The sequence below is a fragment of the Burkholderia sp. AU30280 genome (assembly GCF_020420125.1).
Classification (GTDB): Bacteria; Pseudomonadota; Gammaproteobacteria; order Burkholderiales; family Burkholderiaceae; genus Burkholderia.
The window spans coordinates 110,393-167,423 of record NZ_JAIZRY010000018.1 but is presented as its reverse complement, the minus strand read 5'-3'; the positions used below and the strand labels follow the sequence as shown (position 1 = coordinate 167,423).

General features: G+C 65.6%; 54 protein-coding genes (2 of these 54 cut by a window edge). 20 read left to right on the top strand and 34 right to left on the bottom strand.

The window, feature by feature from the left end; translation table 11 throughout:
• Together ychF and LGN17_RS32315 are read left to right on the top strand one after the other, a co-directional pair.
• Positions 1-855: the 3' portion of a redox-regulated ATPase YchF gene (gene ychF, locus LGN17_RS32320; RefSeq protein ID WP_069247026.1), read on the top strand. Its footprint begins 240 nt before the window's first position; 855 of the gene's 1,095 nt are visible here — the last part of the coding sequence; its start codon lies beyond the left edge, outside the window; its stop codon occupies positions 853-855.
• A 787-nt stretch (positions 856-1,642) separates the two neighbouring features.
• A complete protein-coding gene (locus LGN17_RS32315; RefSeq protein WP_226200966.1) occupies positions 1,643-2,353 on the top strand; it encodes an autoinducer binding domain-containing protein in 711 nt (236 codons plus the stop codon).
• A 33-nt stretch (positions 2,354-2,386) separates the two neighbouring features.
• Here LGN17_RS32315 and LGN17_RS32310 read toward each other — a convergent pair whose 3' ends face one another.
• From LGN17_RS32310 to LGN17_RS32215, 20 genes are all read right to left on the bottom strand, one after another.
• On the bottom strand, positions 2,387-2,779 hold the full coding sequence (locus LGN17_RS32310) for a DUF4902 domain-containing protein (RefSeq protein WP_226200965.1): 393 nt from the start codon (positions 2,777-2,779) through the stop codon (positions 2,387-2,389).
• 86 nt (positions 2,780-2,865) lie between these two features.
• On the bottom strand, positions 2,866-3,609 hold the full coding sequence (locus LGN17_RS32305; protein ID WP_226200964.1) for an SDR family oxidoreductase: 744 nt from the start codon (positions 3,607-3,609) through the stop codon (positions 2,866-2,868).
• Positions 3,610-3,672: 63 nt separating this feature from the next.
• Positions 3,673-4,857: an MFS transporter gene (locus LGN17_RS32300; RefSeq protein WP_226200963.1), complete on the bottom strand. Its 1,185-nt coding sequence runs from the start codon at positions 4,855-4,857 to the stop codon at positions 3,673-3,675.
• Positions 4,858-4,884: 27 nt separating this feature from the next.
• Positions 4,885-6,078 carry an alpha/beta hydrolase family protein gene (locus tag LGN17_RS32295; protein WP_226200962.1) on the bottom strand — a complete coding sequence of 398 codons (1,194 nt, stop codon included), beginning with the start codon at positions 6,076-6,078 and terminating at the stop codon, positions 4,885-4,887.
• Positions 6,075-7,529, bottom strand: coding sequence for an aromatase/cyclase (locus LGN17_RS32290; protein ID WP_226200961.1), 1,455 nt, complete (start codon positions 7,527-7,529; stop codon positions 6,075-6,077). Before LGN17_RS32290 ends, LGN17_RS32295 begins: the two co-directional genes overlap by 4 nt.
• Positions 7,516-9,087 (bottom strand): class I adenylate-forming enzyme family protein, encoded by a 1,572-nt coding sequence (locus LGN17_RS32285; RefSeq protein WP_226200960.1) that lies wholly within the window; start codon positions 9,085-9,087, stop codon positions 7,516-7,518. The genes LGN17_RS32290 and LGN17_RS32285 overlap by 14 nt, the downstream gene beginning before the upstream one ends.
• A gap of 53 nt (positions 9,088-9,140) precedes the next feature.
• Positions 9,141-9,467 carry an acyl carrier protein gene (locus LGN17_RS32280; protein WP_226200959.1) on the bottom strand — a complete coding sequence of 109 codons (327 nt, stop codon included), beginning with the start codon at positions 9,465-9,467 and terminating at the stop codon, positions 9,141-9,143.
• Positions 9,468-9,471: 4 nt separating this feature from the next.
• Complete coding sequence (locus LGN17_RS32275; protein ID WP_226200958.1) at positions 9,472-10,575, bottom strand: beta-ketoacyl synthase N-terminal-like domain-containing protein; 1,104 nt, start codon at positions 10,573-10,575, stop codon at positions 9,472-9,474.
• Between the two features lie 24 nt (positions 10,576-10,599).
• Positions 10,600-11,841, bottom strand: coding sequence for a beta-ketoacyl-[acyl-carrier-protein] synthase family protein (locus LGN17_RS32270; RefSeq protein ID WP_226200957.1), 1,242 nt, complete (start codon positions 11,839-11,841; stop codon positions 10,600-10,602).
• Positions 11,838-12,368: an EVE domain-containing protein gene (locus tag LGN17_RS32265; protein WP_226200956.1), complete on the bottom strand. Its 531-nt coding sequence runs from the start codon at positions 12,366-12,368 to the stop codon at positions 11,838-11,840. Before LGN17_RS32265 ends, LGN17_RS32270 begins: the two co-directional genes overlap by 4 nt.
• A 65-nt stretch (positions 12,369-12,433) precedes the next feature.
• Positions 12,434-12,901: an SRPBCC family protein gene (locus tag LGN17_RS32260; protein ID WP_226200955.1), complete on the bottom strand. Its 468-nt coding sequence runs from the start codon at positions 12,899-12,901 to the stop codon at positions 12,434-12,436.
• Positions 12,861-14,336, bottom strand: coding sequence for a coproporphyrinogen-III oxidase family protein (locus tag LGN17_RS32255; RefSeq protein WP_226200954.1), 1,476 nt, complete (start codon positions 14,334-14,336; stop codon positions 12,861-12,863). The genes LGN17_RS32260 and LGN17_RS32255 overlap by 41 nt, the downstream gene beginning before the upstream one ends.
• A gap of 48 nt (positions 14,337-14,384) precedes the next feature.
• Positions 14,385-15,200 (bottom strand): cyclase family protein, encoded by an 816-nt coding sequence (locus tag LGN17_RS32250; RefSeq protein ID WP_226200953.1) that lies wholly within the window; start codon positions 15,198-15,200, stop codon positions 14,385-14,387.
• Complete coding sequence (locus LGN17_RS32245; protein ID WP_226200952.1) at positions 15,184-15,876, bottom strand: hypothetical protein; 693 nt, start codon at positions 15,874-15,876, stop codon at positions 15,184-15,186. Before LGN17_RS32245 ends, LGN17_RS32250 begins: the two co-directional genes overlap by 17 nt.
• 25 nt (positions 15,877-15,901) lie before the next feature.
• Positions 15,902-16,681, bottom strand: coding sequence for an SDR family NAD(P)-dependent oxidoreductase (locus LGN17_RS32240; protein ID WP_226200951.1), 780 nt, complete (start codon positions 16,679-16,681; stop codon positions 15,902-15,904).
• A 35-nt stretch (positions 16,682-16,716) separates the two neighbouring features.
• Positions 16,717-17,364: an acyl-homoserine-lactone synthase gene (locus LGN17_RS32235; protein WP_226200950.1), complete on the bottom strand. Its 648-nt coding sequence runs from the start codon at positions 17,362-17,364 to the stop codon at positions 16,717-16,719.
• A gap of 326 nt (positions 17,365-17,690) precedes the next feature.
• A complete protein-coding gene (locus tag LGN17_RS32230) occupies positions 17,691-17,990 on the bottom strand; it encodes a hypothetical protein (protein ID WP_226200949.1) in 300 nt (99 codons plus the stop codon).
• 7 nt (positions 17,991-17,997) lie between these two features.
• Positions 17,998-19,389: a GABA permease gene (gabP, locus tag LGN17_RS32225; protein ID WP_175957710.1), complete on the bottom strand. Its 1,392-nt coding sequence runs from the start codon at positions 19,387-19,389 to the stop codon at positions 17,998-18,000.
• A 416-nt stretch (positions 19,390-19,805) separates the two neighbouring features.
• Complete coding sequence (locus LGN17_RS32220; protein ID WP_226200948.1) at positions 19,806-20,150, bottom strand: MmcQ/YjbR family DNA-binding protein; 345 nt, start codon at positions 20,148-20,150, stop codon at positions 19,806-19,808.
• A gap of 81 nt (positions 20,151-20,231) precedes the next feature.
• Positions 20,232-21,551, bottom strand: coding sequence for an MFS transporter (locus tag LGN17_RS32215; protein ID WP_226200947.1), 1,320 nt, complete (start codon positions 21,549-21,551; stop codon positions 20,232-20,234).
• Positions 21,552-21,744: 193 nt separating this feature from the next.
• Between LGN17_RS32215 and gcvA the strand changes: the two genes are divergently transcribed.
• The 3 genes from gcvA (at position 21,745) to ettA (ending at position 24,925) form a co-directional block, all read left to right on the top strand.
• Positions 21,745-22,662, top strand: a complete 918-nt coding sequence (gcvA, locus tag LGN17_RS32210; protein WP_226200946.1) for a transcriptional regulator GcvA — start codon at positions 21,745-21,747, stop codon at positions 22,660-22,662.
• A gap of 84 nt (positions 22,663-22,746) precedes the next feature.
• Entirely contained in the window at positions 22,747-23,055 is a 309-nt protein-coding gene (locus LGN17_RS32205; RefSeq protein WP_226200945.1) for a DUF3761 domain-containing protein, read from the top strand.
• Between the two features lie 202 nt (positions 23,056-23,257).
• The gene (gene ettA, locus LGN17_RS32200; protein WP_175957705.1) at positions 23,258-24,925 is read left to right on the top strand and encodes an energy-dependent translational throttle protein EttA; all 1,668 of its coding nucleotides are present in this window, start codon (positions 23,258-23,260) and stop codon (positions 24,923-24,925) included.
• Positions 24,926-25,062: 137 nt separating this feature from the next.
• On the opposite strand, the gene LGN17_RS32195 is transcribed toward ettA, so the two are convergent.
• From LGN17_RS32195 to LGN17_RS32180, 4 genes are read right to left on the bottom strand one after another with little or no spacing between them, the layout of a single operon-like run.
• Positions 25,063-25,686 (bottom strand): HAD family hydrolase, encoded by a 624-nt coding sequence (locus LGN17_RS32195; RefSeq protein WP_226200944.1) that lies wholly within the window; start codon positions 25,684-25,686, stop codon positions 25,063-25,065.
• The gene (locus tag LGN17_RS32190; RefSeq protein WP_226200943.1) at positions 25,683-26,234 is read right to left on the bottom strand and encodes a cysteine hydrolase family protein; all 552 of its coding nucleotides are present in this window, start codon (positions 26,232-26,234) and stop codon (positions 25,683-25,685) included. The genes LGN17_RS32195 and LGN17_RS32190 overlap by 4 nt, the downstream gene beginning before the upstream one ends.
• Positions 26,235-26,289: 55 nt before the next feature.
• A complete protein-coding gene (locus LGN17_RS32185) occupies positions 26,290-28,104 on the bottom strand; it encodes an aminopeptidase P family protein (protein WP_226200942.1) in 1,815 nt (604 codons plus the stop codon).
• An 18-nt stretch (positions 28,105-28,122) separates the two neighbouring features.
• Positions 28,123-28,377, bottom strand: coding sequence for a hypothetical protein (locus LGN17_RS32180; RefSeq protein WP_011350796.1), 255 nt, complete (start codon positions 28,375-28,377; stop codon positions 28,123-28,125).
• A 309-nt stretch (positions 28,378-28,686) separates the two neighbouring features.
• Here LGN17_RS32180 and LGN17_RS32175 point away from each other — a divergent pair, with 309 nt between their 5' ends.
• The 7 genes from LGN17_RS32175 to LGN17_RS32145 all read left to right on the top strand — a co-directional run bounded on the left by LGN17_RS32175 (position 28,687) and on the right by LGN17_RS32145 (position 34,647).
• A complete protein-coding gene (locus LGN17_RS32175; protein WP_226200941.1) occupies positions 28,687-29,310 on the top strand; it encodes a response regulator transcription factor in 624 nt (207 codons plus the stop codon).
• Between the two features lie 26 nt (positions 29,311-29,336).
• Positions 29,337-30,635: a glutamyl-tRNA reductase gene (gene hemA, locus LGN17_RS32170; RefSeq protein WP_226200940.1), complete on the top strand. Its 1,299-nt coding sequence runs from the start codon at positions 29,337-29,339 to the stop codon at positions 30,633-30,635.
• 82 nt (positions 30,636-30,717) lie between these two features.
• Complete coding sequence (gene prfA, locus LGN17_RS32165) at positions 30,718-31,800, top strand: peptide chain release factor 1 (protein WP_226200939.1); 1,083 nt, start codon at positions 30,718-30,720, stop codon at positions 31,798-31,800.
• A gap of 7 nt (positions 31,801-31,807) precedes the next feature.
• A complete protein-coding gene (prmC, locus tag LGN17_RS32160) occupies positions 31,808-32,650 on the top strand; it encodes a peptide chain release factor N(5)-glutamine methyltransferase (protein WP_226200938.1) in 843 nt (280 codons plus the stop codon).
• A 67-nt stretch (positions 32,651-32,717) separates the two neighbouring features.
• Positions 32,718-33,029, top strand: coding sequence for a Grx4 family monothiol glutaredoxin (gene grxD, locus LGN17_RS32155; protein ID WP_006477066.1), 312 nt, complete (start codon positions 32,718-32,720; stop codon positions 33,027-33,029).
• Positions 33,030-33,048: 19 nt separating this feature from the next.
• Entirely contained in the window at positions 33,049-33,645 is a 597-nt protein-coding gene (locus tag LGN17_RS32150) for a UbiX family flavin prenyltransferase (RefSeq protein WP_226200937.1), read from the top strand.
• 210 nt (positions 33,646-33,855) lie between these two features.
• Entirely contained in the window at positions 33,856-34,647 is a 792-nt protein-coding gene (locus LGN17_RS32145; protein WP_226200936.1) for a DODA-type extradiol aromatic ring-opening family dioxygenase, read from the top strand.
• 119 nt (positions 34,648-34,766) lie between these two features.
• On the opposite strand, the gene LGN17_RS32140 is transcribed toward LGN17_RS32145, so the two are convergent.
• The gene (locus LGN17_RS32140; protein ID WP_175957694.1) at positions 34,767-36,365 is read right to left on the bottom strand and encodes an APC family permease; all 1,599 of its coding nucleotides are present in this window, start codon (positions 36,363-36,365) and stop codon (positions 34,767-34,769) included.
• Positions 36,366-36,785: 420 nt separating this feature from the next.
• Here LGN17_RS32140 and LGN17_RS32135 point away from each other — a divergent pair, with 420 nt between their 5' ends.
• Positions 36,786-36,989, top strand: a complete 204-nt coding sequence (locus LGN17_RS32135; RefSeq protein WP_006477070.1) for a cold-shock protein — start codon at positions 36,786-36,788, stop codon at positions 36,987-36,989.
• Between the two features lie 99 nt (positions 36,990-37,088).
• On the opposite strand, the gene LGN17_RS32130 is transcribed toward LGN17_RS32135, so the two are convergent.
• The 3 genes from LGN17_RS32130 to LGN17_RS32120 all read right to left on the bottom strand — a co-directional run bounded on the left by LGN17_RS32130 (position 37,089) and on the right by LGN17_RS32120 (position 40,580).
• Positions 37,089-38,339 (bottom strand): Hsp70 family protein, encoded by a 1,251-nt coding sequence (locus LGN17_RS32130; RefSeq protein WP_226200935.1) that lies wholly within the window; start codon positions 38,337-38,339, stop codon positions 37,089-37,091.
• Positions 38,340-38,526: 187 nt separating this feature from the next.
• A complete protein-coding gene (locus tag LGN17_RS32125) occupies positions 38,527-39,132 on the bottom strand; it encodes a nitroreductase family protein (RefSeq protein ID WP_175957692.1) in 606 nt (201 codons plus the stop codon).
• Between the two features lie 164 nt (positions 39,133-39,296).
• Positions 39,297-40,580 (bottom strand): MFS transporter, encoded by a 1,284-nt coding sequence (locus LGN17_RS32120; RefSeq protein WP_226200934.1) that lies wholly within the window; start codon positions 40,578-40,580, stop codon positions 39,297-39,299.
• Positions 40,581-40,799: 219 nt separating this feature from the next.
• Here LGN17_RS32120 and LGN17_RS32115 point away from each other — a divergent pair, with 219 nt between their 5' ends.
• Both LGN17_RS32115 and LGN17_RS32110 read left to right on the top strand, forming a co-directional pair.
• Positions 40,800-41,420, top strand: coding sequence for a TetR/AcrR family transcriptional regulator (locus tag LGN17_RS32115; protein ID WP_226200986.1), 621 nt, complete (start codon positions 40,800-40,802; stop codon positions 41,418-41,420).
• Between the two features lie 55 nt (positions 41,421-41,475).
• Positions 41,476-42,048, top strand: coding sequence for a DUF1415 domain-containing protein (locus tag LGN17_RS32110; protein WP_226200933.1), 573 nt, complete (start codon positions 41,476-41,478; stop codon positions 42,046-42,048).
• A 48-nt stretch (positions 42,049-42,096) separates the two neighbouring features.
• Here LGN17_RS32110 and LGN17_RS32105 read toward each other — a convergent pair whose 3' ends face one another.
• The 3 genes from LGN17_RS32105 to LGN17_RS32095 all read right to left on the bottom strand — a co-directional run bounded on the left by LGN17_RS32105 (position 42,097) and on the right by LGN17_RS32095 (position 44,841).
• Complete coding sequence (locus LGN17_RS32105; RefSeq protein ID WP_226200932.1) at positions 42,097-42,987, bottom strand: class I SAM-dependent methyltransferase; 891 nt, start codon at positions 42,985-42,987, stop codon at positions 42,097-42,099.
• A gap of 89 nt (positions 42,988-43,076) precedes the next feature.
• Positions 43,077-44,210, bottom strand: coding sequence for a methyltransferase (locus tag LGN17_RS32100; protein WP_226200931.1), 1,134 nt, complete (start codon positions 44,208-44,210; stop codon positions 43,077-43,079).
• A 136-nt stretch (positions 44,211-44,346) separates the two neighbouring features.
• Positions 44,347-44,841 (bottom strand): LEA type 2 family protein, encoded by a 495-nt coding sequence (locus LGN17_RS32095; protein ID WP_226200930.1) that lies wholly within the window; start codon positions 44,839-44,841, stop codon positions 44,347-44,349.
• Between the two features lie 642 nt (positions 44,842-45,483).
• Here LGN17_RS32095 and LGN17_RS32090 point away from each other — a divergent pair.
• Positions 45,484-47,652: a M1 family metallopeptidase gene (locus LGN17_RS32090; RefSeq protein ID WP_175971666.1), complete on the top strand. Its 2,169-nt coding sequence runs from the start codon at positions 45,484-45,486 to the stop codon at positions 47,650-47,652.
• A gap of 159 nt (positions 47,653-47,811) precedes the next feature.
• Here LGN17_RS32090 and LGN17_RS32085 read toward each other — a convergent pair whose 3' ends face one another.
• Positions 47,812-48,732, bottom strand: a complete 921-nt coding sequence (locus LGN17_RS32085; protein ID WP_175957684.1) for a LysR family transcriptional regulator — start codon at positions 48,730-48,732, stop codon at positions 47,812-47,814.
• Positions 48,733-48,888: 156 nt separating this feature from the next.
• On the opposite strand from LGN17_RS32085, the gene LGN17_RS32080 reads away from it, so the two are divergent.
• The gene (locus LGN17_RS32080; protein ID WP_175957683.1) at positions 48,889-49,866 is read left to right on the top strand and encodes a quinone oxidoreductase family protein; all 978 of its coding nucleotides are present in this window, start codon (positions 48,889-48,891) and stop codon (positions 49,864-49,866) included.
• 24 nt (positions 49,867-49,890) lie between these two features.
• A complete protein-coding gene (locus LGN17_RS32075) occupies positions 49,891-50,043 on the top strand; it encodes a DUF1427 family protein (protein ID WP_122944340.1) in 153 nt (50 codons plus the stop codon).
• 24 nt (positions 50,044-50,067) lie between these two features.
• Here LGN17_RS32075 and LGN17_RS32070 read toward each other — a convergent pair whose 3' ends face one another.
• Positions 50,068-51,093, bottom strand: coding sequence for a transporter (locus tag LGN17_RS32070; protein ID WP_226200929.1), 1,026 nt, complete (start codon positions 51,091-51,093; stop codon positions 50,068-50,070).
• Between the two features lie 206 nt (positions 51,094-51,299).
• On the bottom strand, positions 51,300-52,256 hold the full coding sequence (locus LGN17_RS32065) for a phage tail protein (RefSeq protein WP_226200928.1): 957 nt from the start codon (positions 52,254-52,256) through the stop codon (positions 51,300-51,302).
• A 121-nt stretch (positions 52,257-52,377) separates the two neighbouring features.
• On the opposite strand from LGN17_RS32065, the gene LGN17_RS32060 reads away from it, so the two are divergent.
• Together LGN17_RS32060 and tssM are read left to right on the top strand one after the other, a co-directional pair.
• Positions 52,378-53,223 (top strand): M15 family metallopeptidase, encoded by an 846-nt coding sequence (locus tag LGN17_RS32060; protein ID WP_175957680.1) that lies wholly within the window; start codon positions 52,378-52,380, stop codon positions 53,221-53,223.
• Positions 53,224-53,524: 301 nt separating this feature from the next.
• On the top strand, positions 53,525-57,031 hold the 5' portion of the coding sequence (tssM, locus tag LGN17_RS32055) for a type VI secretion system membrane subunit TssM (RefSeq protein WP_226200927.1). The gene runs 441 nt beyond the window's last position; the window shows 3,507 of its 3,948 coding nt (coding positions 1-3,507); it begins with the start codon at positions 53,525-53,527; its stop codon lies off the right edge, out of view.

Below are 57,031 nucleotides of genomic sequence, written 5' to 3'. Positions count from 1 at the left end.
AGCAAGGGTGAAGGCCTCGGCAACCAGTTCCTCGCGAACATCCGCGAAACCGACGCGATCACGCACGTCGTGCGCTGCTTCGAGGACGAGAACGTCATTCACGTCGCCGGCAAGGTCAGCCCGATCGACGACATCGAAGTGATCAACACCGAACTCGCGCTCGCCGACCTCGGCACCGTCGAGAAGGCGCTCACGCGTTATTCGAAGGCTGCGAAGTCGGGCAACGACAAGGAAGCGGCGAAGCTCGTCGCGGTGCTCGAGAAGGTGCGCGCGCAGCTCGACCAGGGCAAGGCCGTGCGCGGCCTCGCGCTGTCGGACGACGAAGAGGCGCTGCTCAAGCCGTTCTGCCTGATCACCGCGAAGCCGGCGATGTACGTCGCCAACGTGAAGGACGACGGTTTCGAGAACAACCCGCACCTCGACGCGGTCCGCAAGTACGCGGAAAGCGAGAACGCGCCGGTCGTGGCCGTGTGCGCGGCGATCGAGGCGGAAATCGCCGATCTCGACGACGCGGACAAGGAAGCGTTCCTCGCCGACATGGGCATGGAAGAGCCGGGCCTCGATCGCGTGATCCGTGCGGGCTTCAAGCTGCTCGGCCTGCAAACGTACTTCACCGCGGGCGTGAAGGAAGTGCGCGCGTGGACGATCCATATCGGCGACACGGCACCGCAGGCAGCCGGCGTGATCCACACCGACTTCGAGCGCGGCTTCATCCGCGCGCAGACGATCGCGTTCGACGACTACGTCACCTACAAGGGTGAACAGGGCGCGAAGGAAGCCGGCAAGATGCGCGCGGAAGGGAAGGAATATGTCGTGCACGACGGCGACGTGATGAACTTCCTGTTCAACGTCTAAGCGCCGAAGCGGTCGAGATATCCCCGAGAGGCTCGCATTTTGCGAGCCTTTTCTTTTTCGGAGGCGCGTGATCGCATCCATAAAGGGCAATCGCACGGATTGTGGTGGACTCGGTCGGCCGTGTGCATCCGTCGAGCCCCCGAATGCCTCGTCGATACTCAACGTGCCCGACAGCAAAAACAGGTCCGACGCACGAGCCTCCCTCAAGACCGCGACGCGCCCAGTCAGGCCCCGCATGCAATCGGATGCTTTTCCAATTAATTGCACAATTTGCGCCATTGAACCGGAATCCATTCCAATCAACGGGCACTCGACCGCCGCCCGGCAATCAGGCGCGTCCGGCGCTCAAATCGCAACCTATACAGGAAAACTCATTCTTCTTATAATCAGCCGTCGAAATCAACTCATGCCGCTGACACTTCGGCATGCATGACTCGCACAGCATCCGCGCCCGGCCTCCAATAGCGGCCCGCGCTGAAGCATTTCGCGCATCCACGTGCCAATCTTTTGCGTCGAGTTGATGTAGCGCATTGAAAGTGCAGGCAATCCGTTCCCGATTGCAGCGAGCGGCAATAAAAACGACGTAACAACAATCGCGAGGGCGTCTGAAATCGCCAAACAAAACCGAAACGGTTGAAAAAAAGAAGGCGATACAATCCTGTAGTCGGAGAATTTCCATTCGTCCGTGTCGTAGACTATGCCGGCGCCATGCTTGCCGAGTTGGTACCGACATGATGTCCGAATGCGAAAACCCTGAACATCGCTACAACTTTCTACGATTCGCATCATGCTTAACTGGCAAGAAGATCTTCTCGAATTGCTCGGAGGCTCGCAGTCTATTGACGAGATCTTGCGAAAAGTGGAGAAAGCAACCAAGGAGCTCGGTTTCGAGTATTGCGCCTATGGCATGAAACAGCCGCTTCCGCTGACTCAGCCAAAGATAATCACGATCAGCAATTATCCCAAGGCCTGGCAGGACCATTACAAGGAAAAGGGCTATATCGCCATCGACCCCACCATCAAGGCTTGCCGCCAAAGCGGTCGCCCCGTGATCTGGAGTGACGAATTGTTCCAGTCGGCGCCAGCCATGTGGGAAGAGGCCCAAGCGCACGATCTTCGCGTGGGCTGGGCGCAGGTCGTCATGGACAAGTCGGGGACAGGAGGTATGCTGACCTTGGCACGCTCCCGAGAACCGCTCACGGCCGCGGAGCTGGAAGCGAACGATACAAAGCGGCGGTGGCTAGCCCACATCACCCACCTTGTCATGTCGACGTCCGTCCTCAACCAGACCGCAAGCGCGACGGCAAACCTGACTGACCGCGAGATCGAGGTGCTGCGCTGGGCCGCGGACGGCAAAACGTCCGCCGACATTTCGGCCATCCTCACGATCTCGGACAATACAGTCAACTTCCATATCAAGAACGCCGTGGCGAAGCTCGGCGCCGCCAACAAGACCGCCGCCGTCGTGAAGGCGGCGTTGCTCGGCTACCTGTGTTGACCGACGCACCGCATTCGCATTGATCGTCCGCCGTCAACGATAGCGCTGCTCGATGGCCCGTGCCACGGTTTGCTGCCAGCCCAGCGCATCGACGACGGTCCCCAGCACGACCAGATTCTTCTTCCACGAATACGCGTCGCCCCCCGCCTCCAGCAGGCAGATGTTCGAGCGAGGACAGCCGCTTCGGCTCCACTCCCCTTGCCCGACCTGCACGCCCAACTCGATATCCCACCCGAGGCTGATCCTGGTGTTCGCCACCTCGCCGATCCATTCGGTGTAGCCGGTCCACACGCCGGACTCTCCACGAGCACTGTCATTGATGTCCTCGTCCAATCCCGACATCAAGTGGGTCAGCTGGACGGACAAGAGCCTCTCTATCGTCAATCCGATACGACCATCGTCGGTAAACCGAAAATCTTGCTCCACGATCTTTGATCCTTCCAATCGAAGTTGCTGTCGCGGGGAGACCATGGCCTCCCCGCCGACTCACCTCAAAACCGACCCCGAAGGTTTCAGGTCGCGCCGCCATCCACCGTCAAGGTTTGACCGGTCACCCAGCCGCCCTGCTCACCCACCAGAAAAGCCACGACATCGGCGACATCCTGAGGCGTCCCGAGCCGCTTGAACGGCGAGGCGGCAGCCATTGCCGCCTGCCGCTCCGGGGGCGCTTTCGAAAACATGCCGGGAACGACCGGCCCCAGGCGGACATTATTGACCGTGACACCGCGCGCCCCCAGTTCTTTCGACAAGACCCGGCCAAACGCTTCAAGCGCGGCCTTGGATGCGGAGTACAGTGCGGACCCCGCGATCGGCGCCCCCACGATGGTCGACGACGTATTGACGATCCGGCCACCGTCACGCAGGTGCATTGCAGCCTGCTGCAGCACCATCAGCGCACCCCGCACGTTGACGTCGAACAATCGATCATAATCGCTCGCCGCCAGCGTTGCGATCGGGCCCGTGCCTACGACGCCCGCATTGTTGAACACCACATCCACGCCGCCGAAGCGCTCCCGCGCCACGCCAAACAGCTGACTCGCGCCGGACTCGGCGGCAAGATCCGCCTTGACGGCAACGGCGGCACCGCCCCGTGCCTCGATCGCCGAACACACGGAATGCGCAACATCCTCGCCGTGGTGATAGCCGATCACCACCGCGAAACCCTCCGCGGACAGTCGCAGGGCCACCTCTCGTCCAATACCGCCGGAAGCTCCGGTCACGATCGCGACACGTTGGGCTGATCGATTATTTTCCATACTCATTCACTCCAATCTAGGTAAGCAAGCTTGTTTCGAGGTCGACGTGGTCTGACTCGCGTTTCATTCGACGGCCGGCATCACTCCGGCCGGCACGACGGGGAGCTCGACAGGGCGCACCGTCGTCAGGGGCAGCTTGCGGACCCACAAAGCGCCGGCGGTTCCAAGCAGCGCGACCAGTGCCATCGTCAGGAACACCGCGCCTTTCAGCGCGCTGTAGAGCGGGCCGGAAAGAAGCACGAACGCCCCCATGCCGATGCCCATAATGAAGGCCGAATACAGCCCCTGGCCGGATGCCGACAACGACGGATGCACCCGTTCGGTAATGATCTTCATCGCAGCCATGTGGGAAGCGCCGAACGTCAGCGCCTGCAGCACCTGAGCCGCCATCAGCAAGGGCACGTTCGCGCTCATGCCGATACATGTCCAGCGCAGGGCGGCGGCCAGCCCGCCCAGGACGATCACGTTGACGGGACCGAGACGGCTCACCAGCGAACGCCCGAACGCGAAGAATGCGATCTCCACGGCGAGGCTCCAACCCCAGAGCACACCGATCATCGAATCGGACAGGCCCTGCTGCTGCCAGTAAAGCGAGCCAAACGTGTAATACGCGGCATGGCTGCCCTGGATCAGCAGCGTCGACGCAAGGAACAGGACGAACCATTTACTGGCGAAGAACGGCGCGGAACTGACCTTGCCGGCTCGCTCGACCACCACGCGCTCTCGCGGCAGCAGGCATGCGGCAACGAAGACCATCGCCGCCGCACCGACGATGAACCACAACAGCGAGCCGCCGCCGAACATGTTCATCACCTTGCCCGCTGCGACCACGACGAGCATGAAGCCGACCGAACCCCACAGCCGAATCTTGCCGTAATCGAGGCCGTGAGCACGCGCCTGCATCGTCGCAATGCTCTCGCACAGGGACATGATCGGAGACCAGCAGGCAAACGCAAACGTCGTCAGCAGGAAGATGGTGACGAAGCGATCCGTTTGCGTGAACATCACGCACCCGGCCAGCAGACCGAATGCCAGCAGGATGATGGCTTCGCGCTTGCGACCATTACGGTCGACGATGCCCGAGACCACCGGCGTGAACACGATCTTCAGCGCGAACGCCAGCGCGGTCAGCGTCGCGATCCCGGAGGGCGAAATGCCCTTCGAATTCAGCCACACCGGCCAGAACGGCATGTGGATCCCGATGAAGGAAAACATGCAGAAGTACATGAGCCCCAGGCGAAGCTTCATGAATCGATCCATTTTGTGTCTCTCCAATTAATTGAGAACGGCAGAGCAGAACGGTTCCTCGTCACGCGGCGCTTGCTGGTCGCGCACCGGCGCGTCCGGCAACAGCCGTTCGGCCAGCCAGTCCGTCAGGTCCACGCTGTACTGCCCGATGTGGTTCAGACAGACGTGTGCCGCGCGCGGGTAGATCACGGCCCGATGCCGGCCGGCCCAAGCCTGCTCGAGCAGTTCAATGCCCGACACGGGGAAGATGTCGTCCAGCGCACCGTGAATCGAAAGCACGTCGGTCTCGCAACGCCGCGACAAATCCAGCCGTAGCGCGTCGAAACGCGCCTGCATCGCCTCGACGTCGTCCGGCATGAATGCGTATTCGAAGTCCTCCTTCAGCCGGCGCGGCAAGGTGGCGTAGGGCGCGAGACTTGGGCCGCCCGACAGGTTCACCACGCCGCGGAACAGATGCCCCGCATGCTGCGCCACGCGAAGAGCCAGATAGCCGCCGAAGCTCACGCCGAAGAAGCCCAACCGTTCGCAATCGACGGCATTCCCTGCGCGCAGCGCACGCACCAGTTCCGGCACGATCAGTTCGACGCGCGGATCCAGTGGCGTGCGGCCGACCTGCCGCCCCTGTCCTGGTCCTTCGAACAGCAACGCCGCCATCCCGCGCTCGAGAAACTGCTCGGCGAACGCGAACGGTTCGAGCTCGGTGACCGAATCCAGCCCGTTCGACAGGATCACGCACGGCGGACGCGGACCGTACCGGCGATTGCCGGTCGGCAACAGCAGGTAATAGGGAATCTCGCCGCCCTGCCAGCGCACCACGCCCATCGATACGTCGAGATCGCTGTCCTTCAGCGACTCGAGAAAGCAGTCCCGGACACGCTCACGCAGCCGCGTCTTGCGCTCCCGGTCGGAGAAATACATGAACTCGGCCCAGTGGAAGCTCGCCGCGGCGGTGCGATAGCAGCGCGCCCGGCCCGGCCCGGGATGCACCCGCTTCGCCTGCTCGACGCACGCGATGCCGTGACGCTCCCACCTGATCATCCATTCGTCCCAGAACGCGCCCGACGCGAGGTCGGTGCAGCCGATCGGGAAATCGTGCAGCGCCTGCACGATGTCCCCCCATTGCAGTTGCGGACCACGAGCCGTATGCAGGAACATCATGCGCGGCATGAAGTATTGGCACGCCTCGTACACGCCTCCCGGCAGTCTCAGCGATCCGCTCATGCCGCCTCCATTGCCGTGCGCTGCAGCCACGCGCCGCAGGCGTCGACGGCGGCCTGGCTGTTGCGGGCAATCAGCGCACTGATCCGCGCCTTGTTCTCGCGCAGGTCTGCGCTCCCGAATGCCTGCCGCGCCATGTCTTCGTCGATGCGAATCCGATGGGCTGAAATCACTTCGCAACCAGCCGCGGAGGCCACGACCCGCCATTCGCCTTCATGTGCGCGCAGCAGCGCCGGCGGCTCGGGCTGGAAGTAACGAATCGACAGCGCGTTGGCGTCGCAGCGGCGAATGCTGCGGAAACGCTCACCGCCCCGCTCCGCGGCGATCGTGAGCAGGAATTCCTGGTTGACGGTGTCGTCGTGCAGGATGTCGATGCGTTCGCAATGCGGAAGCACGTCCGGCCATGATGCGACATCGGCCAGGACGTCGTAGACCTTGTCCGGCGGGAACGGCAGCGAATGGCGGGTTTCGAACGACGCGCAGTCCGCGCGCTGCCGCTCGACGAAAGAACGGATCGCCCCCATCTCGCTTTCGCCATTGCGGCAAGTGAATTCGCGTATGAAATCGACAGCCGCCGCCACGTCGGCTATATCCGGCCGGATGCCCGTGACGTCCGCCTTGACCAGAAAGTCGCGCGTGACGTGCAGGACGCAGCGGCGATCCGACAGCGGCACCACCCGCCATTGACCACCCATGCGCTCCAGCAACGGCATCGGCACGCGCAGGTGAAAATCTATTCTGAAGATCTCGGGACGGTACGTCCGATGCGTTTCCCACGACACCGGCAGGCCGCCCTGGATGGCGTCGATGCGGACGACTTCCGCGTCATGCTCGCGCGACACCACGGTCGCGGACGTGCACGCGTCGATGATCAGCGGCCAGTTGCCGACATCCTTCAGCGCGTCGTAGACGTTTTGCGCCGGTGCGTCGCAAACGATCGCGTGCATCGTCGAGAACGCCCGCGACGGCTCACGCGGCAGGTCAGGCTGCTCGGTTGCGGCTTTGATGCTGCGCAACTCGCGCAGGGAATTCGAGCGAATCGCCCGCCGCACGAATGCTTCCGCCGCGGCGTTATCGTCCACGCCATCGACCACGCCGGCGACCGGGTCCGCCAGCGTGAACACATGCTCCAGCACCAGCAGGCTCTGCTGCTGGTTGACCACGATCACGCGCCAGCTGGTCGCCATGTCCCGCACCAGCGCCATCGGCTTCACCGATTCGACGTCGATGCCATACACGTCGGGCAGGAACGTCCGCCGCGACTCCCACTCCATTTCCAGGCCATTGACCGTCGCACACACCCGGATGTGCTCGCCACCGTCGTCTTTCCGCAAGTGCGTCACCGCCCGGCATGGCTCGAACAGCTCGGGCCAGCGCGCCGAATCACGGATGATGCCGAACACGCGCTCCGGCGCCGCATTGCACACGATCGAACTGGATTCAGACAGTTGCATGGTTCATTTCCGCCATTTGAATTGTGATCAGCGACGCCTCGACTAACGCGCCCGCCACCGCACGGCGCACGATCTTGTCGTTTGCATTCCTGGGAAACGGTGCCGCGCTCACGAACAGGAAGGACGGCCATTTTTCTTCACTGAGCGTTTGCCGCAACCTCGACCTGATCCGCGCCAGCAGCGCGTCCGGGGTGTCAGCAGCCGAGTTCGGGTAGATGCAGGCGACCGGATGCTCGCCGAACCCGCCACACGCCGGCCAACCGGCCAGCACGACCTCGCCGATACCAGGCACCGCGGCCAGCACGCCCTCCACCTCCTCCGGGTAGATCCGGTGGCCGTTCGGCGTCAGCAGGCTCTCGCTGATACGCCCCTTGAGCACCCATTCGCCGTCCGGGCCGATACATGCGTAGTCGCCCGTCGGAAACCACTCGGGGAGCGGCTCGACGCCGCTCAGCCCTGCGTCGAAGTAACCGGCCATCAGGCCGTCGCCTCGCAGGACGACCTCGCCTTCCGCACCGGGTGTCGGCGGCACGGGCGCGGCTGCCCCGTCGCGCAGCGCAACTTCGAGCGTGTCGTCGGGCCGGCCGACGCAGTGGAGCTGCCGCTGTGGCAGGCCCATCCGATGGTCGCTCTCCGTCAGCCAGCAGAATGGCCCGAAGGTCTCGCTCAGGCCGTATCCCTGCACCCAGTCGCAGCCGATGCGGCGCCTCGCCTCTTCCAGCACGGACAGCGGAAGCGGCGCCGCGCCATACGCCATCACCTGCATCTGCTCCAGACACACGTCGTCCCGCACCATCGCGTTCAGGAATCGCTGCAGCGTGACGGGACGCAGCATCGCGTGCGTGATGCCGAGCCGCGCCATCTGAGCCGGCCACCGGGAGACATCGCGGCCCTCCGGATAGAACAGGCTGGCGCCATGCAGTACGCTGCCGAACGAAAAAATGATTCCCGTCGTGTTGTTCATCAGCCCGGACTGGAAGATCCGGCTGTCCGCTCGAAACGAGAGGCGCCGCGTCACGCTCGCGATTCGCCTGCAGATCAGTGCCTCGGAGATACTGATCGCCTTCGGGCGAGCTGTCGTTCCGCTGCTGAACAGCATGAGGAAATGCTCGACGGGGTCAGGCGCGGCAACGACCAGCGAGTCGTGCCGCGCCGCGCGCGCCGATGCCGGATCGACACGGCTGCGCAGACTCGCAATACCTTGCGCCTGCAATGCGTCGGCCGCGACCGGGTCGGACTTGACGTACAGCACGTGATCCGGCCGCACCAGTCCGTGCAGGTCCTGCCACTCCTGGACTGCAGTGTCCGCGAGGTTGTACGGCATGACCACCTGCAGGCCGAGCGCGCTGGCCGCCGCCAGGGCGAACAGCGCCTGTTCGTCATGGTCGGCAATCAGCAGGATCCGCTGCCCCGAGGCAATGCCTGCTCCCTGCCACCGACGAATCGTCAGCGCGACGGCGCCACGGAGATCGTCGGACGCATAGACTCCGCCTTTGCCCGTCAGCATCGCCTTGCCGCGTTCGCCTTGAGCGGACGCAATCAGTGAAATCAACTTCATTAGCGATCCTATTTAGTTGGCTCCGCATTCAGGTTCGTGCGGAGCCGCCGTGATCAGGCGACTGGCTGCGCCGCGTACACGCGCGTGGCGGCAACGCGTGCGCCATCGGGTTCCGACAGCATCTGCGCCACGAAGGCCGCAATATCGCAACCGGTCTCCCAGCTCCGCCGATGCGACTTGTCGATCGAGATCGAGAACCGTTTCTCGATGAGCTGCGCGAAGTCCGTCAACTCGGTCGAATCCATGTCGTACTCGAGATCCAGATCCGCCGACATGTCCACGTCGCTCGCCTGCAGCCCCAGATAACCGGCGATCATTTCCTGGATCACTTTCGTCACGTCTGCATTCATTTTTTTCCCTTTCATCTTGATGGTGGTCACGCCCTCAGCACTGCACCAGCCCTAGCGTGCCGATGCCGCCGCGAGGGCTCATGCGCTGGATGATCGCTGCCGAGCAGCCGGCGTCCGGGCGATCGCCGGATTCGTAAAGCGACGCAGACAGCGTGCCGCTTTGCAGGTGACGCGCCGCCAGGACGGCCTCGAATACGCCGGACAGCGCGAACATGTGGCCGTAAGCCGGCTTGCTGTTCACGACAGTGACGGTCGGGGCCATGTCGCCGACGACATGGCGGACCCATTCCGACTCCTTCGCCAGCATGCCGTCGCGCACCAGGAGCGCCGGATTCCCGGCATCGCCGGCCGCTTGCTTCAGCGCGTCGTACATGACACGCGGGATCAGCGACTCGGACGGACAGAAACCGTCCGCCGCGCCGCTGACTTCGCAATAGACCCGGGCGCCGCGGGCAAGCGCATGTTCCCGTTCCTCCAGCATCAGGAACGCGGCCCCCTCGGCGAGGTCGGTGCGCACCTCCTCGCCAAGAACTGCGCCACGCGCGCTCGCCGGGCTGCTCGGGTGGCCGAGTACCGCGCGAACGTAGGGCGTGTTCAGCCCTTCCGCCGCCCCGCACAGCGCCGCCTTGACGCGCCCGCTCTGCAACGCGGCGATGCCATTGCCGATGGCCTGCAGGCCCGCGACGTTGCGCGCGGAAAAGGTCTTGGACAACCCCTTGATTCCGTGCTCGAGCGAGATCTGGCCCTGCAGGGCAGCGGGAAACCACGCGGTGGCGACGTACGGACTCATTTCCTTCACACCGCCGACGTGCAGCCCGCGGACCTGCGGCTCGATGTATCCCCAGCCACCCAGGCAATTGCCGACGAACACGCCGACACTCGCCTTGTCGATCCGGCCGGCCGCCACGGCGCTGTCCTCGAGGCACTGCCCCGCGGCGCTCAGGCCATAGACGACGAACGGGTCGATCTTGCGCTTCAGCCTGGGCGGAACGAAACGCGAGGAATCGAAATCCTCGAATGAGCGGAGCCGGGTTCCATTCGCCAGCGGAACCGACAGAGCGGAGCCTTGCCCGAGCCGCCCGGCGCTCAGCGCGTCAACGCCGCCATGCGGACTGACCAGGCCGAGCCCGGTAACCACGATTCGTTTTCTTGCAGACATGGCTCAGATCGCCCTCAGAACAATGACGCTATGGATTCCAGAAAAACCGCTCGACAGCTTCAGCGCGACGCGAAGCCGCGAGTCCCTCGCCTGATTGCCCACGTAGTCGAGGTCGCACTGCGGATCCGGCCGGCGATAGTTGATCGTCGGATGGATCTTCTGATGCCGCATTTCCAGGCATAGCGCGACCGTCTCGACAGCGTTGGCCGCGGCCAGGCTGTGCCCGGTCATCGCCTTCAGCGAATTGACCGGAATGCCGTAGGCCCGCGCGTTGAACACAGACTTGATCGCGTTGGTCTCGTTGATGTCGTTCTGCGGTGTCGAGCTGCCATGAGCGCTGATGTGATCGACGTCGTCCGGCTGGCATCCGGAATCGTCCAGCGCCTGTCGAATACAGCACGCCAGTTCGGCGCCGTCCGGCGCCAGATCGGTCATGTGATAGGTGTTGTTCACCGACGCATAGCCGGCCAGCTCCGCATAGATGTGCGCCCCGCGCCGCATCGCGTGCTCGTACGACTCCAGCACGAACACGCCACTACCTTCCGCAATCACGAACCCGTCGCGTTCCACCGTATATGGGCACGATGCTTCCGACGCCGGAACGGTGCGGCTGGACAGCGCACCCAGCGCTTCGAACGAGCCAATCGACAGAGGACATAGCGGCGCCTCGCTCGCGCCGGCAATCATGACGTCCGCAGTGCCGGAACGAATCTGATCCAGTGCGTAACCCAATGCGTCCAGTCCGGCGGTGCAGCCCGTCGACAGGTTCGACACCGAACCCGCCACGCCGTATTTCGTCGCGATGGCGGTCGCGGCCAGACCAAAGTCGAACGAATCATAGAACCCGTCCCGCACCCTGTCGGGCGCCACGTCGGCCTCGCCCGATCCGGTCAGCGTCTTCAGGTTTTCCTCCATCGAGGCCGCGTCCGCGATCGCGGAGGAAATGGACACACCGACGCGCAACGGGTCATGTCCGGACACATCGATGCCAGCATCCTCGACTGCCATCCGGGCGGCGGCCAGCGCGAACTGGACGTAGCGGCTATGGCCGGCTTCCGAGGCGGACTCGTCGGGCCGGAAATCAGTCACCTGGCCGCTGGCCGCACTCTTGAAACCGAACGCCGCGCCCCACCCGTAGGGCTTGATGCCGCTCACGCCCTGCAACGTGTTGTTCCAGAAATCCTCGACGCCGATACCGTTCGGTGCGACGACCCCAAGGCCTGTAATGACGACTCTTCGGCTCATCGCGCGCTCCCGGTGTTGTCATGCGCACCATCGGCAAGTGCGTCCAGGAGGTCGCCCTGCAACGCGCCACGAGCAGCAGCCGACAGGTCGAAACTTTCGTCGAACACGCGCTCCTCGACCATCAGGCGACCGATCATCTCGAAATCTCGTGCCGAGAGTTCGAAATGTCCGAACCGGAACTTGTAGCCCCAGTTCTGCTTGCCCGCCGTCAGATCCAGACGATCGAGCAACGGATGTATCGAGATCTCGCGGCATGGCAGGTACGCGATGTCGCGCCGATACGGAATGAAATCGGGCGCCATCTGAAACTGGTACGTGTCCTCGCCGGTCACGCGTCCGATCGCCGTGAATTTCTGGCATTTCTCGGTTCCCTTGAACTCGAGAACGGGCGAATAAAACACGATGCCGTCGCCCACGGACATCCGGGCCAGCGGCCCCTTCTTGCCGTGGCAGACCTGACAGAATCCCCCTGCTTCGCCGCGCTTGATATGCTCGCGAGACACCACACCGCACCAAAATTTGCTCATACCGTCCCCATCCAGGCTTGGTTCATCCCTCCCGCTCCTGCGGAGCGGGAGGCGGACAAAACGTGTCAGGCCTCGCTGACAAGCGCCAGAATGTTGTGCACGGCTTCCGGCAGACCCTTTTGCATGTGCGGCCAGATTTCGGCGGAAAAGAAGCCCGCGGCATCCGCGTTGATTTCCGCACGGACTTCGTGCGTCAGGTGGATTTGCTCGCCGGCCTTTTCGACCCGGTGGAAATTGCGGATCACGCCGAACGGCAGCACCGCTTCGTCGGAGAATTCTTCGCCGGCCGTGACGGTTTTCAGTTCGACTTCGATCGGCTCACCGCCTTGCGGGGTCAGCGAAAAAACCGTGCCGGCCTTGAAGTTGTTCCGGATTTCCGCTTGCGCGATGCCGCTGTCCCATTTGCTCCAGTTATTGACGTCCGCCCAGATGCTCCAGACATCGTGCACGTTCGCCTTCGACGTCGCGGTATAGGACGAAACGAAATTGACCTTAGACATTTTCATACTCCTTCTCAGAATTAACAGTTTCAATTTCGGCCGAATCAAAGAACACCTGATCCTTTTCTCCGAGCCAATAAGCACGCGGGTGTGCACCCACTTCGACCATCACGCCGTTCAGGGACCAGTTCGGTTCGTTCAGTGAACCGGTATCGCCCCAGAACGCAGGATTGAAGAATTCAAGAATCACGTTGGTATGCCAGATGAGTCCCAGCTTCGTCAGCGTCATCTTTTCCGCGGAGATTTCGATCAGCCCCTTCTTCAGCAGCCGTTCGATTTCTTCCGAAAAATCTTCGAGCAGGCTCGTCCCAAACTTGCTCTCGTAATACTTGAACTCGATTTCAAAATAAAGCAGTGCGAAAACGATGTAGCGTTCGCGCTGCACACGCGGCGACATATGCGATGTCACGGTGCTGATCAGGAATTCACCGCGATTGACCGTCTCGACATATTTTTCGACGTCGGTTTCGGTTCCCAGGCGATAGCCGTCGAAATAGCTGTACGAACCCGGCCCGACCGCCAGCGTGTCCACATAAACTTTCCAGTTCCAGTGGTTGTACATGTTCTCGTAGCCCGGCTTGCAGAAATGGTCGACCATGTACATGCGATAACCGTGCTGCTCCGCGATTTGCAGGGCCTCCCGGTACATCGCCTTCACCATCGGGGTTTCCGGATCTTCCGGCCGCTTGACCTTGCCGTTCTGGATCAGGCGACTTTGCGGCGTGGCATCGTGGATCCGGTACAGGTAGATCGTGAAATGCGGAACATCCAGCTCCGTCAGCATTTCCAGATCCTTTTTCCAGATCTCCATGGTGTGGCCAGGCATGTTGAACATGAAATCCAGCTGGATATTGCGCAGGCCGCGCTTCTGAAAGCCCCGAATCACCCGGATACTGTCGTCGGCCGCGTGCGGCGAACCCACGACCGAGAGAATCTCCTGCTGGAACGACTGCACGCCCAGACTGATGCGATTGATTTTCGACGACGCAACGTAATCCATCTTCTCATCGTCGAAGTCGCGTGCATTGCCTTCAAGCGTGAAGCCGCACGCTTCCGCGATATTGAAATGCTCGTAGACGGTATCGACGATGCGCTTGAGGTTCGCGGTCTTGAGAATGCTGCCCGTACCGCCGCCGATGTAGATATCGCGGACGACGCCCGTTTTCCACTTGTTGAAGCCGGACCAGTGGATCAGGTCCTTGACCAGCGCGTCGACGTACGCGTCCTCGCGGTTACGCTTGTCGTTCTCCGGCAGCAGGCTCGCGAAATACGGGCACGACTTGCAGCGCGTTCGACAGAACGGAATCCCGATATACAGAACAAAATCATCGCCCTTCTGCTCCATATCGATCAGCTTCAGGAAATCGTCACCATCCTGATTCCGGTACATCCCCGGGGGATAAAGAATGAACGGGAGGTAGCATTTCTTCGGATACGGAACGCGCTCCAAGCCTGCAATCTCTGACATAACAGCCCTCTCTGTGGTTTTGATCTTTCTCAATATCCAATCAAATCTTCAAAGCAAAGCCACAACCCTGCTCCATGCGGCATCGGCCTTTTCCAACTTGATCGGGAAGCAGCACACCTTGAACCCGGTCCTGACGGGCAGATTTTCGAGATACCCCAGTCTTTCGATCTGGATATATTCGCAGTCGCGGCCATAGAAGTGCGACGGCCATAACCGCCCCTGGTCCCCGGTCTGCTTGTATGCATCGATCATTTCGCAAAATGGAGCATCGAAACTGAATGCATCGGTTCCGATTATTTTCACGCCTGCCCCGGTCAGATATTCCAGCGCCGATTTATCGATCCCGCGATACTCGGTAAAGTATTTCCGGCTGCCGATATTTCTGAATGCCCCGGTATTGATCAGGACAATATCCCGCTCCTTCAGGACGTGTCCGACCTCGATCAACTTTTCCCTCACGGCATTACCATCGATCACCCCGGAGTCGTGACTGAAATCAAGCAGCACCCCGTCGGAAAAGCACCACTCCAGAGGAATCTCCGTAACGGTTTTCGGCCGTTCCGCGCCTTTGCGCCAACCGTAGTGATAAGGCGCATCGAGATGCGTGCCGGTATGCGTCGTCAACGTGTAAGTCATCAACGACAGCCCCATTTCGTCCGGAAAGTCCTTGTGATCGATGAAGTACTTCCGCGGCTTGAGCAGCTTGCACACCAGTTTCTCGAACCACCCCTTCGCCTTGAAGTGCAGGTAACTCGCGCCCAGTACGTCTGCCCCCTCTCGATGCGAGAGCACTTTCCGGCCGATCGCTTCCGGCTCCCAGAACGTCTCATCGATGCTGACGCTCAGATCAATAATTCTCGGCATTGGATGTCTCACGCAAAATCGTCGAAAAAGGCACCTGGATCACCGAATCGACGCGCACGCGATTCCTTTGGGAAATCGCGCAAACGAATTCCTGCCCATAAATCACGGCATCGTTGCCCGCACGGCTCGCGACGAAGCGCGTCATCTGCCGATCCCGATCGACCAGCAACGCATGAAGCGGGATGCCGCTCAACTTGCCGTAGGCCTCCGTCCGGCACCAGGAGCCGAACGCTTGCTTCCGCAGCCATTCCTCGTGGCCGCTGTAGCCGTCCCAGGTCGGGAAGCCCGGAAAGAACCGGGTGCACAACGCAACCATGTCGATCGGCCGGTCCACCGCCTCCACATCGAGCCCCAGCGGGCACCGCGAAATGCCTACGGCACAGATGCCACCCGACGCCGCGTAACTGAAGTACAGCGGTTGCCGCCCGCGCCGACTCAGCAAATACGGCCTGCCGCTGGCGCCCTCCATCCGGATGCTGTGATGCGGCGCGTACTGGCGCAGCACGTACTCGCGGACATGACGGCGGAATGCGAACAGCCGCCGCCTGCGAGACAGCCGGATCTTCCCGTAGCGAGCCCGGTCGTCGTCCCGGATCAGAATCGGCTCGCAAACGGGATCGGCATCCGACAGCGTCACGATCCAGACCTCGGCGCCTCGTGGAATGGCCCTCGACATGTTCTGGCGCTCCCGATCCGCAGGCTCAGTAGTTCCCAAGCCCGCCGCACACATTCAGCGCCTGGGCTGTCACACCCGCCGCCTGCGGCGAAACCAGATACGACACCATCGCGGCCACCTCCGCAGGCTCGATGTAGCGCCCGATCGGCACCCGATCCTCGATGCGCCGGCGGGTTTCCTGCTCGCTGGTGCCCCAGATGTGCGCGTAGTGATCGCGGACGCGTTGCGCCATGTCGGTCTCCACGAAGCCGGGGCAAACCGCATTGACGGTGATGCCCGACTTGTTTCGCGCCAGTTCCAGGCCGAGCGCCTTCGTGAACCCGACCATCCCGTGCTTGGACGCGCTGTACGGCGCGCCATGCAAGACACCTTGCTTGCCACCGGTGGACGCGATGTTGACGATGCGGCCGCCTGCAGGGATCAAGTCAAGCCGGAGCGCATCGCGAGTCACGTAGAACTGGCCGTTCAGATTCGTGTTGATCACGTTCTGCCACAGCGAATCGGTGACTTCCGCCGTCAGCCCCCCTCCGGAAATGCCGGCGCCGTTCACCAGCACGTCGATCCGGTTCCCCTCCGCCGCCAACGCCTCCAGCATGTCGCGCACCTGTGCCGGCTCGCTCACGTCACATACGGCGACGCGGACCTCGACTTCCGGGTAGGCGATCTTCAAGTCGGTGCTCAGGCGTTCGAGCGCGTCGGCACTTCTGGCCACCACGAACAGATTGCGTCCCTGCGCGGCCAGCGTCCTGGCAATCTCGCGACCGATTCCACCGGTCGCGCCGGTAACCAATGCATACGTTTTCATGTTCAATTCATCTCCGATCTTGATGCATGTCCGGGTCACGCCAGAGCGACGTGCATTCCCGATGGCGTCACGCCTCGACGCAGATTCACCTCGATGCGGTTCGCCAGCTCCGCTTCGCTCGCACGCGCCTCTTCACAGTCGATCCAGCACGCGAACAGCGCGTAGTCGTTCACCACCATCGGCGGCCCCAACCGGTGGGCGTGCGTTCCCGAACGGCGCAGCAGACGCTCGACACCGAGCGGCGACACGGTGACGAGCGCACGTGCGCCCAGCCTGGCCGCGCAGCAAATCGACGCACGAATCAGTTCGATGGCCTCGGCACTCGACATCTGGGTCAGCGCCCCTCGGCGTTCGGCGCCGAAGTCCATCACCGCGAACCGGGACAGTTCCCAGATGCCGGGATCGCAGGGCTTCGGCATCCCGTTGAGCAGCTGCGGAAAGACGTCGCCGAGCAGGTAGGGCCGGGAGGTGTCCAGCAGGCGGGCAATGCCGACCAGTTCGCCCAGATCGTCGAGCGCCAGCACATAGACCGTGTCCTCGCGATCGAACTGGTCTTTCTCCACGCCGCGTTCGCACGCGAGATCCCAGCCAAGTACTTCAACAAACACCTTGTAGCGGTACTCAAACATCTTTGCGGTCATACGTTCGCCAAGCGTCGTCGTGGTGCCCGTGATGATTTGCATCGCTCCCTCCCTGTCGTTGACGTGCATTTAATTACTTGCTCGCCGATCCCACTACTACGAATATTGGGAGGTAACGGGCGGGCGCCTGTTGCCTTCGGCCCGCGCGTCGGATCGCTGACGCCATGACGCGACGTGAGCCGCTGATAACAAAGGAGAAATTCCGTCGCACCGGATGCTGTCGTCGCTTCCCCCTCCGGATTCCGGGCGAATTGGACTACCAGATTTGGGAGGGTGCCGGGAGCAGGCTGTCCGGTCGGAATCGCACGAGGAAACGGGGGAACCGCAGAATCGACACGAAATCAGGCCAATCCGGATTTCGCAATGGTTCAAGGCCGAAAGGGCCCGCGCCTGTTGAGGCGGCGAGAATTGCCGCCTGCGGTGAAGTGAGTCGGGAAGAACGGATAGAAATTCGATGGACGGCCGGTGTCCGGCACGACACGAACGACATGATTGCTGCGCGGAGGTGCGGTGGCGCCCCACCCGCCGGTGGAAATCGGCAACCGGATTGCCGACCGGCCGCCGCGATGCGGACGCTCGCGAAACAGGCCCGCGTTACTTGGCCGCCACAGGGAAAACGGCGCGATCAGGCGCAACGCATCGCGGCGGACGATCGCGTCATCCGCCATGGCCCGGTCACATCGCCGACACCCGCCGCCCCGCACTCGCCCGCGCATCGCGACCGCGCTTGTTCAGCCACGACGCCAGCAGCACGATCAACGCCAGCACGGCCGTCGCACCCACTTCCATCCGGTGATCCTCGCTCACGAACATCACGGTCAGCGTGCCGCAGATGAACAGGATCACGGCCCATGTGAGCCACGGGAACAACCACATCCGCAACGTCAGGTCCGCGCCGCTCGATTCGAGCGTCTTGCGCATCCGCAGCTGCGAGATCGCGATCACGAGATACACGAGCAGCGCGATCGCGCCCGACGTCGCCAGCAGGAAGCCGAACACCTGTTCCGGCATCAGGTAGTTCGCGATCACGGTCAGGAAGCCGAACGCGGTCGATGCGAGCACGGCCGCACGCGGCGTGCCGGTCGAATCGGTGCGGTGCAGGAACGCCGGCGCGTCCTTGCGCTTGGACAGCGAGAACAGCATTCGCGACGCGGTATACAGCGCCGAATTCAGGCAGCTCGCGACCGACACGAGCACGATCACGTCGATGATCGCCTTCGCGTTCGGGATGCCGATCAGCTCCATCGCGCGCTGATACGAGCCGTGCTTCGGCAGCAGCGGGTCGTTCCACGGCACGATGGCCGCGACGACGAGAATCGAGCCGAGATAGAACAGCGTGATGCGCCAGATCACCGAATTGGTTGCGCGCACGATCTGGCGTTGCGGGTTGTCCGATTCGGCGGCCGCGATCGTCACGATCTCGGTGCCGAGGAACGAGAACATCGTCGTCAGCATCGCCGCGAGCACCGCGCCGGCGCCGTGCGGCATGAAGCCGTCATGCACGAACAGGTTCGACACGCCCGACACGGCCGGCGCCGGGATGATGCCGACGATCGCCGCGCCGCCGATGCACAGAAACACGACGATCGCGACGACCTTGATCAGCGCAAACCAGAATTCGAATTCGCCGTAGTTCTTGACCGAGAAGAGGTTGGTCACCGTCAGCACCAGCGTGATGCCGAGCGCGAATACCCAGGTCGCGACGCCGGGGAACCATGCATTGAGGATGGTCGCGGCGGCGGTCGCCTCGATCGGGATCACGAGCACCCAGAACCACCAGTACAGCCAGCCGATCGAGAACCCGGCCCAGTGGCCGATCGCGCGATCGGCATAGGTGGAGAACGAACCGCTGTCCGGATGCGCGACGGCCATCTCGCCGAGCATGCGCATCACCAGCACGACCAGCACACCGGCGATCGCATACGCAAGGATCGACGCCGGGCCGGCTTCCGCGATGGCGTGGCCGGAGCCGACGAACAGGCCCGCGCCGATCACGCCGGCAATCGACATCATCGTCACGTGCCGCTGCTTCAGGCCCGTACCGAGGCCTGTGTTGCTTCCACTCATCTGTCTCTCTCCAAAAAACGGTTCCGGTATGGCCGGGTATCGCGTGAAGGCAGCACGGGGGATTGTGGTTCTTGAGCCGGGCCGGATGCGGCGCCTGCACGGGATGCAGGCGCGGAGCCGGATCGGGGGCCGTTCCGGAACGGTGCGCGATGCAGTCTGCGAAGCTGCGGGTGCGATGCGGCGCGCAGGGCGCCGGCGCATCGCGTGCGCCCATTCCGTCGGCTTTCGTCAGCTGCCTTCGAAGCGAAGGAGTGTAAGCATCAAACGGTTCTTCACTGAGAACCAATTGAAGAATTTCGATGGAACCACTTGTTGCATCGACGTCGATCGATGCAACGCTTGTACCCGTTCGCGGCGGCTCGCGAGCGCGCCGAAAGCCCCCGGCCACACGTGGCCGGCCGGACGCAACCGATGCGTCAGCGCGTGCCGCTCGCCCTCTCATCGCGCCATTTGGCGGGGACGACGGCCTGCCATTCTCGCAGAAGCAGGTTTTTCACGGCGTCCGGACGGGCCGCCGACAGCCGCACCAGCACGATCGGCCAGCCGGCGTAGTGATCCGTCACGTAATACACGTCGGGTTCCGATTCGATCAGCCACGCGCGCTCGTCGGGGCCGACGCCTTTCACGACGAGCGTGTCGCCGTCCTCGCGCAGCCGCGCGAGCATCTTGCCCTTCACCCTGAGTGCGGGCGTGCCGTACGACATGCCTTCCTCGACGCCGCGCCACGCCAGCGCGATCTGCCGGACGTCGTCGAATGTCATGGGGCCTCCCGGCTGGATGCCTTCGGTTCGCGATCCGGCCACCCTACCGGAATTCGCGATGGTCCGCCGATCGAAGCGCGCCTATCCGCGCGCCGCACGTGCGGCCGTCGACGCGCGCCCCGTCGTCGCGACGATTGCGAACGCGATCGCGTTCGCGGCGGCGCTGGCCAGGATCGGCACGAGATAACCGCCGCCCGCGTCGTAGATGAAGCCGGCCGCGGTCGGCCCGATCAGCGTGCCGAATGCGACGCTCGTATAAAGCACGCCGATGATCCCGCTCACGTTGCGGCCGCCGAAATGGTCCATCACGACCGCCGGCAGCACCGCGACCCAGCCGCCGTAGAACACGCCGAACACGAGTGCGAACGCGGCAAGCGTCGCGACGGTGCCGGCGCCCGCCCACGCGACGAGCGCGACGGCCATGCCCGCGAACATCGCGAGCAGCGATGTGCGGCGGCCGAAGCGATCGGCGAGGCCGCCGAGGAAGAAGCGGCCGGCCGTGCTGCCGACGCCGATCGCGCCGAGCAGCAGCACGGCCGTCGATGACGAGACGCCGTGATCGAGCGCGTACGGCACGAGATGAACGAACGGGACGAACACGCCGAACGAGCAGATGAGGCAGGCTGCGTAGAGGCTCGCGAACGGACGCGACGTGACGGCTTCGCGCACCGTCGCGCCGGCTGACGCCGAAGCAGCAGCCGGCGTGCGACTCGCGGCTGCACCGGACACCGAAGCCCCCGCCTCGCATCCGGTGACTTTCGCGCCGCTGCCTTCGACGGGCTCATGCGCGGCCTCCCCGTCCGGCAGCAGCCCCCGCCCGCGTGGATCGTTCTCGATCAGCAACGACATCCCCGCGCCGATCACGAGCGCGATCACGGCCAGCGTGAAATACGCGCCGCGCCAGCCGGCATGCGCGATCAGCGAGGATGCGAGCGGCGGCATCACCAGCGTGCCGACGCCGATCCCGGCGACCGCGAGCCCCGACGCGAAGCCGCGCCGGCGCACGAACCAGCGCTGCACGGCGCCGACGGCCGGCACGTAAGCGCAGCCGACGCCGAGACCGACACCGAGCCCGTACGCGACATAGACCTGCACCAGCGTATGCGCGGCCCCGGCAGCCGCGAGCCCGATGCTCGTCAACAGCATCCCGGCGACGGCAAGCCGCCGCGAGCCGAAGCGGTCGGCCAGCGGCCCGCTGACGATGCCGAAACCGAAATACAGGAAGCCGGCCAGCGAGAACACGAGCGAGATCTGTCCGCGCGACGCGGAGAAATCCCGCTGCAGCGACTCGACGAACGCGCTGAACGTGTATGCGCTGCCGAAACCGACGAACGTGACGGCGAACGCGGCCGCAACCACGTACCAGCCGTAGAAAAGGCGCGACGCGTCCGGGCGGTTCATGACGATGCTCCTCTCAGGTTCCACCGGCCACCGGGCGGCGTCCGGATTGCCTCATGGATATAGTTGAACTATGTTGATCGCATCGGCCGCCAACCGGCAGTCGCAAGGCATACGATCGAATGCGTCAACAGTACTCGTGCGTACGCGTCGTCTCAAACGATATTTCGTCGGACTTTCGCTTTAGAAAAACTGAATGAATCGTTCCCGCTTGCCGCCGCTCAACGCGCTTCGCGCATTCGAGGCGGCCGCCCGCCACCTGTCGGTGAAGGCGGCCGCCGAGGAGCTCTCGGTCACGCCCGGCGCGGTGAGCCAGATGATCCGCACGCTCGAGGCGCATCTCGGCGTGCAGCTGTTCGAGCGCGTCAATCGCGGCATCCTGCTCACGGCCGCCGGCCGCGACTACCTGCCGCCGGTGCGCAACGCATTCAGGCAGATCGCCGATGCGTCGCAGCGCGTGTCGGGCGCCGCCGACAGCGGCGTGCTGACGGTGAGCGTCACACCATTCTTCGCATCCGCGTGGCTCGTCCCGCGCCTCGTGCAGTTCCGGGACGCTTGCCCGGACGTCGACCTGCAGGTCGTCACCAGCCACGCGCTCGCGGATTTCTCGCGCGACGGCGTCGACGTCGCGATCCGTCATGGCCTCGGGCGCTACATCGGGCTGTGCAGCGAGCGCCTGCTGACGGTGGAGATCGTCGCGCTCGCGTCGCCCGCGCTCGTCGCACGGCTCGGCATGCCGGCGACGCCGGCCGATCTCGTCGGCTGGCCGCAGTTGCACGACGCCGAGCGCAAGGGCTGGCACATCTGGTTCGGCGCGCAGCGGATCGACGATTTCGGCCCGCCGCGCGGCCCCGCGTTCGACGATTCGGGCCTGTTGCTGCAGGCGATCGTCGCCGGCCAGGGCGCCGGGCTGCTGCCGGCCGCGATGGTGCGCGGCGAACTGGCAAGCGGCCGGCTCGTGCAGCTCGCCGACGTCGCGTGGCTCGACGATTTCGCGTACTACCTCGTCTATCCGCCGCATCACGCGGAACGGCCGAAGGTCGCTGCATTCCGCCGCTGGATCCTCGACGCCGCACAGGCCGACGGTGCGGCATCGATGTCCGGCGCGGCGTAGCGTTACGCCCCCCTCACGGCGCGGTTTCTCTGCCGATCGGCTAACATGCGGCCCGACACCGATAACAACAGACCGAGAGAGACCATGCCTGCCCTGCTCCGCCGCGCGACACGCATCGCGACCTTGTCCGCCGCGCTCTTCGTCGCGTGTGCCGCGTTGCCGCCTTCCGCGCATGCCTACCGCGCATCGCCCGGCTACGGCAACGAGGCCGATCTCGACCGCCACGACACGTATCGCAACCGCGACGGCGAAACCGTGCACGCACCCGCGCATTCGAAATCGGGCCGCGTGCCCGATGGCGCGAGCGCGCGCTGCCGCGACGGCACGTACAGCTTCAGCCGTCACCGGCGCGGCACGTGCTCGGGGCATGGCGGCGTCGCCGCATGGCTGTAGCCTCGGCCGATCGGCCAATCCGGACCGCAGCGGCCACCCGCCGCTGTCAGCGACACTCGGCGGCGAAGTACAATAGCCGCTCGCGCCGCCGACACGCGGCGCCGCCGCCGCGCCGCGCGCGGCACGCTCCGTACCGAATCACCCGACGCCGCCACGCGCGCGCTGCGCGGCAGTCTCAACCACTTCTGAATTTCACACCGAAATGGCCCAATACGTTTTCACGATGAACCGGGTCGGCAAGATCGTGCCGCCCAAGCGCCAGATCCTGAAGGACATCTCGCTGTCGTTCTTTCCCGGCGCGAAGATCGGCGTGCTCGGCCTGAACGGCTCGGGCAAGTCGACGCTGATCCGCATCATGGCGGGCGTCGACAAGGACATCGAAGGCGAAGCAACGCCGATGCCGAACCTGAACATCGGCTACCTGCCGCAGGAGCCGCAGCTCGACCCGACGAAGACGGTGCGCGAAGCCGTCGAGGAAGGCCTCGGCGACCTGTTCCAGGCCAACAAGAAGCTCGAGGAAATCTACGCGGCGTACGCGGAGCCGGACGCCGACTTCGACGCGCTCGCGGCCGAGCAGGCGAAGTACGAAGCGATCCTCGCGTCGAGCGACGGCGGCAGCCCCGAGCAGCAGCTCGAAGTGGCCGCCGACGCCCTGCGCCTGCCGGCGTGGGACGCCAAGATCGAACACCTGTCGGGCGGTGAAAAGCGCCGCGTCGCGCTGTGCAAGCTGCTGCTCGAAAAACCCGACATGCTGCTGCTCGACGAACCGACCAACCACCTCGACGCGGAATCGGTCGACTGGCTCGAGCAGTTCCTGGTGCGCTTCCCGGGCACCGTCGTCGCGGTCACCCACGATCGCTACTTCCTCGACAACGCGGCCGAGTGGATTCTCGAGCTCGACCGCGGCCACGGCATTCCGTGGAAGGGCAACTACAGCAGCTGGCTCGACCAGAAGGAAGAGCGCCTGAAGCAGGAAGAAGCGTCGGAATCGGCGCGCCAGAAGGCGATCAAGAAGGAGCTGGAGTGGGTGCGCCAGAACCCGAAGGGCCGCCAGGCGAAGTCGAAGGCGCGTATCGCGCGCTTCGAGGAACTGAGCAGCCAGGAATACCAGAAGCGCAACGAGACGCAGGAAATCTTCATCCCGGCCGGCGAACGCCTGGGCAATGAAGTGATCGAGTTCAAGAACGTCAGCAAGTCGTTCGGCGACCGCCTGCTGATCGACAACCTGAGCTTCAAGATCCCGGCCGGCGCGATCGTCGGCATCATCGGCCCGAACGGCGCCGGCAAGTCGACGCTGTTCAAGATGCTGACGGGCAAGGAACAGCCGGATTCGGGCGAAGTCGTGATGGGGCCGACCGTGAAGCTCGCGTACGTCGACCAGAGCCGCGACGCGCTCGACGGCACGAAGACGGTGTTCGAGGAAATCTCGGGCGGCGCCGACGTGCTGACGGTGGGCAAGTACGAAACGCCGTCGCGCGCGTACATCGGCCGCTTCAACTTCAAGGGCGGCGACCAGCAGAAGATCGTCGGCAACCTGTCCGGCGGTGAACGCGGCCGCCTGCACCTCGCGAAGACGCTGATCTCGGGCGGCAACGTGCTGCTGCTCGACGAACCGTCGAACGACCTCGACGTCGAAACGCTGCGCGCGCTGGAAGACGCGCTGCTCGAATTCGCGGGCTCGGTGATGGTGATCTCGCACGACCGCTGGTTCCTCGACCGGATCGCAACGCACATCCTCGCGTTCGAAGGCGATTCGCAGGTCACGTTCTTCGACGGCAACTACCAGGAGTACGAAGCCGACAAGCGTGCGCGCCTGGGCGAGGAAGCCGCCAAGCCGAAGCGTCTGCGCTACAAGCCGATCAGCCGCTGACCGGCACGGCCCGGGCGCCCGGCACCGCGGCAATGCGGGGCCGGGCACCGAGGGCAGCCGCATCGGAACGCGGCACAACAAAAAAGCGGGCCGCTGGCCCGCTTTTTTCATCTGATGGCGGGCTGCTCGCCCGCCGCTCACGCGAGCGCGCCCAATTCGCGCAGCCGCGCCTCGGTCGCCGCCGCACTCGTGTGATGAATGCCGTGCCAGCCGAGCGCTGTCGCGGCCGCGGCATTCTTCGCGTTGTCGTCGATGAACACGAGTTCGTGCGGCGCGATGCCCGGCAAGTGCGGTTCGATCCGCGCATGCATCTCGCGGTAGATCGCCGGATCGGGCTTCACGAGCTTCACGCGGCCCGACACGACGATCTCCTTGAAACGCCGCAGCACCGGAAAGTTGTCCCACGCATACGGAAACGTCTGCGCGGACCAGTTCGTCAGCCCGAACAGCGGCATCCCCTGCGCGTCGAGTCGATCGACGAGCGCGGCGCCTTCATCGAGCACGCCGCCGATCATCTCGTGCCAGCGCGCGTAGAACGCGCGGATCAGCGCCTCGTGCTCCGGAAACTTCGCGGCGAGCTCGGCCGTGCCTTCCTCGATCGTCTGCCCGCCGTCCTGGCGGATCACCCAGTCCATCGCGCACACATGCGTGAGAAACCAGCGACGCTCGGCCTCGTCGGGAATCAGTTGCCGGTAAAGATAGTCGGGGCTCCAGTCGATCAGCACGCCGCCGAAATCGAACACCACGGCCTTGATCGTCATGCGAACTCCGTCGAAAGCACGTCCGCGAGCGGGCGCGGCGCCACCGGGTTGCCCGACAGCGTATTGTTCTGCCATACGAAGTGATGGTGCGCGACGATCTGCGCGGCCGACAGGTGCGTACGCTCGTTCGTCGTGTGCAGGTCGGACACGACGATCGTCCGGTAGCCGAGCAGCGCCGCGCGGCGCGCGGCCGAATCGACGCAGAACTCGGTCGCATAGCCGCAGATCAGCACCGAACGGATGCCGTGGCGGTCGAGCTGCGCCGCGAGCGGCGTGTCGTGAAACGCGTCGCTCACCTGCTTGCGCACGTGCCAGTCGTCGTTCCCGACGACCAGCCCCGCGTGCAGCTCCCAGCCCGGCGTGCCGGGCACGATGTCGTCGTCCGCATCGCCGTCGTGCTGCACGAAGCACACGGGCGCGTTCGCCGCGCGCGCCGCCGCCGTCAGCCGGTTGATGCCCGATACCACGTCATCGAGCCGGTAAGCGGGCTGCGCCCGCTCCACCAGCCCGCGCTGCATGTCGACCACGATCACTGCGGTGTCCGCCATTGCCTGCCCTCGGTTGTGTCGTTCGGCCGTGGTCAGGCCGTTCTCGCTCGTTGTGTCAGATCGGCTGCGTACGCGCGTCGAGCCATGCCTTGGCATCGCCGCTCAGGTGCCGGCCGACACGCTCGCGCACCGTCGCGTGATATGCGTTCAGCCACGCGCGTTCTTCGTCATGCAGCATTTCGATCAGCACGCAGCGCGTGTCGATCGGGCACAGCGTCAACGTCTCGAATGCGAGGAAATCGCCGAATTCCGTCTGCCCGGCCGCGCGGTTCACGACCAGGTTCTCGATCCGGATGCCCCACTGGCCGGGACGGTACACGCCCGGCTCGATCGACGTGATCATGCCTTCTTCCATCGCCGTGTACGGCTCGGCCGGCGCGTAGTGCGAGATCACCTGCGGGCCTTCGTGCACGTTCAGGAAGTAGCCGACGCCATGCCCCGTGCCGTGGCCGTAGTCGAGCCCGGCCGCCCACATCGGCGCGCGCGCGATCGCGTCGAGCATCGGCGAGCGGATGCCGCGCGGGAAGCGGGCGCGCGACAGCGCCATCATCGACTTCAGCACGATCGTGAAATCGCGCCGCTGCAGGTCGCTGACGGTGCCGACCGGCACGACGCGCGTGATGTCGGTCGTGCCGGTCACGTACTGGCCGCCCGAATCGATCAGCAGCAGGCCGTCGCCGGCGATCGTCGCGTGCGACGCCGGCGTCGCGTGGTAGTGCGGCATCGCGCCGTTCGCGTTGAAACCCGCGATCGTCGCGAAGCTCGCCGACACATAGCCGGGGCGCCGCGCACGCGCGGCCGTGAGTTTCTCCTCGATCGTCAGCTCGGTGATCGTCTCGCGGTTCACGGCCTGCTCGAACCACGTGAAGAATTCCGCGAGTGCGGCGCCGTCGTGTTCCATCGTCACGCGCACGTGCTCGATCTCGGCGGACGTCTTGCGCGACTTCGCGAACGTCGACGGATTCACGGCCTCGACGAGCTTCACGCCGGCCGGCACGGCCTCGAGCGTGCCGAACGTCACGCGGCGCGGGTCGATCAGCAGTGTCGCGCCGTCAGGCAGCGACGCAAGCGCGGCGCGCGCGGCGTCGTAGGCGCAAACGTCGACGCCGTCCTTCGCGAGCGATGCGGCCAGCGCCGGCGACACCTTGCCGTCGGCGACGAACAGCGTCGCGCGATCGGCGCCGATCATTGCGTGCGCAACGAATACGGGATTGAAGTTGACGTCGGCGCCGCGCAGGTTGAACAACCATGCGAGGTCGTCGAGCGTCGAGACGAAATGCCATTGCGCGCCCTGCGCGCGCATTGCGCGGCGCACTTCGGCCAGCTTGCTGGCGCGTGTCGTGTCGGCCTGTGGCGCCGCGTGCTCGAACACCGCGTCGCCGGGCAGCCCGGGCCGCTCGGGCCAGATCGCGTCGAGCAGGTCGAGATCGGTGCGCAGCGCGATGCCGCGCGCGTTCAGCGCGCCCGTCAGCCCGCGTGCGGCCGCGACGCCGAGCACGGCGCCGTCGACCCCGACCGTCGCACCCGCTGCCACGTTCTGCGCGAGCCAGTCGACGTGCGGCGCACTCTGCTGCCCGCCCGTCATCTTCATCAGTTGCACGCCCGTGCCGGCCAGTTCGGCATCGGCCTGCACCCAGTAGCGGCTGTCGACCCACAACCCCGCGAAATCCGCGGTCACGACCAGCGTGCCGACCGAGCCGGTGAAGCCGGACAGCCAGCGGCGCGCCTGCCAGCGCTCCGGCAGGTACTCTGACAGATGGGGATCGGCGGACGGCACGAGATAGGCGGCCAGGTCCTCGCGGGCCATGGCGTCACGCAGCAGCGCGAGGCGGGCCGGCACCGGCGAGACTTCGGGAAGACGGGCATTCATGATTTCACCTGAGAACATTCAGCGACGGGCCGACAGCGCAACCGTCACGGCTACGACGAGGAACGCGACACCGGTGCAGACCGGCCATTCGAGCGTCTCGCCATCGTAAAACAATCCAGAGAGATTGCCGGCCATGCGGGCCGCACCCGCGCCGACGATGCCGGCGAGCACCGCGATCCACCACGCCGGCCGGCCCGTGCGCCGCATCGGATGCAGCCATCGACCGAACAGCCCGACGGCCGCTCCCAGGACAAGAATTCCAAACCAGTTCATTCGACGCCTTCTATAAATTCAGATTCGTCCCATAGGCGTGAACGTTGCCAGCGGCTAGCATCGACTCATCCATCGAACCCGAGACCAGCCGGGTGCCGCCAACATTCGAGTGTAGGGGCCGACTCGGCGTTATGGCAAGCGCGCGCCGGCTGCCGTATTGAAGAAATTCTCATGCGAATCGCTCTGATCGATCCGGACGCGCGGCATGCCGCGCTCCTGAACCGCCTGCTCTTCGCAGGCGGTCATGTGTGCCACGCGTTTCCGTCCAGTGCGGCGTTCTTCGAGTGGCTCGCCACCGGCACCTGCGACATGCTGATCACCGGCCATTGGGCCGGCGACCAGCCGGCCGAGGAAGTCATTCCGCGCGCGCAGGCCATCCTGCCCGGGCTGCCCGCCATCGTCGTGATGCTGTTGCCGCGCGAAAGCCAAATCGTGTCGTGCCTGCATGCGGGCGCCGACGATTGCCTCGTGCGCCCCGTGAGCGGGCCCGAGATGCTCGCGCGCGTCAACGCGCTGAGCCGGCGCGCCGGCGTGCGCCGGCCACCCACCCGCTCGCGCGAAATGTATGGCGAATACGCTTTCGACGCCACGCACTCCCTCGTTCGCTTTGGCGGCGCAATCGTTTCACTCACGCCGAAGGAGTTTCGTTTCGCGCAGCTGCTGTTCACGAACCTGTCGCGGCCGGTGTCGCGCGCCCATATCCTCGAAACAGTGTGGGCGCGCCGCCGCGACATGAAGTCGCGCACGCTCGATACCCACGCGTCCCGGCTGCGCAGCAAACTGCAACTGCTTCCGGAGCGCGGCTACCGGCTGCTGCCGCTCTACGGCTATGGCTATCAACTCGACCGCGTGCCGATCGAGCCCCCAAATTCCCGGCCCCGGCACGCTGATGCCCGGTATGCGGCGAGTGAGGAAATCGCTGAAACGCTATAATATGGGGCTAAACGATAGCCCTCGATATGCAACTCCTCACGATCGGAATCAATCACCACACTGCGCCTGTCGCCCTGCGCGAACGCGTGGCGTTTCCGCTCGAGCAGATCAAGCCGGCTCTCGTCACGTTCAAGAACGTGTTTCTCGGCCCCCAGGCGCCCAATACGCCCGAAGCAGCGATCCTCTCCACCTGCAACCGCACCGAACTGTATTGCGCGACAGACGATCGCGCGGCACGCGAAGGCGCGGTTCGCTGGCTGTCGGAGTATCACCGGATTCCGGTCGACGAACTCGCGCCGCACGTCTATGCGCTGCCGCAGTCGGAAGCGGTCCGGCACGCATTTCGCGTCGCGTCCGGCCTCGATTCGATGGTGCTCGGCGAAACCCAGATTCTGGGCCAGATGAAGGACGCCGTCCGCACCGCGACGGAAGCCGGCGCGCTCGGCACCTATCTGAACCAGCTGTTCCAGCGCACGTTCGCGGTGGCGAAGGAAGTACGCGGCACGACTGAAATCGGCACGCAGTCGGTGTCGATGGCCGCCGCCGCGGTGCGCCTCGCGCAACGGATCTTCGAAAAAGTGTCCGATCAGCGCGTACTGTTCATCGGCGCCGGCGAGATGATCGAGTTGTGCGCGACGCACTTCGCCGCGCAAGGTCCGCGCGAACTCGTGGTTGCGAACCGCACGGCCGAACGCGGCCAGCGGCTCGCCGAGCGCTTCAACGGCCGTGCGATACCGCTCGCGGATCTGCCGACCCGCATGCACGAATTCGACATCATCGTGTCGTGCACGGCGTCGACGCTGCCGATCATCGGCCTCGGCGCGGTCGAGCGCGCAGTGAAGGCGCGCCGCCACCGCCCGATCTTCATGGTCGACCTCGCGGTGCCGCGCGACATCGAGCCCGAGGTCGGCAAGCTGAAGGACGTGTTCCTCTACACCGTCGACGATCTCGGCGCGATCGTGCGCGAAGGCAACGCGTCGCGCCAGGCCGCAGTCGCACAGGCCGAAGCGATCATCGAGACGCGCGTGCAGAATTTCATGCAATGGCTCGACACGCGCAGCGTCGTGCCGGTGATCCGTCACATGCATACGCAGGCCGACGCACTGCGCCGTGCCGAAGTCGACAAGGCGCAGAAGTTGCTCGCACGCGGCGACGATCCGGTCGCCGTGCTCGAAGCGCTGTCGCAAGCGCTGACCAACAAGCTGATCCACGGCCCGACGAGCGCGCTCAACCGCGTGAACGGCGCCGATCGCGATTCGCTGATCGACCTGATGCGCGGCTTCTACCAGCACGCACCGCGCTCGAACGACCAGTCCGGCCACTAGCGACGGCCGATCGCCCTGCCGCCGGCCGCGCGCCGGCCTATCCTTTCCGAATACCCCTTGCCCGGGAGCGCCGCTCCACACCATGAAGACGAGCATGCAACGCAAGCTCGACCAGCTGTCCACACGGCTGGCCGAACTGAACGACCTGCTGAGCCGCGAAAACGTCACGGCCGACCTCGACCAGTACCGCAAGCTGACGCGTGAACATGCTGAACTCGGCCCGGTGGTCGAACAGTATGCACTGTGGCGCCAGTCGCGCAGCGACGAGACGGCCGCGCAGGAGCTGCTCGGCGATCCGTCGATGCGCGACTTCGCGGAAGACGAAATCCGCAGCGCGCGCGAGCGCATGACCCGCCTCGAAACCGAGCTGCAGAAGATGCTGCTGCCGAAGGATCCTAACGACGACCGCAACATCTTCCTCGAAATCCGGGCGGGCACGGGCGGCGACGAATCGGCGCTGTTCGCGGGCGACCTGCTGCGCATGTACCTGCGCTTCGCGGAGCGCCAGCGCTGGCAGGTCGAAATGATGTCGGAGAGCGCGTCGGATCTCGGCGGCTACAAGGAAGTGATCGTACGGATCGCGGGCCAGGGCGCGTATTCGCGCCTGAAGTTCGAATCGGGCGGCCATCGCGTGCAGCGCGTGCCCGCCACCGAGACGCAGGGGCGCATCCATACGTCCGCGTGCACGGTCGCCGTCATGCCGGAAGCCGACGAAATCGGCGAGGTCGAGATCAATCCGGCCGACCTGCGGATCGACACGTTCCGCGCGTCCGGCGCGGGCGGCCAGCACATCAACAAGACCGATTCGGCGGTGCGCGTCACGCACATCCCGACCGGGATCGTCGTGGAGTGCCAGGACGACCGCTCGCAGCACAAGAACAAGGATCGCGCGCTGAAGGTGCTCGCCGCGCGCATCAAGGACAAGCAGTATCACGAGCAGCACGCGAAGGAAGCCGCGACGCGCAAGAGCCTGATCGGCTCCGGTGACCGCTCGGAACGGATTCGCACGTACAACTTCCCGCAGGGCCGGATGACCGACCACCGGATCAACCTGACGCTGTACCGTCTCGAGGCGCTCATGGACGGCGACCTCGACGAACTGATCAGCGCACTGGTCAGCGAACACCAGGCCGAACTGCTCGCGTCGCTCGGCGATGCCGACTGAGGCCGCGATGCCCGACACCACCGTCCGCGAACTGCTGCGCGCGTCGCCGCTCGATGCGGTCGATGCGCGCGTGCTGCTCGCGCACGCGCTCGGCTGGACGCGCACGCAACTGATCACGCGCGGCGACGCGCCGCTCGACTCGGCCGCGGTCGAACGCTACCGCGCGCTCGAGGCACGCCGCGTGGCCGGCGAGCCCGTCGCGCAGCTCGTCGGGATGCGCGAATTCTTCGGCCGGGCGTTCGACGTGACGCCAGACGTGCTGATCCCCCGCCCTGAAACCGAACTGCTCGTCGAAGCCGCACTCGATGCGATCGACGGGCTGTCGCATCCGGCCGTGCTCGATCTCGGCACGGGCAGCGGCGCGATCGCCGTATCGATCGCCGCCGAGCGCCCCGATGCGCGCGTGTGGGCGCTCGACCGTTCGCCGGCCGCACTCGCGGTCGCGCAACGCAACGCCGGCAAGCTGCTCGACGCGCACCGTCCCGGCGGCCCGCTGCACTGGCTGGAGAGCGACTGGTACGCGGCGCTCGATCCGGCGCTCGCATTCGACACGATCGTCAGCAACCCGCCGTACATCGCGCAGCACGATCCGCACCTCGAGCAAGGCGACCTGCGTTTCGAGCCGCGCGGCGCACTCACCGACGACGCCGACGGTCTCAGCGCGATCCGCACGATCGTCGCCGGCGCCGGCCCCCACCTGAAGCCGGGCGGCACGCTCTGGATCGAGCATGGCTACGACCAGGCCGAGGCCGTGCGCGCGGTGCTCGCATCGCACGGCTTCGTCGCAGTCGAATCGCTCGCCGATCTGGCCGCCATCGAACGCACGACAGGCGGCCGCCTGCCGGGCTGATGCCCGGCCCGCCCGGTTGAAATCCGCTATCATTTCGATCTACCGCCCCGCTAAAGCAAGGTCAGTCATGGACACCCAACAACGTATCAAGCAAATCGTCGACGAAAACCAGGTCGTGCTCTTCATGAAGGGCAACGCGCAATTCCCGATGTGCGGCTTTTCGGGCCGCGCCGTCCAGGTGCTGAAGGCCTGCGGCGTCGACCAGTTCAAGACGGTCAACGTCCTCGAAGACGACGAGATCCGCCAGGGCATCAAGGCATTCTCGAACTGGCCGACCATCCCGCAGCTCTACGTGAAGGGCGAATTCATCGGCGGCTCGGACATCATGATGGAGATGTACCAGTCGGGCGAGCTGCAGCAACTGTTCGCCGCCGCGTAATACGCGTCGCCCCCTTTCGATGGCATCTCCCAGCGCGCCGCCACGCCGGCTGATCGTCGCGATCACCGGCGCCACCGGCGCGGTCTACGGCGTACGGCTGCTCGAGCTGCTGCGCGCCGCCGGCGGCGTCGAAACGCACCTGCTGATTTCGAACGCCGGCTGGCTCAACATCCAGCACGAATTGAAGCTGTCGAAGGCCGATGTCGAAAGCCGTGCGGACGTCGTGCATTCGGTGCGCGACGTCGGCGCGACGATCGCATCGGGGTCGTTCGCGACCGACGGGATGGTGATCGCGCCCTGCTCGATGAAGACGCTCGCGAGCGTCGCGCACGGACTGTCCGACAACCTGATCACGCGCGCCGCCGACGTCACGTTGAAGGAACGCCGCCGCCTCGTGCTGATGGTGCGCGAAACGCCGTTCAACCTCGCGCATCTGCGCAACATGACGGCCGTCACCGAAATGGGCGGCATCGTCTTCCCGCCGCTGCCCGCGTTCTACGCGATGCCGAAGACGATCGAGGAACTCGTCGACCAGACCGTCACGCGCGTGCTCGACCTGTTCGCGCTCAGCGCACCGCAGACGACGCCGTGGGCCGGCATCCGGCACGCTCAGTAAACGCGCCCCCGCCGATCCGTTCTTCGCGCATCTTCGCCGATTTCAACGGCAAATCACTCGATTTCACGAATACAGCGCCCACCTGCCGTGGAACGCACGACGTCGCCCGCATTATCAACAAGCGGGCGTCAATCAAATTCGGAATCGCGGATTTATCAATACCCCGTGCGCGCCTATAGTCACAGGCAAATCCCTTTGCAGGCCACCACCATGAACCGCTTGCCTTCGCTCTACCTGTCCCACGGCGCCCCGACGCTGCCGATCGACCCGACGCTGCCGTCCGGCGCATTCACGCACCTCGCTGCCGAATTGCCACGCCCGCGCGCGGTGCTGATGCTGTCCGCGCACTGGGGCACGCAGCGCCCCGTCGCCAGCATCGCCGCACATCCGGAAACGATCCACGATTTCTACGGCTTTCCGCAGGCGCTGTACGACATCCGCTACCCGGCTCCCGGCGCGCCCGACATCGCCAAGCGCGCGGCCGGGCTACTGAATGCGGCCGGCATCGAGACCGCGACGACCGAGCACGGCCTCGACCACGGTGCGTGGGTGCCGATGCTGCTGATGTTCCCGGAAGCCGACGTGCCGGTGGCGCAGTTGTCGATCCAGCCGCGCGCGGATGCCGCCCACCACTTTGCGCTCGGCCGCGCGCTGCGACCGCTGCGCGACGAAGGCGTGATGGTGATCGGCTCGGGCCAGATCACGCACAACCTGCGCGCCGCCGATTTCGGTGCGGCCCCCGAGGATGCGGACCCGCGCGTCACGGCATTCACCGACTGGTTCGAGGCGAAACTGGCCGCGCGCGATGTCGACGCGCTGCTCGACTACCGCCGGCAGGCGCCGCATGCGGCGTTGATGCATCCGACCGACGAGCATCTGCTGCCGGTGTTCACGGCGCTCGGCGCGGCGGACGACGACTACCAGCTCGGCATCCAGTCGCTCGGCACTTACCAGCGGGTGCTCGCGATGACGAACTACGTGTTCGCCAGCACGGCTGCCTGAGGCCTGAGCGTCGCACGGCAAGCGCCGACCGCCCAACAAAAAGCCCGCCCGAGCATCGCTCGGGCGGGCTTTTTTCCGCTGCTGGCTGCCGCCGCCGAATCCGGCGGCAGGTTCACGCGTCAGGCACCGATCCCTTCGAGGATCTCGTCTTCCGATTCACGCTCGTCGAGATACTTGGTCCGGTAGCCGGTATTCACGCCCCAGAAGTAGAACACCAGCGAAATGGCCGCGACGATCAGCATGTCCCAGCCGTACGGCAGCACACCGTGACCGCCGAACTCCTTGCTGCCGATCAGCGACAGCACGGCCATCGTCGGCAGGTACGCGACCAGCCACCATGCGGCCTTCAGGTCGTCACCCCAGCCGGTCCAGCCCGACTTCGCCTGGAAGTAGAAGTACACCGGCAGCGCGACGATCATCAGCAGGATGATCTCGCCCGTGAGCGGCCACTTCGCCCAGTACAGGATCAGCGACGCGCAGACGAATGCGAACGGGGCGATCAGCTTCATCAGCGGAATCGACAGCGGACGCTCGATGTCGGTTGCCGCACGGCGCAGCGCCATCAGGCTGATCGGGCCGGTCAGGTACGAAATCACCGTCGCCACCGAAATCACCGCCGCGAGCGAGCTCCAGCCGCGGAAGAAGAACAGGAAGATGAACGAGACCAGCAGGTTGAACCACATCGCCTGGCGCGGCACGCCGTAGAGCGGGTGCACGTTGCCGAACATCTTCGGCATCGTGTTGTTGCGCTCCATCGCATAGATCATGCGGGTGGTCGTTGCCATGTACGTCGTACCGGTGCCGCTCGGGCTGACGAATGCGTCGACGTACAGCAGGATCGCGAGCCAGTTCAGGTTCAGCGCGATCGCCAGTTCGGCGAACGGCGACTTGAAGTTGAAGTGCGACCAGCCCTGCGCGACGTCGGCCGGATTCACCGAGCCGATGTACGCCACCTGCAGCAGCACGTAGATCACGAGCGCGATCAGGATCGACGTGATCACCGCGAACGGCACGCTGCGCGACGGGTTGCGCGCTTCGCCCGCAAGGTTCACCGGGCTCTGGAAGCCGTTGAACGCGAACACGATACCGCTCGTCGCGACCGCGGTCAGCACGGCCGACCAGCCGTACGGGGCAAAGCTTGCATTCGATGCGGTGCCGAGGTTTTCCGGATGGTAGCTCGTCAGCATCAGGCCGAGGATCGTGAGGCCGGGGATCAGGAACTTGAAGATCGTGATGGTGGTGTTTGCACGGGCAAACGCCTTCACGCCCCAGTAGTTCAGCATGAAGTAGATGACGACCAGCACGGCCGACAGCAGCAGGCCGGGTGTCGTCAGCTCTCCGTTCACGAACAGCGCATGCGCCCACGGATACGGCCACGTGCTCATGTACTGGATCGACGCTTCAGCCTCGATCGGGATCACGGATACGATCGCGATCCAGTTCGCCCATGCACTGATAAAACCGACCAGCGAACCGTGCGAATAGCGCGCGTAGCGCACCATGCCGCCCGACTCGGGGAACATTGCACCCAGCTCCGCATACGTCAGTGCAATGGCGAGAATCACGACAGCGCCGATGATCCATGCGCAGATCGCCGCCGGACCGGCAATCTTTGCGGCCTTCCAGGCGCCGAACAGCCAGCCCGAGCCGATAATCGAACCCAGCCCCGTCAGCATCAATGCAAACGGGCCGATGTTCCGTTGAATAGAACTCTTCACATCCTCTCCTATGTCTCAAAAAGCATGGTCGGCTCGCGGTCCGGGATCGGCTCGGACAGCAACGCGCACGCAATTTTGGGGGGGCGAGCCACCCGATCAGGGCAACCCGGCCGCGCGGCGCGTAGTTTAACGGTTGCACCTGAAACGTGGCGCCAAAATCGTTCGCCCCCTACAAAAAATTCGCGTCGTTTGCAAGCTTTGTAAACCTGATATCCGCAATAACCCTGAGTCCATGGAAATACGGTTGACCACGCGATTAATAAGCCGTATAAAGAACTTCGCAGGATTTCAAGTGGCGAGTGAATTGGTTCTTTCGTAGTTCGCCCATCAACGGTACTCCGGTTGGTCCTATTACCCCTTCCTTGATTTTCCGCACCCCATGGGCTTCGGCCCCGTTTTATCTTTTTAGGAACAAGTAACATGGCAACCGGTACCGTCAAGTGGTTCAATGACGCAAAGGGCTTCGGCTTCATCACCCCGGAAGGCGGCGGCGACGATCTGTTCGCGCACTTCTCGGAAATCCGCGTCGAAGGCTTCAAGACGCTGCAAGAAAACCAGAAGGTTGAATTCGAAGTGAAGACGGGCCCGAAGGGTCTGCAAGCTGCGAACATCCGTCCGGTCTAAGCTTGGCGCGATAATTCGTGAAAAAAAGCCCCGCTTCGGCGGGGCTTTTTGTTTTTCGGCGCCGGTTGCCCGGCATGGCGGCCGCTCAGCCGCCCGCATTCAACCGAACAACCGCTGCGCGTGAATGCCGAGGCCAGTCGCGACACTCGCGAGGCGGTCGCCGAACACCGGTTGCGCATCCGGGAATGCAGCCGCCAGCGCGCCCGACAGGAACGCGAGCCCCGTCGAGCCACCGGTGAAATACAGCGCGCCGACATCGCGTGGCGCAACGCCCGCAAGCCGCACCGTCTCGCGCGCGGCATCGACGATGCGTGCGGTGTCGTCGCGGCTCGCGTCGACGAGCCGGTCGGCATCGAACGCGATCTGCAGATCCTCTTCCACGTCGTTCAGGTCGATCATCGTCTCGCCGCCCGCCGCGACGCCGATCTTCGCTTCTTCCGCACGCGCCATCAGCGCATGCCCAAGCCGCTGCTCGACCACGCTCGTGAGCCGGTCGTACTGCCGTACCTCCCGGTACAGGTGCTTCATCAGTTTCAACTCGCCGAGCCGCTTCGGCGTGTAGACGGTGTTGATCAGGTGCCAGGTCGCGAGATCGAAGTAGATCTTGTTCGGCAGCTCGCGCCCTTCGGGGTCGAGCGAACGGTAGCCGAATGCGGGCAGGATCGCCGCCAGTTCGACACGCCGGTCGTAGTCGGTGCCCGCGACGTGCACGCCGTGGTGGGCCAGCACGTCATCCTTGCGCTCGAGCCGCGCCATCCGTTCGGGCCCGACGCGCACCAGCGAGAAGTCCGACGTGCCGCCGCCGATGTCGGCGACGAGCACGAGGCGCTCCGCCTGCTGGCGCGACTCGTAGTCGAACGCGGCCGCGATCGGTTCGTACTGGAATTGCACGTCCAGGAAGCCGACCGATCGCGCAGCGGCCTCGAGCTGGTCCTGGGCGAGGCGGTCGGCACGCGGATCGTCGTCGACGAAGAACACCGGCCGGCCGAGCACCGCACGGCCGATCGGCGCGCCCGCGCGGGCTTCGGCCTTGCGCTTCAGGTGCGTCAGGAAGCGCGCGATGATTTCGGTGTACGCGATCGCGCTGCCGTCGCCGAGATCGGTCGTCGTTTCCGCGAGCGGCGAGCCGAGGATGCTCTTCATCGAGCGCATCAGCCGGCCGTCGAAACCGTCGATGTAGGAGGCCAGCGCCGCACGGCCGTATTCGACCGTCTCTTCGTCGTTGTTGAAGAAGATCGCGGTGGGCAGCGTCAGGTGGTCGCCCTCGACGGGCGCGAGGCGCATGCCGTCGCCGTCGGGCAGCGCCACGGCGGAATTGGACGTGCCGAAATCGATCGCGCAGTAAGTCATGGGAAGGTGCCGCAGCAGGGCCGGCGCGAAAACGGAAAGGACGGGCTTTTTAACATGAAGCCCGCGGGATCACAACCGGGGCCAGCCACCAGGGCCGCGCAGCGGGCCTCGGTGGCAACGGCGCGCACCGTGGCGCGCGGGGGAAACCTGCGGGCGGGATGCGCGATGCAGCCCGCCATCCGGCGGGTCAGGCGGCCGCGTCGAAACCCTTCTTCCACGCGCCCGCATAGACGACCTCGCCGATCGCATGGCGCGTGCGCGGCGCCTTCTCGCGATCGCGCAGCACCGGATCGAGCTTGTCGACGTTGCCGTAGTGACCGAGCGAGATGATCGACGGAATCGCGACGTCGGCCGGAATCGCGAACGCATCGCGGAACGCCTTCGCGTCGAAGCCGCTCATCTGGTGGGCGGCCAGACCCAGCGCGTGCGCCTGCAGCACCAGCGACATCGCGGCGGCGCCCGCGTCGTACAGCGCGGTGGGCGCCGGCTCACCCTTCGGCGTGAGCGTGTGCGCGGTCACCGCGATCAGCACGGGCGCGGGGGCATTCCAGCCCTGGTTGAACGGCACCAGCGTCGCGAACGCGCGTTTGAATGCGTCGTCGTCCTGCGTGCGGTCGAATACGATGAAGCGCCACGGCTGCGCGTTGTAGGCCGACGGCGCCCAGCGGGCGGCTTCGAGCACGGCGTGCAGGTCACCGGCGCTGACGGGTTCATCCGAATACGCGCGCGGGCTCCAGCGGCCCGCGATCAGGTCGTGAATCGAAACAGTGGTGGGAGCAGGTTTGACGGACATGCGGTTCCTCGCTGACATCGATGAAGGGGCGCGAACGCCTTGCGAACCGCAAGCATACCCGCTTGAGCCGATGCGCGCCTGATGCTCCCGCGCTATGCAAATCTCCGCGCGTGCATTGCCCGGCCATCCGCCGCGCGGCCGGCCGGGCCATCGAATTGCCGCGCTCAGGCCGGCTGCGCGGTTGCGCGCGACGGGCCGCGGTTGATCCGCAGCACGATCAGCGCACCGATGATGCACAGCCCGCCCGAGATCATGGACGCGACCGTGTAAGTTCCAAGGCTGGCGCGCAACAGCCCGGCGCCGAGCGCCGCGAACGCCGCGCCGAGCTGGTGGCCCGCGACGATCCAGCCGAACACGACCGGCGCCGCGGCCTTGCCGAACACGTCGGTCGCGAGCCGCACGGTCGGCGGCACGGTCGCGATCCAGTCGAGCCCGTAGAACATCGCGAACAGCGGCAACCCGAAGAAATCGATCCCGAACGCGTGCGGCAGGTAGATCAGCGACAGCCCGCGCAGGCCGTAGTACCAGAACAGCAGCACGCGATTGTCGTAGCGGTCGGACAGCCAGCCCGACAGCGTCGTGCCGAACAGGTCGAACACGCCCATCGCCGCGAGCAGCGACGCGCCCTGCACTTCGGTCATCCCGTAGTCGCTGCACATCGCGATCAGGTGCGTGCCGACGTAACCGTTGGTGCTTGCGCCGCAGATGAAGAAGCTGAAGAACAGCAGCCAGAAATCGCGCGAACGGCTCGCGGTCAGCAGCGTACGGAACGCGACCGTGAGCGGGTTCTCCTTCGTCGTTTCGGGCGCGGGCGGCGCGTCGGCCGGCTCGCCGTACGGGCGCAACTGCACGTCGGCCGGCCGTTCGGGCAACAGGAACGCGACCAGCGGAATCACGATCGCGGCCGCGACCGCGACGACCAGCACGACCGGCCGCCAGCCATGGTGTTGCGCGATCGCCGCGAGCATCGGCAGGAACACGAGCTGGCCGGTGGCCGTGCTCGCGGTCAGGACGCCCATCACGAGGCCGCGCCGCGCATGGAACCAGCGCGTGACGAAGGTCGCGGACAGCGTCAGCGCAACGACACCGGTCGAGCAGCCGACCATCACGCCCCAGATCATCACCATCTGCCAGCTCTGCGTCATCATCGACGACAGCGCGACGCCCGCGCTCATCGTCACGAGCGCGGTGAGAATGGTCGGGCGCAGCCCGAAGCGTTGCATCGCGGCAGCCGCGAACGGGCCCGTCAGTCCGTACAGCGCGATATTCACCGAGATCGCCAGCGAAATCGCCGCGCGACTCCAGCCGAGCTCGCGTTCGAGCGGCACCATCAGCACGCTCGGCGTCGCGCGCGTGCCGGCCGCGGCCAGCAGGATCAGGAATACCACCGCCGCCGCGAGCCATCCGTAGTGGAAGCGCCCGCCGATTCGTGTCACCGCCCAGTTCATCTTCGCGTTCTCCAGTTGGCGGCTCCCGTGCCTCCGCACCCGCGCCGCCCGCCCTGCCAGGCCACCTCCGCCGCACGCTGCATCGGCTGACCCGGGCCGACGCTTGGCATTTGTCTGTCGATCCGACCGGCATTGTTACCGATCGGTCACAATCGTGTTGCGATCGTAGTGACCAATCGGTAACATGTCAAGCAGTCCACTATGCAGTCGAGGGTCATCATGTCGGGCATCGAGATCGCCAAACCGCTGGCGCGCCGCACGCGCCGGCCGATCGACGGCGCCACCGCGCAGGAGCACCTGCTACGCGCCGCCGAGGAGCTGTTTTACAAGGAGGGCGTTCGGACGGTGGGCGTCGAGGCGGTCGTGGAGCGTGCGGGCGTCAACAAGATGAGCCTGTACCGCCAGTTCTCGTCGAAGGACGAGCTGATCCTCGCGTACCTGGAGCGGATGGATGCGTGCTTCTTCGACCGCTTCAACACGAGCGTCGCGAAGCACCCGGGTCAGCCGAAAGCGCAGCTGATCCAGTATTTCGTCGATCTCGCCGAGCGCGCGACGCAGAAGGATTACCGCGGCTGCCCGTTCGTCAACGTCGCGGCCGAATTCCCGGATGTGTCGCACCCGGCCCGCGAGCGCGTCGCGCAGAACAAGGAGCAGCTGATGAAGCGGCTCGTCGCACTGAGCGAAGACGCCGGCGCGCGGCAGCCGCAAGCGCTCGCCGACTCGCTCGCGCTGGTCATCGAAGGCATCTACGCGGCAAGCCAGACCTACCGGCACGGTGAAACGCCGATCGGCGTCGCTCCCGCGCTCGTCACGCAGTTGATCGAAGCCGCCTGCGCGTGACGGCGCGCCCGCTACAATGCGGCCCTCGCCGCCCTTCCGCCCGACTGGTTTCACGATGACCGACACCCGCCCCGAATCGCACGACGACATCCTCGCCGCCACGCGGCACTGGCTCGCGCGCGCGGTGATCGGGCTCAATCTGTGCCCGTTCGCGAAAAGCGTCTATGTCAAGGAACAGGTGCGCTACGCGATCAGCGAAGCGACGACGCTGGAAGACGCGCTCGCCGAACTCGAAACGGAGCTGCGCGCGCTCGACGCGGCGGACTCGCAGCAGGTCGACACGACGCTCGTGATCTTCCCGCATGCATTCGCCGACTTCATCGACTACAACGATGCGCTGTTCTTTGCCGACCGGCTGGTGCGGCAACTGCGGCTCGACGGCGTGCTGCAGATCGCGAGCTTCCATCCGGACTACCGGTTCGAAGGCAGCGAGCCCGACGATATCGAGAACTACACGAACCGCGCGCCGTATCCGATCCTGCACCTGCTGCGCGAGGACAGCATCGCGCGTGCGGTCGATGCGTTCCCGGATGCATCCGCGATCTACGAAAGGAATCAGGAAACGCTGCGCCGCCTCGGCCACGACGGCTGGCGCGAATGGATGCGCCGGCCGGGCGACGACGTCTGACGCGACGGGCAACGTGCGCCGCGCGGCGCACGTTGCCCGTCGCGCAGGTCAGCTGGCGGCCGGTTCGACGGCGTCGCCGCCCGACGCCGCGGCTTCCGGCACGAAGAAGCGTTCGTTCAGCTCGGCAAGCCCGAACATCCCGAGGATCTCGTTCAACCGCTCGCCGGGCCGCCGGCGCGGCAGGTTCTTGTACTGCGCGATGATCAGCTCGTTCTTCATCGAATGCTCCCAGCCGACCAGTTCGGTCACGCTGACCTGGTAGCCGTGCGCTTCGAGCTGCAGGCAGCGCAGCACATTGGTGATCTGGCTACCGAATTCGCGCGTATGCAGCGGATGCCGCCACACTTCCGTCAGCGCGTTCGCGAGCGACTTGCCCTTGTTCCTGCGCAGCACGCCCGCAACCTCTGCCTGGCAGCACGGCACGAGCACGATGTGCTGTGCGCGCTTCGCGAGCGCGAAGCGGATCGCGTCATCGGTCGCCGTGTCGCACGCGTGCAGCGCGGTGACGACGTCGACCGTTTCAGGCAATTTCGGCGACGTGATCGAATCGGCAACCGACAGGTTCAGGAACGACATGCCGCCGAACCCGAGCCGCTCGGCAAGCTCGGCCGAGCGCGTGACCAGCTCCTCGCGGGTCTCGATCCCGTACACGTGCGACGCGAACGCCGGCGTGCCGTGCCCCGGCTGCTGCTTGAAGAACAGGTCGTACAGGATGAAGCCGAGATACGACTTGCCGGCGCCGTGATCGACGAGCGTCACGCTGCCGCGCTCGGCCTGCACGCCGGCGAGCAGCGGCTCGATGAACTGGAACAGGTGATAGACCTGCTTCAGCTTGCGGCGGCTGTCCTGGTTCAGCTTCCCGTCGCGGGTGAGGATGTGCAGTTCCTTCAGCAGCTCGACGGACTGCTCCGGGCGGATTTCGTGGGTCTTGTTCGACATCGTGAAGCGGCGCCGGGCCACGGTCGATCGACCACGGCCCGGCGGCGGGAATTCGTGAGGAATGGCGGTAGTTTACCGAAAATGCGCGGTCAGGCTCGTGCGCCGAGCCGCCAGAGCGACGTGACCTCGGCCTGGCGGGCCGCGTGCAGCGGATCGTCGGCATCCATCGACTTCGGGTGCGCGGGGCGGATGTCGTCGCGGCCGAGCACGACGAGGCCCGCTTCGTCGATCCATTGCAGCAGCGTGTCGCGCGGCCTCAGGCCGAGATGCTCGGCGAAATCGGACAGGATCAGCCAGCCTTCGCCGCCCGGCTCGAGGTGCGCGGCGAGCCCCGCGAGGAAACCGCGCAGCATGCGGCTGTCCGGATCGTAGACCGCATATTCGATCGGTGCGCTCGGCCGGGCCGGCACCCACGGCGGGTTGCAGACCACGAGCGGCGCACGGCCGGCCGGAAACAGATCCGCCTCGACGACCTCGACACGACTCGCGTGGCCCAGCCGCTCGACGTTCTCGCGCGCACAGGCGAGCGCCCGTGCGTCCTGATCGGTCGCAACGACACGCTCGACGCCGCGCGACGCAAGCACGGCCGCCAACACGCCGGTGCCCGTGCCGATGTCGAACGCGAGCGACGTCGCCGGCAGCGTCGCGCGCGCGACGAGTTCGACGTATTCACCACGCACCGGCGAGAACACGCCGTAGTGCGGGTGGATCGGCGCGCCGCCGAGCGCCGGGATCGGCACGCCCTTCTTGCGCCATTCATGCGCGCCGACGAGGCCGAGCAGTTCGCGCAACGACACGACCGACGGCACGCCGCCGGGCCCGTACGCCTCTTCGCATGCGGCGCGCACGTCGGGCGCGCGGCGCAGCGGGATCGTGTAGTCGGCGTCGAGCGGGATCAGCAGCATGCCGAGCGTGCGGGCGCGCTGCGACTGCGCGAGACGATGCAGGTTGAATGCCTCGACGCCGGCCGCGGCCTTTGCCTTCTTCGGCTTGCGCTCGACACGGCGCGCCATCGCCTGCACGAGCTGGCGCGCATTCTGGAAGTCGCCCTGCCAGACGAGCGCGGTGCCCTCGCATGCAAGGCGGTATGCCGCGTCGGCGGTGAGGCGGTCGTCGGCGGGCACCGCGCGCTTCGGCGGTTGCACGCCGGCTTCGGAGCGCCAGCGCACGGCATGATCGGCGCCATCGGCGTCGGTCCAGTGGAAAACAGGGAAATCGGTCACGCGAACTCGGTTACGGTTGGCTTCAACGGGCGGCGCGACCGGATTGCGGGCGCCGCGCGGCTCACACCTTACCGCGCTTTGCCCGCGCGGCAAAGCGCGGGAGCCCGCCCGCGCCGCGCCGCCGCGCTCGCGCGGTTCAACCGCCCCACCCCGGCATCGCGGGCAGGCGCAGCGTGCCGGCATCGTTGAAGTGCACGGTGCCGAGCACGCCGCCCGCAAGCCGGCCGCGCAGCGCATACGGCAGCTCGCCGTTCGCGGCCGCGCCGGGCAGGTTCCACGCCTGCCGCGCGGCGGCGAAGGCCGACACGGAAACCGGCACGTCGAGCACGGCCTCGCCGAAACGCGGCACGGTGCCCGAGCGATCGCTGACGCCGCTCGCGAACGGCGCGCCGTTCAGGTCGAGTGCGACCGAGATGCCGTCGTATTCGATCGGCGCGTCGTTCGGGTTCTGCACGCGCAGCTTCAGGCTGAAACGCATCTCGAGGCCCTGCCCGACAAGCGGTTCGAGCCCGGCGACCGACACGCGCACCGGGTCGCGCGTCAGCCCCGCGCAACCGCCGAGCAGGAGCACGGCGGCACACAGCAGCAGCACGGCGCGCAGCGGCGCGATACGGAACAGGGCTCGGGTCATGGGAAGGCCTCCTAGCGGCAATCGTTGAGCGGATCGTCGCTGCATTGTACCGAGCACGCCTGCGCACGCCGGGTTTCGTAGTTTTCGCAGTCGCGCGAGATCGTTAATAGATTAAAACTACGGAAATACCACCTGAACGGAAAGCACATTAATGCTTTCCAGCATTCAATGAAGCACGGCGAATTCAATAGATGCAATTTCTAAATTTTTCGTTTCCTTTACCTAAAACCATCAAGTATATTTACGCATCCTTCGAGCAAGCCGACAAACCTTGAAACCGCATGACGGTGATTTTACGGAACGGCGACACGCCTTCCTGCCATCCTGCGGCCAGGCCCGGCCAGCCCCGTAGGTCGTCTGTTCAAGGGGATAGCGCGCCCGCGCAGGGCGTGCGGTTCCGTGTCGTGCGCGCGAAATCAATTCAGTACAACACGCGCCCGGCCATTTTGAACCGGCAAGTTAACCGACATCCGGAAATCCAGAGGGGGCAGTAAACCATGATTACCTTCACGTAGTCGGCCGCCGTCTTTTCGAATAATCCGTCATTGGCATTTTCATCGCTGTTGATTAGCGGCGAGGGGATTGCTTTTGCCGGCGTTTTCGCAGCACTGAACGATTCTTTCAACAATCGAGGTTTCAGTCATGTCGATCAACATTCGCAAGATGCGTTATCTGCCGATCGTCGCCGCGCTCGCGCTCGCCGGGTGCGGCGGCGACGACGGCGGCGCGGGCTCGGCTTCCGCGCTCAGCTCCGCCGGCGCGCCGCACTCGGGCTCGTCGCCCACCGTCACCGCGCCGCCAAGCGCATCCAACGTCGACAAGAGCGTATCGCCTGTCGAGTTGCCGGATACCGTGGTACCCGTGAACTACCGGCTCTGGTTCCGCCCGAACGACGCGCTGAACGCGTTCGACGGCCGCGCCGACGTCGAAATCAAGGTGCTGAAGCCGGTCAACAACATCGTGATCGCCGGCCACCGGATCAAGTTCACGAACGGCCGCATCACGCTGCAGCCGGGCAACATCCAGCTGATCGCAACGCCGCAGGACAAGGGTGACTTCTATCAGCTGCGCCCCGTAAGCGGCACGATCTCGCCGGGCAACTATTCGCTGCACATGGAATGGTCGGGCATCATCAACTTCAAGTCGTATGACGATCCGGTCGCGAGGACCGGCGGCAGCTGCGGTAACGATCCGTATCCGGGCTGCTCGGCCGCGGAAGGCATCTTCCGCGTCGACCTGAAGGGCACCGACGGCAAGACGAGCGGCGCGATCCTCACGCAAGGCGAAACCAACCTGTCGCGCCAGTGGTTCCCCGGCTGGGACGAGCCGGCGTTCCGCCCGACCTATGAAGTGACGGCCGAAGTGCCGCAGAGCTGGCGGGTCGTGTCGAACGCGGCCGAGAAGCCGTCGACCAACGTCGGCGGCGGCTACAAGCTCGTGCAGTTCGAGAAGACCCCGCCGATGCCGTCGTACCTGCTGTTCTTCGGCGGCGGCCTGTTCGACACCTACGAGGACGACTTCACGAGCCCGCTGCCGGGCGGCAAGGGCGGCCTGCACCTGCGCGTGTTCACGCCGCCGGGCATGAGCGACTGGGCGAAACCGGCGATGGACCGCACCAAGCAGGCGCTCGACTTCTACTACCGCTACACGGGCATTGCCCTGCCGCTCACGAAGTTCGACACGGTGGCCGCGAACGACGCGTTCAAGGAGCAGAAGGACCTGAACTTCGGCGGGATGGAGAACTGGGGGTCGATCCTCGAGTTCGCCGACGACATCCTGCCGCAGCCGGGCCAGCCGATGTCGCACTATGGCAACGAGGTGCTGACGCACGAAGTCGCGCACCAGTGGTTCGGCGATCTCGTCACGACCGACTGGTGGGACAACGTGTGGCTCAACGAGTCGTTCGCGACGTTCTTCGAGACGAAGACGACGATCCAGTTCTTCCCCGACGAGTTCAGCTGGCTCGACCAGGTGAAGAACAAGTACCGCGTGATCAATCGTGACATCGGCCCGAACGCGTTCCCGGTCGCGCCGAACTTCAACGGCTGGGCGTCGAACGACTTCGTGCTGAGCGCCAGCGCGTTCACATACGACAAGGGCGGCCACGTGCTGAAGACGCTCGAGAACTATCTCGGCGAACAGACGTTGCGGCGCGGTCTGCAGCAGTACCTGGTCGACTACTCGTTCGGCAACGGCACGCCGAAGCGCCTGTGGGATGCGCTGTCGAAGGAAAGCGGCCAGGCGATCGGCGCGATCGGCGACAGCTACGTCCGCCAGACCGGCGTGCCGCTGATCTCGCTCGACACGCAGTGCGACCTGACGAAGAACCAGACCGTCGTCACGCTGAAACAGCAGCCGTTCCCGAACAAGAACGCGTATCCGGGCCTGCAGTGGACGGTACCGATCACGCTCGCGTACGGCCAGGGTCTCGCGAAACGCACGACGCTCGCGCTGAAGGATACGCAGACGCAAACGCGGATCGACGGCTGCTCGGGCGTGGTCGCCGACCCGAGCGGGCTCGACTACTACGTCGTGAACTACAGCGACGCGGCCTGGAGCGGGCTGCTCACGCAGGTCAACGGCTCGACCGATCCGGTCCTGCTCGCGAACCTGAAGAGCGAAGCCGCGCTGCTCGTCGCGAACAACCTCGCGCCCGCGTCGCGTTCGACGTCGATCGGCTCGGTCGCCTCGCCGGCCGCGATGAAGCTGCGCCAGACGCCGACCTTCGGCGGCATCGAGCCGGTGACGAAGGAACGCCCGGCCCTGCAATACCAGGGCATCTTCAAGCCGCGCAAGGTAGTGACGCAGTAACGGTGCGCATCCGGCCGGCGCCGCGCAGCCTGCGGCTGCCGGCCGGCGTACCGGCTTCTCCGACCTTTGACGGGCCTCGCATGCGAGGCCCTTTTTCATGCCCGGCGCCTTGATGTCCGGCATTCGGCCGGCCGCGCGGCGTGCCGGCCGCCGTCGCCGTCATGCCCACGCGGCATCCCACGCCGGCTGCGCGAACCAGGTTGCGAGGAACGCGACGAGCCGCGACGCGCGTGCGGTGCCGCGCGCGGGCTGGCGCAACACGTGGATCGTCGCCTGCTCGGGCGCCGCCGCGAACTGCGGCAGCACCGCGCGCAAGCGTCCGTCGCGCAACGCGTCTGCCGTGAGCCAGGTCGGCAGGTGCGCAAGACCGAGCCCGTCGATCGCGGCTTCGAGCAACGCTTCCGAATGATTGCTGCGAAACCGCGGCTGCGCCGGCACGTGGCGACGCTCGCCGAAGCGCCACGCGCCCGGCGGCGGCGCACCGTGCCATGCCAGGCAGTCGTGGCCGGCGAGCGCGTCGGGCGACTCGGGCTCGCCGCGCCGCGCGAGATACGCCGGGCTCGCGCACAGCACGCGCCGCTGCGGCGCCAGCACGGTCGCGACGAAGCGCGTGTCCTCGAGCGGGCCGATGCGCACCGCGAGATCGACGTCGGAGCCGAGCCGCGCGCCCTGCAGGTCGACCATGGAGTCGGTCAGCACCAGGTCGACCTGCAGCGCCGGATGACGCTGCATGAACGCAGCCAGCGCGGCCATCAGGTGGCGGCGGCCGAACGGCGCCGGGCAGTCGACGCGCAGCAGCCCGCTCGGCTCGTCATGCTGGCTGTGCAGGTCTTCCTGCAGGCCGCGCAGCTCGGCCAGCATCCGCGTCGCGCGCCCGTACAGCAGCTGTCCGGCCTCGGTCGGCCGCAGCGCATGCGTGGTGCGATGCAGGAGACGGATGCCGAGCTGCGTCTCGAGCCGGTCGATGCGCCGCGTGACTGACGACGCGGCGACGCCCAGCCGGCGTGCGGCCGCCGAGAAGCTCTGCTGGTCGACCACGTCGACGAACAGCGCCAGATGCGGGGAAAGAAAGTCGTCCATTCAGTGCCTTCCGATTTGGCTATGCGTCTATCGCAAAACAATCATCCGCCTTTGCACGTTTCCGCGTCAAACCGGGACGACTAGACTGCATTCATCCTTTTCAACCGCTGCACGCCCCGCCGGGCCGCGCGACAGCCATCCGCCACGGAGATCATCATGCGCAGCATCCGCTTCGACGCCCCCGCCGCCGACATCGAGTCGCTCGACGCGCGGGTCAGGGAAATCGACACGCCCGTCCCGGCCGACGGCCAGATGCTGATCGAGGTGCGCGCGGCCGGCGTGAACCCGAGCGACGTGAAGGCCGCGCTCGGCCGCATGCCGCACGCGGTGTGGCCGCGCACGCCCGGGCGCGACTGGGCCGGCATCGTGCGCAGCGGCCCGGACGGCTGGATCGGCGCGCCGGTGTGGGGTTCGGGTGGCGATCTCGGCGTGCATCGCGACGGCTCGCACGCGGAGTGGCTCGTGCTCGACGCGGCGCTGGTGCGTCGCAAGCCCGCCGTGCTGACGCTCGACGAAGCGGCCGGCGTCGGCGTGCCGTTCGTCACCGCATACGAGGGCTTGCGCCGCGCCGGCATGCCGACGGCCGGCGACGTCGTGCTCGTGTTCGGCGCGAACGGGAAGGTCGGCCAGGCCGCGATCCAGCTCGCGACCGCGCACGGCGCGACCGTGATCGGGGTCGAGCGCAGCGCCGGCGGCTATCGCGGCCACGCATCGGGCGACGTGCGCATGATCGATGCGTCGAAGGAATCGGTGGCCGACGCAGTGCGCGCGGCAACCGGCGGCCACGGCGCGGACATCGTCTACAACACGGTCGGCAGCCCGTACTTCGAAGCGGCGAACGCGTCGATGGCGATCGGTGCCCGGCAGATCTTCATCTCGACGATCGACCGCAGCGTGCCGTTCGACATCTTCGCGTTCTATCGCGGCCAGCACACATTCGTGGGCGTCGATTCGCTACAGCTCGGCGGTACCACGGTCGCGCAGATCCTCGACACGCTCGCACCCGGCTTCGGCAACGGCACGCTGCGCCCGTTCCCGATCGGCGACGACTACGTCTACCCGCTCGAGCGCGCACACGACGCGTATCGCGCGGTGCTGGCCGGTGCACGCGAGCGCGTCATCCTCAAGCCCTGACACCGGACCACACGGGAGACCGCCATGATGGATTACGTGATTTCGCTCGCGGTGGGCCTCGGCGTCGGCGTGCTGTACGCGCTGCTGCACGTGCGCTCGCCGGCCCCGCCGCTCGTCGCGCTCGTGGGCCTGCTCGGGATGGTGATCGGCGAACGCGCGATCGCGCTGCTGCGCTGACGAGTCGATCCGGCGCCGGCGGCCCTAACGGTCGTCGCGCCGGCGGAACGCCCACCACGCGGCGAGCCCCGTGAAACCCGCGACGAGCAGCACCATCAGCCAGAAGCCGTGCTTGTTCTCCGAGAACGGCACGCCGCCGACGTTCATCCCGAAGAAGCCGGCGACGATGTTGATCGGCAGCGCGATCACGGTCACGAGCGTCAGCGTGAACAGGGTCCGGTTGTTCTGCTCGTCGAGACGCGAACCGATCTCTTCCTGCAGCAGCTTGATCCGCTCGTTGAGCCCCGCCAGATCGGCCAGCACCAGCGAAAACTCTTCGGTCGATTCGCGCAGCTCCTGCACGTCTTCCAGATGCAGCCACGCAGGCGGTTTCGCGAGCAGCCGGAAGATCGACCCGGGCTCGGGCGCGAGCATGCGCTGCAGGCGCGTCAGCGTGCGGCGCATCGCGCCGAGTTCGATGCGGCTCGACGTGAGCCGCATCGACAGGAAGCGATCCTCGATACGGTCGACGTCGACGCTCGTGCGCCGCATGATCTGGATCAGCAGGTCGGCCTGGTCGCGCAGCAGGTGCACGAGCAGCTCGGCGGGCGACCTGAACGGCTCGCCGTCGCGCACGCACGCGCGCAGCGTGTCGACCGAGCGCAGCGGCTTGAGCCGCGCGGTGACCATGATGCGCCGCTCGACGTGGACGAACAGCGTCGCGATCTCCGACGGCGTCAGTTCGAGGTTGAACATCACGTCGTTGACGATCGCGCGCAACGCGCCGTCTTCCTGCTCGATGCGCGTCGAGCGCGAGCCTTCGTGGAGGAATTCGAAGAAGCTGTCGGGCAGCCCGAGATGCGTGCGCATCCAGCGCTCGCTCGCGCCGTGCGCGAGATTGAAGTGCAGCCAGACGAAATCGTCCGACGCGACATCGTGCTCGCGGCATGCGCGCAGCCACGCGGCAGCCGCGTCCGCATCGAGCGTCGCGCCGGATCCGCCCGGCACGAAGCGGAATCCGCACACCATGCCGGACGTATCGGCGCCGTAAGTCTGTACGATCAGGTCCATCGTGTCGAAGGTCGTGCGGCGCACGGTGCGCCGCGCAAAGCAGGCCGCGCGCCCGCGCCGGAAAAGGAAAGGAGACGTATGCCCGACGGGCATGACGCGCTGGTGACAGCGCCACGCCGCATCATGCCGGCCGATTCCGCGCCCCGAATGCAAAGCGCCGCCCAACGGGCGGCGCAGGTGCGGCGGGTCGACACGCGCGAGACGCGTTACTGCCGCGTCTCCGACTGCGCGGCGCTCGGGCACGCGGGATCCTTGCCCCAGTGACCCTCGCAGACGCGCCAGCGGCACAGTTGATCCTCGAAGAAACCGCGCTCCGAACACTCCTTCACGCGCGACGCCAGCGAGCCGGTCGTCGCGGCCGTCTTGGTCGGCACCGCCTGCGCCTTCTGCGCGGCGAGTTTCTTGTCGGCCGGTTTCGTGCGCGCGACGAGCGCCGCGAGCAGATCCGCATCCGGATCGTCCTTCCCGCCCGCCTTCGCAGTGCGGGTCGGCGTCGCATCGCGATGCTTCTTCGCCTGCGCGAGCTCGGCCTGCTGTTCCTTGTGATGCTTGCGGGCCTCGGCCTTTGCATCGGCCTTCGTGTCGGTCTTGCCATGCGCGGCGACCTTCGCGCCCTTCGCGGCGTCGGCCTTCGCGGTCTTGGTCGTCGCGGCAGCCGCAGCGGCGGCGGCACCGGCCGTGGCCGCGCCCGATGCGTCGTCGGCGCCATTGGCGAGCGCACGCGACAGGCGGCTGTTGTCCGCGGCCGATGCGGACGATGCGGATGCAACGGTTCGGGAAGCTGCGTCGTCGTTGACGATCGTGGCCGGTTGCACGGCGGATGCGGCGGACGCGGCATTCTGCGCGACCTGCACGGCGGCGTCGCTGGCCGCCGCGGCCTTCGCCGGGGCGGCTGCGGCAGGCGCGGCCTCGGCCGAGACGGCGGCGGCCTGCCCGCCCGGATGCTGCATGCGCCACGCGCCCCAGCCACCGACGGCAACCACCAGGGCCACGACGGCGGCGATCGGCGCCTTCAGCGAACGGCGCGGCGGTTCGGCCGGCGGCGTGACACGTCCTTCCAGATTCGCGAGAATGCGCGACTGCTGAGCTCCGTTGCCTGCCGGTTTGGTATCGGACAGCAGGCTGGGCGGAGATTTCGAATTTGAATTTTCCGGCGCACTCATTCAGCGTCTCATTGAATCCTGGTTTAATTCACCGCGATAATATAGCCCGGCCTCTCGAAGCAGCCTGATTCTAAGAGCAAGCATTGCAAAACACAATCAATTCCAATTTCCGGGGATTTCTTTGATTGCCGTCGCACTCGTCGCCTATTTCGCCCTTGCCGTAGCCGTTGCGGCACTGTTGCTTTTACCGGGTATCCGCGCGACCGTTTTCGAATCCGTCACGCAGTTTCACGGCCGCCTGACGCGCCGTGCGAACGATCGCGCCGCGCGTACGCGAAGTCAGATTGTTAAATCGGCAAGCGCTACGCGCGGTGCTTTAAACGACGTGCAAAATTTACTGATTCGGCGACGCTTGATGATTGTGGTGTCGGCAGGTATTCTTGCGACGCCGCCATTGGTCGCCATTGCGTTACGCGGCCGGCAATTGTTCCAGTACGACGACACGGCGCGCGTGCCCGACGAGAAGATCGCCGCGCTGCTGCAGGGCGAACAACTCGTGCCGCCCCCGCCGCTGCCGCCGGAAGTCTTTGCTACCAAGGAAGTCGAACAGGTACGCCCGGCGCTGAAGGATGCGAGCCGCGACTGGAACCTGCTGGATCCGGATTTCCGTACGCGTTTGCTGCTGGTCTACAAGATCATGCACGAACAATATGGTTATGAAATGGCGTTGCTGGAAGGTTACCGGAGCCCGGAACGGCAGAACCGGCTGGCGCAGATGGGCGGTAGCGTGACCAACGCGGCAGCCTTCCAGAGTTATCACCAATTCGGGCTGGCGGCCGACAATGCATTCCTGCGCGACGGCAAGCTGGTCATTTCCGAGAAAGATCCGTGGGCGATGCGCGGCTACCAGTTGTATGGCCAGGTCGCCGAACAGGTTGGCCTGACCTGGGGGGGCCGCTGGAAAATGATGGATCTTGGGCACGTGGAATACCATAAACCCGGTTTTAAACTGGGACGCGGCAGCTAGCCAGGGCTGCCGGACAGGAAATAATGAGGGCGGCATGGGGCTTTTTAATATCCCGGCAGGAAACGATATGGGCGGCGCAAAAAATCATGCATTCCGGTGCGCGATTTTTTCCGGCCGCCGCTTCCGTTTTAAATCTCACAGCGTCCTTTCGTTAATGCGCGCGCCTTCTCCGATGCCGCGGGCGCATTGATGCCAGCCCCCTTCATCCCGCTTGACAGCATGGCGACACATCGCGGCGCCACCCTTACCGCTCGGCGCGCCTGCGTCGCCTCACCGAATCGCACCGGAACCTGAACGTCCTATGCAACGCATCCTCAACGTGCTGACTCATCCGCGTACGCTCTCGATCGTCGGGATCGTCGCGCTAGCGGCCATTCTCTTCATCGTCGCCGACATGCTGCAGCTGCCGCTCCTGTGGGCGGCGATCGCGTTCGCGGCGATCCTCGCGCTGTGGCTCGTCGTCGCGCTGTGGCGCCGCTGGCGCGTGAAGCGCGCGAACCAGCAGCTCGGCCAGGTGCTGGAAGAGCAGGCGGAAACCGGCAAGATCGCCGCGCCCGCCGCCGCCGCGCTCGCCCCCGACGCGAAGACGGCCGACCTCGACGTGCTGCGCACGCGCCTGTCGGACGCGGTGAAGACGATCAAGACGTCGAAGATCGGCCAGGTGTCGGGCGGCTCCGCGCTGTACGAACTGCCGTGGTACATCGTCATCGGCAACCCGGCCGCGGGCAAGAGCAGCGCCGTGCTCAATTCCGGCCTGCAGTTCCCGTTCGCGGACAAGAACAGCGCCGTGATCCACGGCATCGGCGGTACGCGTAACTGCGACTGGTTCTTCACGACCGAGGGGATCCTGCTCGACACGGCCGGCCGCTATTCGGTGCACGAGGAAGACCGCAGCGAATGGCTCGGCTTCCTCGGGCTGCTCAAGCGCTATCGCCCGAAGGCGCCGATCAACGGCATCATCGTCACGGCCAGCATCGCCGAACTCACCGGCAACCGCCCCGAATTCGCGATCAACCTCGCGAAGAACCTCCGTCAGCGCGTTCAGGAGCTGACCGAGAAGCTCGAAGTGTTCGCGCCGGTCTACGTGATGTTCACGAAGGCCGACCTGATCACCGGCTTCACCGAGTTCTTCAGCAGCAGCGACAAGCACGAGTACGACCGCGTGTGGGGCGCCACCCTGCCCTACGAGCCCGACGACAAGCGCGACGTCGTCGCGCAGTTCGACACGCACTTCGAGGAGCTCTACGAAGGGCTGAAGGAAATCAGCGTCGCGCAGCTGTCGCTGTCGCGCGGCAACCAGCTGTCGCCGGGCCAGTTGAGCTTCCCGCTCGAATTCTCGACGATCAAGCCGTCGCTGCGCGCATTCCTCGCGACGCTGTTCGAGAACAACCCGTTCCAGTACAAGCCGATCTTCCGCGGCTTCTACTTCACCAGCGCGCTGCAGGAAGGCGAAACCAACAGCGCGGCCGCGCAGCGCATCGCGCATCGCTTCGGCCTCGACGGCACCGCGCTGCCGAAGCCGCACAGCGCGTTCTCGAAGAACGGCTTCTTCCTGCGCGACCTGTTCTCGAAGGTGATCTTCGCGGATCGCCAGACGGTGCGGCAGTTCGCGAGCCCGACCAAGACGCGGCTGCGCTACGCGACCTTCTTCGGCTTCGTCGCGGCGCTCGCGCTCGCGCTCGGCGGCTGGACCTGGTCGACGATCGGCAACCAGCAGCTCGTCGCGAACGTGCAGGCCGACCTCGACAACGTCACGCGGCTGCAGCAGGGCCGCAACGACCTGCAGTCGCGCCTGCAGGCGATGGACATCCTCGAGGACCGGATCGAGCAGCTCGAGCAGTTCCGCCGCGACAAGCCGGTTTCGGTGTCGCTCGGCCTGTACCAGGGCGACCGTCTCGAGCAGCACCTGCTGACCGAGTATTACAACGGCGTGCGCCAGATCCTGCTGGCCCCGGTGTCGCAGAACCTCGCATCGTTCATGAAGGACGTGAACGCGCACCCCGAGCAGCTCGTGCCGATGACGCGCCCGCCCGAATCGGGTGCCGTGCAGGGTGGCGCGATTCCGGTTTCGACGAACGCGGCAGGCGCCGCGCCGCAAGCCGGCGCCGCCCTGGCCGCATCCGGCACCGCGCCGGCCGCAGCCGCGCCACAGCCGGCCGCACCGCAGGGCGGCCTCTACAGCGACGCGTCGCCGACCAACGTGCAGGACGCGTACAACGCGCTCAAGACGTACCTGATGCTGTCCGACAAGCGTCACGTCGAGCAGGCGCACCTGACCGACCAGCTCGCCCGCTTCTGGCGCGGCTGGCTCGAGACGAATCGCGGCAACATGCCGCGTGACGAGATGATCAAGAGCGCGGAACGCATGATCTCGTTCTACCTGTCGCGCGTGAACGACGACGACTGGCCGATGATCGACGCGAACCTCGCGCTCGTCGACCAGACCCGCGAGAACCTGCGCCGCGTGGTGCGCGGCATGCCGGCCCGCCAACGCGTGTACGAGGAAATCAAGGCGCGCGCATCGACCCGCTTCGCGCCGATGACCATCGCGCGCATCGTCGGCGACGGCAACCAGGGCCTCGTGGCAGGCAGCTACGCGATTCCGGGCACGTTCACGCGCGAAGCGTGGTTCGACTACGTGCAGCCGGCGATCCGCGACGCGGCGACCAAGGAGCTGCAGGCGAAGGACTGGGTGCTGAACACGTCGACGCAGGACGACCTGACGCTCGAGGGCAGCCCCGAGCAGATCCAGAAGACGCTCGTCGGCATGTACAAGACCGAGTACGCGCAGCACTGGCAGAAGTTCATGCAGGGCATCGCGGTGCAGGGCTTCAGCAGCTTCGGCCAGGCCGTCGACGGGATGAACCGCCTCGGCGACCCGCAGGATTCGCCGATCCGCAAGATCCTCGAGACCGCGTACGACCAGACGTCGTGGGACAACCCGTCGCTCGCGAACGTGACGATCAAGAAGGCGCAGACGGGCGTCGTGAACTGGGTCAAGCAGCTGTTCTCGCGCTCGCAGGCCGGCCAGGTGGCGGCCGCCAACATCGACATCAACGGCAATCCGGCCGAGGTGCCGATGGGTCCGATCGGCCAGGAATTCATCGGGCTCGCGCGGATCGTCGCGACGCACGACGGCACGTCGATGCTCAAGAGCTACATGGATTCGCTGTCGAAGGTCCGCACGCGCTTCAACGTGATCAAGAACCAGGGCGACCCGGGCCCGGGCGCGCGCCAGCTGATGCAGCAGACGCTCGACGGCAACGGTTCGGAACTCGCCGATTCGCTGAAGCTCGTCGACGAGCAGATGCTGACGGGCCTCACCGATTCGCAACGCAAGTCGCTGCGTCCGCTGCTGGTGCGGCCGCTGATGCAGGCGTTCGCGGTCGTGATCCAGCCGGCCAGCGCCGAAGTCAACAAGGTGTGGAACGCGCAGGTCTACCAGCCGTTCCAGAACTCGCTCGCGACGAAGTACCCGTTCGCGGCGAACGCGAAGGTCGAGGCCGGCGCCGGCGAGATCGCGCAGGTGTTCGGTCCGGACGGCTCGATCGCGAAGTTCGTCGGCACGACGCTCGGGCCGCTCGCGGTGCGCCGCGGCGACACCCTCGCCGCCCGCACCTGGGGCGACATGGGCATCGGCCTCACGCCGGACTTCACGAACGGCTTCGCGCGCTGGGTCGCGCCGCTCGCGGGCGGTGCGGCAGGCAGCGCGGCCGCGTCGTCCGAACCGCAGACCGTGTTCCAGATCCTGCCGCAGCCGAGCACGGGCACGACGGAATACACGATCGCGATCGACGGCCAGCAGCTG

Excerpts from the sequence above, each read along its gene's own strand:
- LGN17_RS32315 (WP_226200966.1), top strand. The coding sequence starts at position 1,643 with ATGCTTAACTGGCAAGAAGATCTTCTCGAATTGCTCGGAGGCTCGCAG.
- LGN17_RS32305 (WP_226200964.1), bottom strand. The coding sequence starts at position 3,609 with ATGGAAAATAATCGATCAGCCCAACGTGTCGCGATCGTGACCGGAGCT.
- LGN17_RS32300 (WP_226200963.1), bottom strand. The coding sequence starts at position 4,857 with ATGAAGCTTCGCCTGGGGCTCATGTACTTCTGCATGTTTTCCTTCATC.
- LGN17_RS32295 (WP_226200962.1), bottom strand. The coding sequence starts at position 6,078 with ATGAGCGGATCGCTGAGACTGCCGGGAGGCGTGTACGAGGCGTGCCAA.
- LGN17_RS32290 (WP_226200961.1), bottom strand. The coding sequence starts at position 7,529 with ATGCAACTGTCTGAATCCAGTTCGATCGTGTGCAATGCGGCGCCGGAG.
- LGN17_RS32285 (WP_226200960.1), bottom strand. The coding sequence starts at position 9,087 with ATGAAGTTGATTTCACTGATTGCGTCCGCTCAAGGCGAACGCGGCAAG.
- LGN17_RS32270 (WP_226200957.1), bottom strand. The coding sequence starts at position 11,841 with ATGAGCCGAAGAGTCGTCATTACAGGCCTTGGGGTCGTCGCACCGAAC.
- LGN17_RS32265 (WP_226200956.1), bottom strand. The coding sequence starts at position 12,368 with ATGAGCAAATTTTGGTGCGGTGTGGTGTCTCGCGAGCATATCAAGCGC.
- LGN17_RS32255 (WP_226200954.1), bottom strand. The coding sequence starts at position 14,336 with ATGTCAGAGATTGCAGGCTTGGAGCGCGTTCCGTATCCGAAGAAATGC.
- LGN17_RS32250 (WP_226200953.1), bottom strand. The coding sequence starts at position 15,200 with ATGCCGAGAATTATTGATCTGAGCGTCAGCATCGATGAGACGTTCTGG.
- LGN17_RS32245 (WP_226200952.1), bottom strand. The coding sequence starts at position 15,876 with ATGTCGAGGGCCATTCCACGAGGCGCCGAGGTCTGGATCGTGACGCTG.
- LGN17_RS32240 (WP_226200951.1), bottom strand. The coding sequence starts at position 16,681 with ATGAAAACGTATGCATTGGTTACCGGCGCGACCGGTGGAATCGGTCGC.
- LGN17_RS32235 (WP_226200950.1), bottom strand. The coding sequence starts at position 17,364 with ATGCAAATCATCACGGGCACCACGACGACGCTTGGCGAACGTATGACC.
- LGN17_RS32230 (WP_226200949.1), bottom strand. The coding sequence starts at position 17,990 with ATGGCGGATGACGCGATCGTCCGCCGCGATGCGTTGCGCCTGATCGCG.
- gabP (WP_175957710.1), bottom strand. The coding sequence starts at position 19,389 with ATGAGTGGAAGCAACACAGGCCTCGGTACGGGCCTGAAGCAGCGGCAC.
- LGN17_RS32220 (WP_226200948.1), bottom strand. The coding sequence starts at position 20,150 with ATGACATTCGACGACGTCCGGCAGATCGCGCTGGCGTGGCGCGGCGTC.
- LGN17_RS32215 (WP_226200947.1), bottom strand. The coding sequence starts at position 21,551 with ATGAACCGCCCGGACGCGTCGCGCCTTTTCTACGGCTGGTACGTGGTT.
- gcvA (WP_226200946.1), top strand. The coding sequence starts at position 21,745 with ATGAATCGTTCCCGCTTGCCGCCGCTCAACGCGCTTCGCGCATTCGAG.
- LGN17_RS32205 (WP_226200945.1), top strand. The coding sequence starts at position 22,747 with ATGCCTGCCCTGCTCCGCCGCGCGACACGCATCGCGACCTTGTCCGCC.
- ettA (WP_175957705.1), top strand. The coding sequence starts at position 23,258 with ATGGCCCAATACGTTTTCACGATGAACCGGGTCGGCAAGATCGTGCCG.
- LGN17_RS32195 (WP_226200944.1), bottom strand. The coding sequence starts at position 25,686 with ATGACGATCAAGGCCGTGGTGTTCGATTTCGGCGGCGTGCTGATCGAC.
- LGN17_RS32190 (WP_226200943.1), bottom strand. The coding sequence starts at position 26,234 with ATGGCGGACACCGCAGTGATCGTGGTCGACATGCAGCGCGGGCTGGTG.
- LGN17_RS32185 (WP_226200942.1), bottom strand. The coding sequence starts at position 28,104 with ATGAATGCCCGTCTTCCCGAAGTCTCGCCGGTGCCGGCCCGCCTCGCG.
- LGN17_RS32180 (WP_011350796.1), bottom strand. The coding sequence starts at position 28,377 with ATGAACTGGTTTGGAATTCTTGTCCTGGGAGCGGCCGTCGGGCTGTTC.
- LGN17_RS32175 (WP_226200941.1), top strand. The coding sequence starts at position 28,687 with ATGCTGATCACCGGCCATTGGGCCGGCGACCAGCCGGCCGAGGAAGTC.
- hemA (WP_226200940.1), top strand. The coding sequence starts at position 29,337 with ATGCAACTCCTCACGATCGGAATCAATCACCACACTGCGCCTGTCGCC.
- prfA (WP_226200939.1), top strand. The coding sequence starts at position 30,718 with ATGAAGACGAGCATGCAACGCAAGCTCGACCAGCTGTCCACACGGCTG.
- prmC (WP_226200938.1), top strand. The coding sequence starts at position 31,808 with ATGCCCGACACCACCGTCCGCGAACTGCTGCGCGCGTCGCCGCTCGAT.
- grxD (WP_006477066.1), top strand. The coding sequence starts at position 32,718 with ATGGACACCCAACAACGTATCAAGCAAATCGTCGACGAAAACCAGGTC.
- LGN17_RS32150 (WP_226200937.1), top strand. The coding sequence starts at position 33,049 with ATGGCATCTCCCAGCGCGCCGCCACGCCGGCTGATCGTCGCGATCACC.
- LGN17_RS32145 (WP_226200936.1), top strand. The coding sequence starts at position 33,856 with ATGAACCGCTTGCCTTCGCTCTACCTGTCCCACGGCGCCCCGACGCTG.
- LGN17_RS32135 (WP_006477070.1), top strand. The coding sequence starts at position 36,786 with ATGGCAACCGGTACCGTCAAGTGGTTCAATGACGCAAAGGGCTTCGGC.
- LGN17_RS32130 (WP_226200935.1), bottom strand. The coding sequence starts at position 38,339 with ATGACTTACTGCGCGATCGATTTCGGCACGTCCAATTCCGCCGTGGCG.
- LGN17_RS32125 (WP_175957692.1), bottom strand. The coding sequence starts at position 39,132 with ATGTCCGTCAAACCTGCTCCCACCACTGTTTCGATTCACGACCTGATC.
- LGN17_RS32120 (WP_226200934.1), bottom strand. The coding sequence starts at position 40,580 with ATGAACTGGGCGGTGACACGAATCGGCGGGCGCTTCCACTACGGATGG.
- LGN17_RS32115 (WP_226200986.1), top strand. The coding sequence starts at position 40,800 with ATGTCGGGCATCGAGATCGCCAAACCGCTGGCGCGCCGCACGCGCCGG.
- LGN17_RS32110 (WP_226200933.1), top strand. The coding sequence starts at position 41,476 with ATGACCGACACCCGCCCCGAATCGCACGACGACATCCTCGCCGCCACG.
- LGN17_RS32105 (WP_226200932.1), bottom strand. The coding sequence starts at position 42,987 with ATGTCGAACAAGACCCACGAAATCCGCCCGGAGCAGTCCGTCGAGCTG.
- LGN17_RS32095 (WP_226200930.1), bottom strand. The coding sequence starts at position 44,841 with ATGACCCGAGCCCTGTTCCGTATCGCGCCGCTGCGCGCCGTGCTGCTG.
- LGN17_RS32090 (WP_175971666.1), top strand. The coding sequence starts at position 45,484 with ATGTCGATCAACATTCGCAAGATGCGTTATCTGCCGATCGTCGCCGCG.
- LGN17_RS32085 (WP_175957684.1), bottom strand. The coding sequence starts at position 48,732 with ATGGACGACTTTCTTTCCCCGCATCTGGCGCTGTTCGTCGACGTGGTC.
- LGN17_RS32080 (WP_175957683.1), top strand. The coding sequence starts at position 48,889 with ATGCGCAGCATCCGCTTCGACGCCCCCGCCGCCGACATCGAGTCGCTC.
- LGN17_RS32075 (WP_122944340.1), top strand. The coding sequence starts at position 49,891 with ATGATGGATTACGTGATTTCGCTCGCGGTGGGCCTCGGCGTCGGCGTG.
- LGN17_RS32070 (WP_226200929.1), bottom strand. The coding sequence starts at position 51,093 with ATGGACCTGATCGTACAGACTTACGGCGCCGATACGTCCGGCATGGTG.
- LGN17_RS32065 (WP_226200928.1), bottom strand. The coding sequence starts at position 52,256 with ATGAGTGCGCCGGAAAATTCAAATTCGAAATCTCCGCCCAGCCTGCTG.